This window comes from Niastella sp. sgz303648 (assembly GCF_059587045.1).
The window spans coordinates 807,400-865,070 of the sequence record NZ_JCAPSW010000001.1 but is presented as its reverse complement, the minus strand read 5'-3'; the positions used below and the strand labels follow the sequence as shown (position 1 = coordinate 865,070).

Below are 57,671 nucleotides of genomic sequence, written 5' to 3'. Positions count from 1 at the left end.
CCCTGCTCAATTACTGGGATACATTGCAGGTGCTTGTGAGTACCGATTGCGGTAATACTTATACAAGCCTGTATAAAAAATGGGGCAGTACATTGGTTACCCGTACTGTATTGACCACTACGTCATTTGTACCTGCGGCCGGTGAATGGCGAAAAGACTCTGTGAACCTTACACCTTATATCAACGCCGGTCCCGTGATGCTTGCTTTTGTTAACTCAACCGGCAATGAGAATAATGTATACATCGATGATATTAATCTGTATAAAAAACGCGGCAGTAACAATCTCGAAAAACAGGGTTGGCTTATAACGCCCAATCCCACAACCGGTCCGGTTTCCGTGCAGTTCTATACAGCACCTGCTAATCTTAAAGGCATAAGCCTGTTCAGCAGCACCGGCCAGAAGCTTGCTGAGAAACTGGTATCAGGCACAGCTTCAACTTCGTACCGTTTCGATATGAGTAAATATGCCAGCGGCGTATATATGGTGAGGATAGTATTTAGTGACCATACGGTTACAAGTAAAGTGATCAAAAGGCAGTAGGCAGTAGGCAATAGACAATAGGCAATAGGCGAGTAGGAAGTAGAATTAGAGTGTGTAATAATAGGGTTCCGTTGCCGATTGCCGTTTCACGATTCACGATTCACGAAAACAATGACAAACAAACCAACATACAAGAGCTGTTTCCGTCCACTGCATAAAGCAGCAGTGGTGGTTGCCTTGTTATTGTGTTTGTCTATACAGGCCGGCGCTCAGATGCCCGGTGGTGTTTCGGCCAATCTTACGTCGTGGTTCAAAGCCAATTCACAAACCGGCGGCAACATATTGCCTAACACCAATCACAATACCCCGGTAAATGAATGGAAAAGCGAACTGGGCAACCTCAGCGTTACCCAAATTACAGCCAGTCGTCAACCTTTGTTCCTTGCCGATTATACGGCTGCGGCTAATTTTAATTTTAACCCATCGCTGCAGTTTGCTTCTTCGCAGGGCAGGGGCCTGTTAAACAATGCTACTTCGGCACCCGATGTGCTCGGCAATAATGGTACTTATTTTCTGGTGATCAATACAAACCGCGAAACCGGTGTTACATCCAGTACCTGCTTTTCATATATATCAGCCAATACAGGGGCACGATATCAGGCAAAGGCCGATTTCAGAATTCAAACCGGTGTTACATCGGGTTTCGGATACATTGCAGATCTCGATCCGGCATCTACCAGTCTGAACCCTGCAGGCATACCGGCTATCAACTATCCAAGGGCATCTGGTATTATACTTACATCACGTTCTGCAGGCCCCACATTCAGGGCCCGTCGCAATGCCGATACAACGATATTGGGTTCGGGCAGTATTTATTATCCTGCCATTGGTACCGGTATGGGCGTTGGCTTTAATTCGCCCGGTGGTGGTGAAGCTACTTCTTCGGCCATTGCAGAGCTGATCACTTATGATACTTATTTGCCGGATGCCGATGTAAATAAAGTAGAGTCTTATCTGGCTGTAAAGTATGGTATCACGCTTGGTCAGGGTACCTCGTTTACATCACCAGCAGGACCTACAAATTATTCTTCTTCCAATGGAACGATAATATGGAATGCGGCTGCCAATACAGGTTATGGTAATTGCATTACCGGCATTGGCCGCGACGATAATTCGTCATTGCTGCAAAAACAGTCAAAATCAATTCACGATAGTTCGCTCGTATATCTGTTCAATGGAAATACAGCAGGCTTGTTTCCTGCCATGAACGTCAACAACCTTTCTGCGATTACTGCCACCAACTCATTTTTATTGTGCGGTGATAATGGCCTTAGTACTAGCTTAACGGCTTGTGTATTCAACAACAGGTTCAGCAGTATGAAACGGGTGTGGAAGGTGCAAAAAACCGGAAACATTGGTATTGTTACCGTTGCTGTTGATGCGGCCGGTGTAAATGCACAGGTGAAGAACCTGCTGGTATCGGCCAATCCGTTGTTTCCCGCAACAGGTACTGCCATTTATCCGTTAACTGCAGCCAATGGAAAATTGTATGCTGCAGTAAACTTAAACAGCAACGAATATTTCACGTTTGCCACCGATTCGTTAAAGGTGCAAATGACGGTTACACAGCAGCCCACCTGTACCGTTTCAAACGGCGGAGTAGTTGCAGCTACAGTAACCGGAGGCACTACGCCTTATGCCTATAGCTGGAATACCACACCGGTGCAAACCAATGCTACGGCTACCGGTTTAACAGGTGGCAGTTATGTGTTGACTGTTACCGCCGAATCAGGTTGCGCCGTTGGTTATCCGGTAACATTAGTAACGCCTCCGTTCCCGGTTATATCGGCAGCAACTTCTCAGGCGGTAACCTGCCAGGGCGATAGTGTTGTGCTGACTGCTTCGGTAGTTTCGGGTTCAATATCTAACTATACATGGATGCCGGGCGGTGGTACAGGTAATAGCATTAAAGTAGCGCCTGCAGATACTACCGATTACAGGGTAATAGGCATCGACGCCACTACAGGCTGTGCCGATACGGCCTGGGTAACCATATTTGCAAAGGAAATTCCTTCATCAATATTTACGGTAGCACCGGGTAATGTATGTCTCGGTACGCCGCAAACAATAACTTATACCGGCAATGCACCCAGCACCGCCACTTATAACTGGTTTGGTTTTGCCGGCGCCACAGTACAAAGCGGCAGCGATAAGGGGCCTTACAGCATTGTATTGAACAGTGCCGGTACCTATACCATTCAATTGCAGGTTGAAAATAACGGTTGCCTGTCAGCGATAACCACACAAAAAGATACGATCTCCTCACCGGTAACGGCTTCGTTTACGGTGAGCGATGCTGAGGTATGCGCCGGAACCATTATTACCACCACGTTTACGGGAAGTGGTGCCTCTACAGCAACGGCTACCTGGGGCTGGGGTGGAGGCGCTATTCAAAGCGGCAGTGGCTTTGGCCCTTATACAGTGAAATATAATAAAAGCGGCATCATCAGTCTTACGGTAAAAGACGGCGCCTGTGTAGCTGTTGCTGCCAGCAAAGTAATTAAAGTTATAGCTGTTCCTGTTGCGGCATTTTCGGCCGATGTAACAAAAGGCTGTCCGCCTTTTGCAGTAACATTCACCAATGAAAGTCAAAACAGCAGCGACTGGAAATGGCATTTTGGTAACGGCGATTCTTCTGCAGCTATAAATCCGGTATATACGTATAATGATGCAGGTGTGTATACCATAACGTTAATAGCCTCGTCGAAAAATAAATGTTTCGATACGCTGGTGCAAAAGGATTATATACAGGTAAAACCGATGCCTGCTGCGACTTTTACGGCTGTTCCGGTTGAAAATGTTGATGTTGAGCTGCACCTGGCTACTTTCTCATTCAGCAATGCATCGGAGGATGCTGATTCTTACAAATGGCATTTCGGGGATGGTGATTCTTCAACCTTTATCAATCCGCAGCATCGCTATCTGTTTCCGGGAAATTATACGGTTATACTGGAAGCGATCAATGATATAGGCTGTCGCGATACAGCCGTACGACAATTCTTTAAAGTTATACCCGACAAGGTGCTTGATATACCAAATGCGTTTAGTCCGAATGGGGATGGTGTGAACGATACCTGGGAAATAGCGGGCCTGCGCGGTGCAGCAGATTGCCGGGTTGAAATATATAACCGCTGGGGCGAACAGCTTTACAGCAGCCGGGGATATACCAATCCATGGGATGGTTCCTGGAAGGGCAAGCCGGTGCCGGTAGCTGCCTATTACTATGTGATAAAAACGGCAACGAGGAGTTATAACGGATGGGTGGCGGTGATCAGGTAGGCAATGGGCAATGGGCAATAGGCAGTAGGCAATGGGCAATAGGCAATAGGCGAGTAGTAAGTGGTAAGTAGGAAGTAAGAAGTATGAAGAAGTTGATAAGTTAACAGGTTAACAAGTTGACGGGTTAACAAAAAACTGAGCGAATTCACCATTGACCATTCACGATTCACGAATTCAAAACAACAGCATACAAAACCATAACAAATGGCAAGGCTCAACAAAATATTATCCTTTAAGTATAGTGCGGAAAAAGCAGTACGTACCGGTCTGCTGATTGGTTTGTCGGTTATTGCAACCGGCCTGCATGCGCAAACTGTTTATACGCCTGTTGCCGTAACGGGCTTTACCCAGGATGTAGTGGCCGATACAGGAAAAAGTGTAGTGTCAGTAACCTCAACCATGATCGATGGTAATAAGAATATTGCCAACCACGTGATATACTCCGAAAACTTCGCTTCGGTGAACGGTTTAACCGGCGGCATTTATAACTCAGGCACTATTGTAAATGGCGCCAGCACTTATCAGCTGGCATCTTATGCCGATAAAAATGCATTGTATCTTTCAAATAATATAAATATCGATAGTACGCTGCCTGCGGGTACATTAACGTTAACCACACCCGCTGTTTATTCGCGGTTGAGCCTGTTATTGTTCTCGACCGAAGGAAACAGCCAGATAAATGTAAACCTGAATTTTGCAGACGGCACCACCGAACGGGCAGTAACCAATGCCACTGTGTTTGACTGGTACAACAACTCCGGTGCTGTGTATGCGGGGTTTGGCCGTATCGACAGACCTTCAGGAACCATCGATGGTGTGGGACTCAACCCCCGGTTTTATAAGCAGGATATATTGGTGAGCTGCAATAGTCAGAATAAATTACTGCAATCGATAACCATTGCCGATACAAGTAGTTCCACTTTTGCGCGTGTGGTTGTTATGGCAGTGTCGGGTGCTGCCATGCAACCCTTTTTGGTTACACCTACAGTTTTACCGGCCCGCTGCGGAAGTTCCGATAACGGTGTAATTACGCTCAATGTTACAGGCGGGGTAAAACCTTTTTCATATGTGTGGAATACAACACCTGCGCAAACTACACCCACCGCTTCGGGCCTGAGCACAGGAACCTATACCTGTACCATAACCGATTCGAATAATTGTGTAAGAACATTTACCAATACGGTACCACTGGTAACACCGGCCCCGGTTGTTGCCAATGCCCTTAAAAATATTATCTGCTCCAATGAAACAACCACCTTGTTTGCCGATACTTCTGCAGGCGTACCCGGAACCTATACCTGGAATCCCGGTGGCTTCACCGGTTCTTCAGTAGTAGTGTCGCCCGGTATTACCACCACTTACACCGTGAATGCAGAAGATATATACGGATGTACTTCCGCCGCTACTGTTCTTGTAACGGTGAAGGCGGCGCCTGCTGCTGCATTTACAGTAGCGCCTGATGTTGTGTGTTTAGGTACATCGCAAACCGTATCGTATACCGGATATGCAGGCAGTACGGCCACCTATAACTGGAACAGTTTTGCCGGCGCCGATGTTCAGTACGGCAGTGGCCAGGGCCCTTATACTATTTTGTTTAAATCGGGCGGCACCTATACGCTGCAGTTACAGGTTACCGAAAACGGATGTGCCTCTGCGATCGCAAAGCAAACAGTAACGGTGAATGCACCGCTGGCTTCGCCTGTTGTGTCGGTTACGGCTGTTACCAGTAGCAGCATCACTTTTGGCTGGGAACCGGTACCTGGCGCCACCGGATACATTGTATCGGTGAATGGCGGGGTTTATATCACACCAACATCGGGCAGTTTGGGCATAACGCATCACATTGTAAACCTGCAGCCCGTGGAAAAAATTACCATCAGTGTAATAGCGCTGGGTGTTGAAAGCTGCATGAACAGTGTGGACGGCAAGGCTACCGGTACTACGCTGGCCGATGAAATATTCATCCCAAATTCATTTACACCAAACGGTGATGGAAAGAACGATCTGTTTAAAGCATACGGCAATATCATAGCTGGTATAAATATGAAAATATTCAACCAGTGGGGGCAGCTCATTTATGAAACCAGCGACGTGCAAAGCGGCTGGGATGGTAAGCACAAAGGAAAGCTGCAACCCATGGGTGTGTATGTATATGCAATCAGAATAAAACTGAACAACGGAACTGAAGTAACAAGAAAGGGAACGGTGAATTTGTTGCATTGATAATGGAAGTCAGAAGTCTGAAGTCGGAAGTCAGAAGAAGTTGACAGGTTAACAGGTTGACAAAGTTGAGAAGGTAAAAGGAGCGGAGTGCTTTGCCGTTTCCCGTTTGTTGGTTCACGTAAAAAACGAATGATGAAACAACGTATATATATCGGTTTTTTGCTTGGCTTGCTGGTTGCTGTAACCGGCAGCCAGGCACAAACCTATACGCCTGTTGCCGTAACCGGTTTCAATGCGGATGGAATTGCCGAGTCGGGCACAGATGCAACGCTGGTAACCAGTACGGCACTTGATTTAAGTAATAATATCATGTACAGCGCTGCTTTTGGCGCCGCCAATTCATTGCCGGCCGGTGTGGTGAACAGCGGTACTATTGTGAGTGGTACACGCACGTACCAGTTACAGCCTTATAACGCGAATAATGTAATGTACTTGTCGTTGGGCGGGGCGCAGGCGAATACCCTGGCAACGGGTACGTTCAATCTTACTACACCTGCCCGTTTTTCGAATATCAGTTTGTTGTTGTTTTCAACTGAAGGAAATAGTGATATTGATGTGATACTTAATTTTACAGATGGTACCGCATTGGGTGCCGGCAGCTATTCAATTCTGGACTGGTTTGGCGGAACGGGCGCTGTATATTCAGGTTATGGAAGAACAAAACGTTTAACAACGGGCTATGTTCGGGATGGTGACAATACCGGTAATCCCATGTTTTATGCGGTTGATATTGCTTTCAGTTGTGCCTACAAATTAAAGTTTCTGAAATCAATTACCATTACCCATCTCGGAGGTTCCACTACTGCTTCACGGGTTTGCGCACTGGGGCTTTCGGGAAGTGTATATACGCCGGTTACCACCAGTGCAATCATTACGGCTGCTTCGTGCGGCAATGCCAATGGCAGTATTGCGCTCACTGCTACAGGAGGTACAAGTCCACTGAGATATTCATGGAACACAACGCCGGTGCAAACAACTGCTACGGCTGCCAATCTTGCTCCGGGAACGTATACATGTACCATTACCGGGGCAGATAATTGTTCAACTACTTATACAGGCGTGGTTCCTGCAAATCCGGCCGCAGTGCTTTCTGCTTCGGCCAGTGCGCCATCCATTTGTGAGGGCGATGTTACGAATTTGTCGGTAACAGCAACCGGCGGTACGATTTCAAACGTTATATGGATGCCCGGTAATTTAAGCGGTGCGAATGTTTCCGTATCACCGGCTGCCACTACTACTTATACGGTTACTGTTAAAGATAACAACGGCTGTACGCTGAATGCCAGCGTGGCGGTTACGGTAAAACCGGTTCCCACTTCAATGTTTACGGTTTCTCCTTCCGGTGTATGTTTGGGTACTCCTCAAACAATAACCTACACCGGTAATGCGCCTAATACCGCTACATATAACTGGTTTGGCTTTGCAGGCGCTACGGTGCAAAGCGGCAGCGGTCAGGGCCCTTACAGTATCCAGTTTAGTAATGCCGGTAATTATATCCTGCAGCTGCAGGTCGAAAATAACGGGTGTACATCAACGATAACCACGCAAAAAGATACTGTTTCTGAACCGGTAACGGCTTCGTTTACGGTAAGTGATGATAATGTATGCGCCGGAACCGTCATCACCACAACATTTACCGGCAGTGCAGCGAATACAGCCACAGCTACCTGGGGCTGGGGTGGAGGCACTGTTCAAAGTGGCAGTGGGTTTGGTCCTTATACGGTGCAATTTAACAGAACCGGTATTATCAGTCTTACGGTGAAAAACGGCGTCTGTGTATCTGTGGCCAATAGCAAAGTAATTAATGTTATACCTGTTCCGGTTGCGGCCTTTACAGCTGATGCGGTAAAAGGATGTCCGCCCTTTGCGGTTACGTTCACCAATCAATCGCAAAGTTATAGAGACTGGAAGTGGAGTTTTGGTAACGGCGATTCATCTGTTGAGGTAAGTCCAACATATACTTATAATGATGTAGGCGTGTATACAGTAACGTTGATAGCCTCATCGCAGAATAAATGTTTCGACACCCTGGTTAAAACGGATTATATACAGGTAAAACCGATGCCGCAAGCGGCTTTTACGGCTACTCCGGTTGAGAATGTACCTGTTGAATTGCACCTGGCCACTTTTTCATTCACCAATTTGTCGGACTATGGGAATTCCTACAAATGGCATTTTGGTGATAGAGATTCATCAACATTTATCAATCCGCAGCATCGCTATCTGTATCCGGGCGATTATACGGTTATACTGGAAGCGATCAATGATATAGGCTGCCGCGATACAGCTATGAGGCAATTCTTTAAAGTAATTCCCGACAAGGTATTGGACATACCAAATGTGTTTAGTCCGAATGGCGATGGGGTGAACGATACCTGGGAAATAGCGGGTCTGCGTGGGGCAACAGATTGCCAGGTTGAAATATTTAACCGCTGGGGCGAGCAGCTCTACAACAGCAAGGGATATTACAACCCATGGGATGGCACCTGGAAGGGCAAACCGGTACCGGTGGCTACTTATTACTATGTGATCAAAACGGCTACGAAAAGTTATAACGGATGGGTAGCTGTGATAAGGTGAGTAGATATTAGGTAATCAGTGCCGTTAGGCACCAAATGTTGGTAGAAAAAAATGTTCCGGTTTATATCGTCCTGTAGGGACGAAACCTGAGCATGGCTTCGATGTTTCGTCCCTACGGGACGGCGTTCCTTGTTCGAATTATTTCTACCAGCATAATGTCCCTACGGGGACAATAAGATACATGCACCAGGCAATGATTGAAAAAATGACCCCTCAAACTTGTAAACAATATTAAAATGCGAAAAGTTGTGAATGGTAATCGAGTCGCGCACCGGAAGGTGATGGTGCTGTTGGCAGCGGGCCTTGCCGCTCATACAACCATACATGCACAAACGCCGGGCGGTGTGTCGGGTGGTTTAAGCAGTTGGTTCAAGGCCAACACATTGGTGGCCGCCAACATCGATACGCCGGGTTCAGCTTCCGTGGCTGCATGGAAGAGTGAGCTGGGTAATTACCAGGTTGGTCAAACAACTGTTTCGCGTCAGCCGGTACTGCAAGCCACTACCACCCAAACAGGTAATTTTAATTTCAATCCATTCTTACAATTTTCAAAAGCGAACAATACCGTATTATTCAATACAACCACAACGCCCGATCTGCTGGGCGCCAATGGTAGTGTATTCATGGTAGTTAATACTCTGAATTCAGTAACAGATGGCAATCCATCAGGACTTACTTATCAGGCAACGAATTTTGCTTTTCAGATTAAGCCGGGTTTCCGTGTGCAAACAGGTAACGGAACTGCAGGCGGTACCGGTGATTATTACAACTGGACCCCCTGGCCATCGGGCACACCCGGTTATGCTGCTGAATCAGGCGTTATATTAATGGGCAAGGGGGTTGACCAGGCATCGACCGACCACAATTTCAGCGCACGACGCAATGGCGATTCCATTGCCGTTACTCACCGGTACAACCTGCCCAACGATGGCTATAATTACACGCCGATAATACCTACCGGTTTATTTTTTGGCAGCGACGGAAGTGGAACCGGCGGACAAAATATGAGCTGCGGAATGGCTGAAGTAATTACGTATAACTCGTATTTATCAGAAGCCGATCAGAATAAAGTAGAAACCTATCTGGCTATTAAATACGGCATTACGCTCACACAGGGCATGTCGGTTAATAACCGCGATTATACGGCTGCGGATGGCACCGTTATATGGAATGCTGCTACTAATGCGGGTTATTCATTCAATGTAACAGGAATCGGACGCGATGATTCGTCGGCCTTGTATCAAAAACAATCGCGGTCTGTACACAACGGCTCAATGTTATACCTGTATAACGGATCGGTGCAGAGCGGGTTTCCCGTTTCGAACAAAGCCAATACTACATCTATTGCCGATAAATCTTTTTTGATATTCGGCGATAACGGACTGAGTAAACAACTGGCTACCTGCACCGATAAAAGAACGCGTATGGCAAGAATATGGAAGGTGCAAAAAACAGGTGCAGGTATTTCGCTGGTTACTCTGGCCATTGACCAGGATTCATTAATTGCCGGTGTAAAAGGGATCATTGTTTCGCCCGATCCTTCTTTTCCCGAGAGCAGTACTACATTTTATCCGCTTTCGCCCGCATCCGGTAAAATGGTTACTGAGTGTACGCTGGGCAACAACGTGTATTTTTCTTTCAGCACCGATACATTAAAAGCATCATTGAGTACCGTACTGCCCGATTGTTTGAATGCAACAGGCGGCAGCATTGCTACTACCATAAGCGGCGGCCTTACACCTTATGATTATACATGGTCGAATGGCGCAGCAACACAAGAGCTTACCAATATAGGGGCCGGTACGTATACTGTAACCATTGCCGACAGCTTATGTCAGTCGGTTAATGCGACAGTAACCTTATTACCACCAATGCCGCCGGCTGCACCGCTTGCTAACGGAATAGCAGTATGCCCCGGAGATGTGGCCACGTTAACAGTTCAAAATCCCAATACGGCGTATGCTTATAACTGGTATACTGCTGCAGCAGGCGGAACGGCACAGGGAACCGGCGCTTCGTATGCTGTAACTACTACTACTACTACGCTGCCTGCTACCTGGTATGTTGGTTTGCAATATGGCAGTTGTATCAGTACCCGTACGCCTGTTCAGCTAACGCAGGCAATACAGTTGCCACCGGCTGTTATTACGGCAACCAATATTACGCCCAACAGCATAACCTTTACCTGGCAACCGGTACCCAATGCCACCGGATACCTTGTTTCGATAAATGGCGGCACCTATATAGTGCCCACTTCGGGCAGTACCGGCACGGTGCATGTTGTTGTGGCACTTGAGCCTGTGCAAACAATTACTATCAGTGTTATAGCGCTGGGCGTTAATAGTTGCCAGAACAGCGAAGCCAAAAAAACGGCTACTACGCTGGTTGATGAAATATTTATACCCAACACATTTACGCCGAACGGCGATGGTAAAAATGATGAGTTTAAGGTGTACGGCAATGTGATTGATCGTATGACCATGAAGATATTCAATCAATGGGGCCAGCTGATATACGAAAGCAATGATTTGCTGGCCGGCTGGAATGGAAGGCATAATGGCAAATTGCAGCCTATAGGCGTTTACTTCTATGCTGTTCGGTTACAGTTGAAGGATGGGAGTGAAGTAACGAGAAAGGGTTCAGTTAATTTATTGCATTAAAACCAAAAACCTTAAAAAAATAAATCAAAATCACAATTATGAAACACATGTTATTGAAGAGTACTTCGGCTTTGTTCTTATCTCTTGCAATTTTAGTTTCGGCCTGTAAAAAAGGTGATGCGGGTCCGGCGGGTGAAACAGGTGCTACAGGAGCTACCGGCGCTACCGGTGCTACGGGTTCAACCGGTAAACCCGGAACAGCCAATGTTATTTATTCTGCATGGCTGGATGTGACTTATCAGTTGGCAAATGATAGTATGGCCGTAGGTGTTATCGATGCTCCAAAATTGGTAGACAGCATCATACAAAGGGGCGATGTAAAGGTTTACTGGAATTTGGGTTCTACCGGTACTCCAACAATAGTTTCCTTACCATTTCATGATGGAAAAGCTGTGTTTGGTTTAGCTGATCTTGATATTACTCCCCTTTATGAACCAGGGAGCATATTTCTGCAAACCACCGCAAAATATAATCTCAGCAGCCGTACCAACACTGCGGGCGATAAAGTATTCCAATACCGTTATATTCTTATTCCCGGTGGCGTAAGCGCCCGTTCTGCTATTAACTGGAACGACTATGCGTCGGTTAAGCAGTACCTGGGACTTAAAGACTAAAAAACATGTTACAAGTTACAGGTTACAGGGCACATGGAATATCACAGTCAATCGCTACCTGGAACCTGCAACCTGGAACCTGCAACTATAGGGCGAAACATCCGGGGATTCTATCTCCGGTTGTTTCATAAAATGTAAACCGGGTTGCCTCTTTTGGGGCGGCCCCTTTTTAAGAAAAGTTGATTAGTTGACAAGTTGATAAGTTAATAAGCTAATAAGTTGACAAGTTAACAGGGTTAAAAAGTTAATGGGGTATTGCTTGTAAACATGTAAACTTTTTAACTGGTTAACTCCAAATACAAATCTGCATTATGAGAAATCCTGATTCAATGATCCTGAAAGGTCATTCTGGTATAAAAAAACTTATTTATACGCATGTATTGAGGCCATTTGCCCTGATAGGGGCGATGCTGCTGTTGACGGCTACCGCTTTTTCGCAAACAGCCTCACCGGTTGCTGTTACAGGCTATACCGATGATGTAATAGCCAACGGCACCTCGCTTACGGGTTCTGTTACGAACGATGTGGATGGGGCCAAGTATTATTTCCTGAACCAAAGCTTTACCGCTTTTGGTACACCAACGTATTACCTGCCCAATTCGGGTATCATCAACAGCGTTGCAACAAGCGGCGTAACCTTTCAACTGGCGGATGCTTCATCCAATAACTCGCTTCGCCTTGCCATTCAGAATGCTTCGGGAACATTGACCTTTACAACGCCTCAAAGTGCAGCCGCTATTTACCTGCTGGCTACTTCGGGCTCAGGTGCGTCAACCATTACTTTGACCATTAATTTTACCGACGGTGGCTTCCAGAATGTGGCCGCTCAAACTTTGTCAGACTGGTACGACGGAGCAGGCTTCGCCATACAAGGCATAGGCCGCACCAGTACTACCGCCCTTGAGGGCAGCGCCACCAATCCGCGCCTGTATCAATTGACCATTCCTGTTAGCGCAATTAATTATACAAGACAGGTGGCCAACATCGTCATCACCAAAACAAGTACAGCCGGTGTTGCCAATATCATGGGCGTTAGCGTGGCTATTCCATGTGCTACTCCAACTGCTCAGCCAACCGCCCTGGTGATGAATGCAACTACCAGCACCATCAACGGCTCATTTACTGCTGCTGCTCCTGCGGCTGATGGTTACCTCGTTGTACGTTATCCGGCAGGCGCTACACCTGTGGCTCCGGTAAATGCAACAACATATACAGCCGGTAGTGCGCTCGGCACTGGTACCGTAGTGCAGGCATCAACAGCCACAACATTCAGCGTAACCGGCCTGGCACCCGCTACCGGATACGACTTCTATATATATTCCTATAATAATTTGTGCACAGGCGGGCCTTTGTATTATACTGCCTCACCTCTTTTTGGGTCAAAAATTACCAATGCCTGTGGTACGTTCAGCGGCACGTTTACCATCGGTGCATCGGGAACCTATCCCAGTATCACCAAAGCCATTGAAGCCTTGGGTAACGGTGTAAGCGGACCAGTGCTGTTTGAACTGCAAAGCGATTATACCAGCAAGGCAGAAACATTTCCAATCGTTTTCAATTACAGCGGATGTTTTTCACCGGCTAATACGCTTACTATTCGTCCGGCTGCAGGCGCCAACGGATTGAAGATCGTGGATTCGCTTACAGGACCAGTGTTTGATTTCAGAGGCGCCAGGTATGTTACTATCGACGGACGCCCCGGCGGTACAGGATCTTCAATTGCAGTAACACCTGCCGGCAGCCTCAATAGCATTAACCTCAACATTGTTAGCGCATATGCATCGGGCATGGCCATTCGGTTAGACAGCGGAGCTTCTAACAACACTATAAAATATTGCGACCTGCAGGGTCAAAATACGACTACAGCCGACAGACCGGGTATTACGGCCGGCGTGGTGTATTTTGGAAAGAACGGTGCAACCGGTAATGACAATAATATCATCGATCATTGTAATATTCACTCAACCGGCACCAGCACATCAAAACCAACTATTGGCATTTATTCGCTGGGCTACGACAACCAAAGCACCACAGCTGCTTATGTGCCGCAGTTCAACGACAACAATACGATTTCAAATTGTAATATTTACGATTACTATTCTTCCAGTAACTCAGTGGGTCTGGAAGTAAACTATGGTAACACCGGGTGGACGATATCAGGTAACAGCTTTTTTGAAACAGAGTCAATAACTGTTTCGGGTTATAACCGTGCTATATGGCTGTCGCCTTACCGCAGTACGTATGCCGGTGAAGTGGGTAATGGGTTTATCATCACCAATAACTATATAGGAGGTAAAGCGCCTGCAGCAGGCAGTGCTGCCTATACGCTGGCCACTGGGTCATCGGGCTATTTTGAAGGCATGCGGCTCGAACTGAAAGATGCCGCTACTGCACAGGCCGCTACATCAATTCAGGGTAATACAATTGCTAATATTTTTGTTACAACAAGTATTACTTCTGATGCCTTTCATGGAATGTATTTAACAGGCGGTAGTGGTAATATAAATGTTGGTACGGTTACGGGCAATACGATCGGAACGGCTTCCGGCACAGGAGGCGCCACTACAGGAGGTATCACCATTACGAATACCGGCGCAGGGTCAACTCATATGATCCTTGCAGATGCAGCCTATACCACCGGTATAAGGAATAATACCATCGGTAATATACTGCTTACCGAAGCAGGCAATTATTTCTCGGGCATATTTGTAGCGTCAACAGGTACATCTGTTATCAGTAACAACATAATCAATAATATCAATACCTCCAATGCAGGCACCACTTCAGGGAGGTACGTACATGGCATAAGAATACCGTCTGGTTCACCGGTGGTTACCATTACAGGCAATACCGTACAGGGAATAAACTGTAACTACGCAACCACGGGTACGGGTACTTCCCAGGTGGCCGGTATTCATATCGGTACTACCACCGCTAATATAAGCGGAGGTATAACAGGAAATATCATACGTAATCTGAGCAACGCTTCCCAAACTACCGCTTCGGCCAACAACAGCTCCATCATAGGTATTGGTACCGTAAGTACCAATGCTGCAGGAATTACTATTTCGGGCAATGTCATCGATTCGCTGGTGTTAACCGGTGCGTCGGTTTCAGCTGCTGTGAATGTTGTGGGGATATACATCAGCGCAACTACTTCTGTTGCCAATACCATATCAAAGAACTTCATTCATACATTTGATGCCTCGGCTGCCAATACAGGCGCCATCTTTACAGGTATACAGGCCGATGCCGGTACTTCAACTTTCTCAAACAACATGGTTCGCCTGGGTATTAAACCCGATGGCACACCGGTTACCACAGCATTAACCATTAATGGTATACTGATGGGTACTACTTCGGCCAATAATCTGTACCATAACAGTATTTACATTGGCGGCAGCGGGGCAGGTACCAACGCTTCCAATACCTATGCTTTCAGAAGAAGCGCCACATCAGGCACTTACGATATTCGTAATAATATTTTTGCCAATAACCGTTCCAATACAACTACGGGTGGTAAGCATTACAGCATTTTCTTTGCAAGTGCTGTTACAGGTGCTACTGCCAATTACAATGCTTACCTGTATGCCGGAAAAGGCGGTGTATTTGGTTTTAACGGAGTAGCCGATGTGGCTGTTTATAATAATAGTGGTACTGCTACGCCCAACTGGTTGGCAGCTGATGTAAACAGTATCAGCGGTAATCCTAATTTCATCAATCCCGATGGAACGGTAACAACAGTAAATCTGCATATCAATACTGCGGGTACTACAGTAGTGGAAGGCAAAGGAACAGCCATTACTGCTATTACTGATGATATTGACGGAGATGTGCGCAGTGGCCTTACACCGGTTGATATCGGTGCCGATGCAGGTAATTTTGTATTGCAGCCGGCATGTACAGCGCCTGATGCTCCCACTGCATTGGTATTGACCACCGTTTCTGCTACATCTATTTCTGGCAGCTTTACGGCTTCTGCAAGCAGTGCATCCGGCTATATTGTAGTTAGATATTTTACCGGTGCTACGCCTGTTGCACCCGTGAATGGTGTAGCGTATACATCCGGTGGTTCACTGGGAACAGGAACTATTGTATCGGTTGGTACGGCTACCAGCTTCACCGATACCGGTCTGCTTGCAAGCACCAGGTATAGCTATTATGTATATGCGTATAATACCGGTTGCCTCGATGCGCCGAAATACAGTGCGCCCCTGACCGGTTCTCAAACTACGGGCGGTTGCAGCGGACCATCCGGTTTAATTACCGTTGGGCCTACAGGAACTTATCCTACCCTTACGGTAGCGCTCCGCACATTATCGGGTGGTATCAGCGGCCCCGTAATTGTTGAGCTGCAAAACGATTACACACCGGCTTATATAACCGCAAATGAAACGTTCCCCATAAAGATCGGATCCAGCTCATGTTATAGCCCTACCAATAGGGTTGTTATTCGCCCGGCTGCCAATGCACCAGGCCTTATCATCAGCGGTACCAATGCAGGGCCTACGATCGATTTCAGCGGCGGCAATTATGTAACTATTGATGGCCGTCCTGGTGGAACCGGCAGTGCCATGACTGTAACAGCAGCAGGCAGCACCAATGCGGTTAACCTGAATATTATCAATATCAGCTCCGGTGGTGCAACCATCCGGTTCGACACTGCGGCTTCCGGCAATACGGTTAAATACTGCGATCTGCAGGGACAAAATACCCTTGGCGCCAATGTACCCACTACGCTGGCAGGGGTGGTTTACTTTGGCAATGCCGGAACCAATGGCAATGATAATAACCTGATCGATCATTGTAATATTCACTCAACCGGTACCATATCGCCTTCGATAGGTGTGTATGCACAAGGCGCCAACAATACTGGACTTAACAATAATTTTAACGATAACGATACCGTCTCAAATTGTAATATCTATGATTACTTCCTCCCCGGCGGTAACTCGGCTGGTGTTGAACTGAACAACGGTGTAAATGGCTGGGTAATCAGTGGCAACAGTTTCTTCCAGACTGCCACCCGTACCTATACTGCCGCAGGTTATAACCGGGCAATCTGGGCTATTCCAAACCGTAATACCGGCAGCGCAGGCAACGGATTTGTGATTACCAATAACTATATAGGCGGATCGGCGCCTTTGTGCGCAGGAACACCCTATACGCTCACTGCGCTGGCCAATACCTTTAGCGGCATCCGGCTCGAAGTGGCAGATGGATTTCCGGTGAATGCCAGCTCGGTGCAGGGGAACACCATAACCAATATTTCGATCACCAGTACATCAACCGCACAGGTATTTCATGGTATTGCAGTAACCGGTTCAAACGGAAATGTAAATATTGGAACAGTTACCGGCAATATTATCGGATCAGCTACCGGCAATGGCGCCATTACTATTGCAGGCGGCAGTGCTTCGGTTACCATGCCGGTGTATATTTCAAACACCGCCGGAACGAACGCTGTTATCAATGTGAAAAAGAATACGATTGGTGGTTTTACACTGGCGAATGCCGGGAATAATTTTTCGGGCATATTTGATGATCAGCTGGGTACGGTGACTATTGATGGCAACCTCATTGGAAGTTTAACAACAGCCAATAGCATTTATACATCCAATGCCGGCACCACTACGCAGTATATAAGGGCCATTAGCATTCCTTCTACTACGATAGCCGGTACCTTTACCATTACCAATAATACCATTGCCAACTTAACCAATAACACAACATCGGCCAATTCAGGCAGCCAAACTGCCGGTATCAATATCGGCACTGCTGCTATTGTTACCGCTGTAACAGGCAATACTATTCGTAATCTGTATTGCGCTACCCAGTCAACAGCAGGTAGTGGTACTGCAGCCCTGTTGGGAATTTGTATGGCTTCTACTTCAACGGCAGTTGCCGTTACTATTTCGGGTAATACCATTCACTCGTTAACATCTGGCGCTACTACGGCAGGTGTGTATATGGAAGGTATCTTTTTCTCAGGTTCTTCGAATGTGAATACGCTTTCGGGCAACTTTGTACATAGCTTCGATGTTACCAATACAGGCAATACAGCAGCCAATTTGCGCGGGGTTGAGTGTGCGCAGGGTAAGGCTAATATTTTTAACAATATGGTACGCCTGGGTATTAAACCCGACGGCACCGATTTAACCAATGCCGTACGCATAGATGGTATTATGAAAGGAAGTCCGCTGGATAATAACATCTACTATAACAGTGTGTATATCGGTGGAGGCAATGTGGGTACCAATACCAATATTTCTTCTGCATTCAGAAAAGAAACAGCCAGTGGTAGCGATGATGTGCGCAACAACATATTCATCAACAACCGTTCGAACAGCAGCACCGGCGCTACCCATTACGCCATTTGTGTAAATGCGGTTACCGGATTTACATTCGACCATAATATTTATGGCTATGGCGGAACAGGCGGTGCATTTGCTTCGGTGGCTGGTTTAACCAATACGCCCTCTGCTGCTGCCTATACCGGCGGATGGATCAATGGCGGCGACATGACCAGTCTGGTGGTTGATCCTAAATTTATCGATCCAACCGGACCTGCCTCTTCAGTTGACCTGCATATTACCACATCGGCATTTTCGCCGGCCAATGGAGTGGCCATTCCGGTAGCTCTTGTAAACAATGATATCGACGGCGAAGCAAGGGATGCATCAACACCCGATATTGGCGCCGATGAATTTACACAATCGAATGGCATCGATATGCAGGCGGTTTCGCTGGTGGCGCCTACATCGGCCAAAGGATGCTACGGTAAAGAAACCGTGGTTATTAAAGTAAGAAACAACAGTGCCGCCACCATCGACTTTGCACTTCACCCGGTAACCCTTTCGGTAAATGTAAGCGGTGCACTAACAGCTGCCATCGGCACTGTACTGAATACCGATACACTGGCTGCCGGCGCTACAAAGGATGTGGCATTATCGGCCGATGTTATTGATATGAGCGCCGGAGGCACTTATATATTTGATGCCAGAACAGCAGTAGCAGGCGATATTAAAATCAGTAACGATGCCATGCAAACCACCACACGCACCAAAGTGGCGCTGGTGGCCGGCAATATAAGTGCGTCTGGGATCAGCTACTGCTTTAGCGGAACGCCCACCTTTACTGCAACCAATCAAAACGGATATGGTACTATTCAATGGCAGCAAAGTGCCACACCGGGCACAGGCTATAGCAATATCAGCAATGCCATTTCATCTGTATTAAAAGATACTACACCACAAACAAGGTATTACCGGTTAATGGCCACCTGCGCAACCGATACGTTGTATACTGCCGAAATTGAAGTGACTGTACGGGCGCCGCATGTTACAGGTACTGTTCCTGCTTCGCGATGCGATAAAGGTAAAATGACCCTGCAGGCAACCGGTACTGCAGGCGCTACACTTACCTGGTATACCGATTCAACCGGTGGAACTGCGCTGGCAACCGGTACTTCATTCATTACTCCTTCATTAACGGCTACTACAACGTATTATGTATCGGCCTCTGAAGGTGGTTGCGAATCGGGCCGTACTGCTGTCGCTGCTACTATTAACAACAGCATTGCTATCAAAGCACAACCCATAGGTCAGATTGTTTGTCCGGGTACTACGGTTGCCTTTAAAGTATCTGCAACAGGAACTGCCCTTGGCTTCCAGTGGAGAAAGAATGGCGTTAATATAACCGGCGCTACCGACAGTGTGTATACGATAAATACAGCAGTACCAGCCGATGCAGGTTCGTATGATGTGGTAATAACCAATTCATGCGGAGCAGTTCTTTCATCGGTTGCTGCGTTAAATGTGGCCGGTACCAATACCTGGATCGGTGCAGTAAGTTCCGACTGGCATACCGCCGCCAACTGGTGCGGTGGCATACCGGGCCCCACAACAGATATTATCATCATTGCCGGCACGCCGTTTAGTCCGGTGGTGTCTGCCAATGCTGAAGTGCATACGCTTACCATTGCGCGAAACGCAACTGTTACAGTAAATGCAGGCGGTACGCTGAATATATACGGCAATTTTGTAAACAATGGAACGCTCAGCGCCACCTCGGGTACCATTGCATTCCGTGGTACGGCCAGTCAGTTGGTCGACGCCCTGTCGGCAGCCAATGTGATCATGAATGGGGCAGGGGTAGTGTTGCATGGAAATATGACAGTGACCAATGCGCTCACACTTACCAGTGGTAATATTAGTTTGGGTATATATAATTTATACCTGAGCAAATCAGCTACCGGTACTGCGGGCAGCCATATTATAACAGGCAGCACCGGCTCGGTGATCGTCAATAACGTAACTACAGCGGTTACTGTACCAGTGGGGGCAACAGCCGGTGGTTATAACCCGGTTACAATTGCCAACGGACAAAACCTTACCTATACGGTTCGCGTGGCTGAAGGATTGATCGCTTCCGTGGTTGATAACAACAAAGCCATCAACCGTACCTGGACGGTAACGACCACCACCATACCTGCATCGCCGGTAGAAGTTACCTTACAGTATGCCGATGTCGAAGCCAACGCAGGCTGTAATCCGGCTGCTGCTATGGATGCAGGCGCCTACAACGGTATAACCTATGCAGTGGTATCGCCTTCTGGTGGCATACTGCCAACAGGCTCCGCTGCAGTACGACTGGTTACGGTAACCACTACTCAATTGGGATCACTGATATTAGTGAACCAGGGAAGTGCGGTTAAGCCAACTGTCGACGCTTTCAGTGTTAAACTGATGCCTACGGTGGTTACCGGCAATTCGACCCTGTTACGGGTGAGCACGCCGCGAACTATGAACATCGAGTGGACCGTAATAGATATGACCGGCAAGCTGATCCTGAAATTCAACAGGAAATTAACGCCGGGAGTAAACGATATTAATATCTCCCTGCCCGGTGTTGCCAACGGCGTATACCACCTGCGTGGTGTAAGCGACGATGGTAAAACACCGGTGATAAGATTCCTGGTACAGCATTAATGCCACCAGGCAATGGGCAATAGGCCCAATAGCATAAGAGTAAAAAGGGTGGGTCATCTTCTTAAAGGTGGCCCGCCTTTTTTTATGAGGTAACCCCGGAAGTTCACCGATACACGGGTTGCCAGTACCCATAGTTGAGCCGTAGTTAACCCCTGTTTGCTTCATATTTAACCCATAGCTGCCCCATAGTGAACCCATATTATCAGTAAAAAATAAGTAAGGCAATAGTAAGAGAATAGTAAGGGAATAGTAAGAGAAGGATCAATCTTTTATGCCTGAAGAAGTGATAAAAACCGAAAGCATACCTGTATACTCACAAAAGCTATACCAATTAATGATAATCCTTTCGAAGTAAAAGATCGGAAAATCGTATAAAATCCTGGTAACAGGTGCTACATATATACAATATCCAAATGTTGCCGGGCTGTAGTTTTTATTGTTAAATTACACGTCAGCTAAGTTTCAGCACTATATGTTTGGATACTTTTGAATAAGTGACACTACATGACCCGGATGCCCTTTGAGTCAAATACTGCACAGGAGGATATGTCCCTGATTTTACAAATAAAATCAGGCGACTATGACGCTTTTACACTGTTATATAATAAATACATCCGCCAGCTAACCCAATACGGCCTCAAATTCATGCAAGACAAGCCGGCCATCGAAGATTGTTTGCACGACGTGTTTGTATGGATATGGACCAACCGCCATAGGTTATCTATTGATTACTCAGTTAAAAGTTATCTGTTTAAGGCGGTTCGTACATCTGTTCTTCATCTGATTGAAAAACAAAACAAACTGAGCGCCCTGCATCCCGAACAGGAGCATGAATACCATTTTGCATTGCAACTCACGCCTGAGGCCGTTGTATTACAAAATGAAAACAGGCGGCTGATCAGGCAACAGATCGAATCGGTACTTGAGAAGCTTACCGCCAAACAAAAAGAAGTTATTTACCTGCGTTATTACGAAGGGCTTCACTTTGATGATATCGCCCAAAACATGAACCTTTCTGTAAAAGCCTGCTACAAACTCATGGGCCGCGCCATAGCCACCCTGCGCGAAAATATTCCCGATACGCCGCTGGTGTTGCTGCTGCTGCTATTGGGGTGGTGAATAAGGTTCTCGCAAAGTCGCCAAGGCGCTAAGATGCTCCATTAACTCTTTAAATTCCGGTTAAAATAGTTATCGTCTTATCCGAAATAATTCAGGAAGGCGAAGAATTGGGTTTGCGCTTCAGCGCCTTTGCGCGAAAAATTTCTTCCTTCCCTCTAAAAAAAACCTTCAAACCGTGGGGTAATTTTCGTCATCTCCTCCTCTTAACATCAAATCCGCGCGGATTACGATTGCCTGCTGTTTGCAAAGCGAGGCCTCTGACGATGCCTGCTAATTATTGTAAAACTACAATCAAATCAGTCACATGAGAAAATTTCAATACGCCATCTCTTTGATGGTGCTGCTACTGCTTTGTAACTTATATGCCTCCGCGCAGGGCGTAATTAAAGGTGTAATTAAAAGCGAAAGCGGTGAGCCGCTGGCAAACGCTTCGGTTATTGTGGGTGGTAATAAAGGCGGTACTTCTACCGATACTACCGGCAAATACCGCCTTTCCCTGGCCCCCGGTACTTATAAACTGTTTATTACCAGTGTGGGCTTCAATCCATTTACGATCAACGTTAAAGTCGAAAACGCAGAAGTAACCAAAGACATTGTTCTTAAATATGCCGTGTCCGATCTGAGCGAAGTGGTGGTATCGGTAGGTAGCCGTGCTGCACAGCGTACCTTCACGACCACGCCATTGCCGGTTGATAATATCAACGCAGCGGAATTGCAGTCATCCGGACAGCTGTCATTCGACAAGGCATTGCAGTTAAGAGTGCCTTCTTTCAACTCCGTAAATACACCGGTGAACGACGCTACTTCTTTACTCGATCCCTACGAGATCAGGAATATGGGACCCAGCCGAACACTTATATTAATTAATGGCAAGCGAAAGAACCCCAGTTCACTGGTATATGTTCAAACCTCGCCCGGCCGTGGTGAAACAGGCGCCGATCTGTCGGCCATTCCAACCGAAGCCATTAAAAGGGTTGAAATATTGCGCGATGGCGCTTCGGCCCAATACGGTTCCGATGCCATTGCCGGTGTAATGAACATCATTCTGAAAGACAGGTTCGATTATACCAATTTTAAAATTGCCAGCGGTATTACCCATAAGGGCGATGGGTTTTCTTTATTAACCAGTTTAAACGGCGGCGCCAATTTCGGCAGTAAAGGATTTATTAATTATACCATTAATTTCCAGCGCGAAAATAAAACCAATCGCCCCGGAACGGTAGATGCCGAAGGCGATAACAATGACCTGAGCGATGGAACATCGGCAAGTCTTGCCAATGTAAAGGCCTTTCTGGCCCGTTTTCCTGATGCCAAAAATATCAATGGTACGCCTGCCAATACATCGGCTAAGTTCCTGATAAATACAGGTATTCCTATCAGTGAGAATACAACCTTTTATGCCAATGCGGCTTATGTATATAAAAAAGTGCAGAGCTATGCCAACTACCGCACACCATACTGGAAACAGGATTATGGCTTGTTGCATGCAGCGGGAACTGAATACCTCGGTTACGGACCTACTTTTGAAGGTGATCTGAACGACTACAATGCTACAGTAGGATTTAAAACCGAAAAGAACGGCTGGACACACGATCTTAGTTTTACCACCGGTGGCAACAAACAACTGTATACGGTTGAAAATACAGTAAACCATTCCCTGGCCGCAAAAAGCCCCATTTCTTTTAAACCCGGTGGTTATGCCTTTAGTCATGTGGTAGGAAATATTGATATCACCAAAGAGGTAAATGATAAATTGTCGGTAGGTTTTGGCAGCGAATTTCGCAGTGAAAATTTTCAGATCATTGCCGGTGATACGGCCTCATACTCAGGACAAGGCGCCAACTCATTCCCGGGCATCAGCTCGATCAATGCCATTAAAGCCAACCGGTTTAACTTCGGCGGATACTTTGATTTGAGTTATGATATCACCAAAGCGTTGCTGGTCAATGGTACCGTGCGCGAAGAATATTACAGCGATTTCGGAAGCGCTTTTGTGTGGAAGGTAAGCGGCCGCGCTAAAATGCCCGGTGACAAGATCACGCTTCGTTCGTCGATCTCAACCGGATTCAGAGCGCCCAGTTTGCACCAGATCAACCTGCAGATCGCTCAGCAAAGTTTTGTACCGGGACAGGGCATTCAAACAAAAGGTATTGTAAGTAACAAAAGCCCGCAGGCGCACTTACTCGGCGTACCGGCATTGAAGCCCGAGAAATCGATAAACTTTACAGCTGGTTTGGGTTTCAATCCAACCAGGAACTTTAGTATTACTGTTGACTATTACAAAATTGATATTAAAGACAGGGTTATTCTTAGTTCCGAAATCAGCAATACAGCTGCCGGCAATACTGCACTCGATGATGTGTTAAACAGCAATGGTATTGTGTCGGTTAGCTTCTTTACAAACGGTATCAAAACAACAACGCAAGGTATTGATGTAGTAGCCAGTTACAAAAATATACCGGTGGCATCTGCCGGCAAATTGGCCATTAACCTTGCAGGTAACTATACCATCGACAATAAACTGGATGGTAGTATAAACAATCCCAAACTGATCGCCGATGCAGGGCAAAGCACCTTTGACTTTACGCAGGAAGCATTATTGCTCAGCAGCCGTCCGAAATATAAAGCCATATTGGGAGGCGACTTATCGTTGAGCAAATGGAACTTCTCATTAAATAATACATTATTTGGACCTACCACATTCCGCAACGCTGGTTTAGATCAGAACCTGAAAGTGGTATTTAAAACAAAAGTGTTGACCGATATAAACATCGGATACCAGATCACCAGCCGGATAAGTGCATCAGTGGCAGTGAATAATATATTGAACATAACACCCGAATGGCAGTTGAAATCATTGAACAGTGCAGGGGATGCCGTGTTAAGTGATGCGGCACAGGTAAAAAAGAACGTAAATGCCATTACCTTTAACGGCCGTTACAGCATGGTAACGTACGACGGTTCGCATTTCAGCCAGATGGGAACAACTTTCCTTGCATCGCTGAATTTTAAATTTTAGTTTTTTGTTTATGGTTTGAGGTTTATGGTTTTTGGTTGCTGCGCAGGAATTGTACCAGTAGAATAAAGTCAAAAAGTAATCGGGAAATTTCAAATCGCGGGTTCAACTATAAACAAAAAACCTCAAACCATAAACTATGATAACATATACAACATCGAAAACCGACAACGACCTGAAGCAAATACTGGAGCTTCAGAAAAGAAACCTGGCGATGAACTTAACCCGGGAGCAGATTTCATCGCAGGGATTTGTGACCGTATCGCACAGCTTTACCGATCTGAAAAAAATGAACGATATCGAAGAGCATGTTATTGCCAAATACAACGACCGGGTGATCGCTTATTTACTGGCTATGACACTTTGCTCAAAATCAGATATTCCCGTGCTGGTGCCGATGTTCGATATGTTTGAACAGATTGAGTTCCGAAATAAAAAAATATCGTCCTACCGGTACATCGTGGTAGGCCAGGTTTGTGTGGCGGAAGATTATCGCGGAAAGGGCATTCTGGATGCCTGTTACGCAACGTATAGAGATTTTTTTGAAACCAAATACGACTTTGCCATAACAGAAATTGCCACCAGGAACCAGCGTTCGCTCAATGCACATAAAAGAATTGGTTTTGAAACCATTCACGAATACGAGGCCCCCGATGGAGAAATGTGGAGCATTGTACTGTGGAACTGGAGATAAGTAAGTAATAAGTATTAAGTTATAAGTAATACATGAAGGCTAATTGCCTACGTATAGTTTTACCAACTTAAAACTTATAACTTAGAACTTATGAGAACTTATAACTTAGAACATATAACTTATAACTTGAATGGATAAGTATGCGTTGTATCAAACCGAAGATTTTCTTCGGGATGAATCGTTCATTAATTGGGTATTGGACCCGGAAGGTAAAGGCGCCAGGGAATGGAATGAATGGATGAATGCAAATCCGGTGAAAAAAGAGGCGGCACAAAAGGCGATAGACATCATCCGCTCTTTTGATTTTAAAAAGGAACCGGTAGGGGAAAATTTTTATATCGATCTGAAGAAAAGGATCGATCAAACAATTGCTACACAACAACCTGCAAAATTAAAAGCAGCTACCGCATTCCCTGTTTGGTTAAAGGCAGCGGCTGTAATTGCCGGATTGTTGCTCGGGGCAATAGCCCTGTTTTATTATGTAAAGCCTTCATGGAATACTATTTCTACACCGTATGCAGCTATTAAAACAGTATGGTTGCCTGATAGTTCAGAAGTAGTACTGAATGCCAATTCAACCATCCGCTATCACGGAAACTGGAATGCGGGTGAGCGGGAAGTTTGGATAACAGGAGAGGCTTTTTTCAAAGTACGTCACATCGATAAAGCCGGCGAAGCGCAGCATTTTACAGTTCATGCAGGTGATGCAGCCATAGAAGTGTTGGGTACCGAGTTCAATGTAAAAAGCATCAACAATATCACCGGCGTAATGCTGCGTCAGGGAAAAGTAAGGTTCAGTGTTCCTGCCGGTCATGCACAAGCCATCATGCAGCCTAACGATTATTGCCTTTACAATGCAACACCGGGAAAAATAATTACCAGTGTTGCCGATCCGGTTTTATATACTTCCTGGATGGAACACCGGTACCGTTTCGAAAAAACACCGGCCCGCGAAGTATGTGAAACCCTGAAAGAATATTTCGGATACGATTTCATCATTCGTAAATCCGACCTGGCCGAACAACCCATTTCGGGAACGCTTGAATTACAAAACGAACAGGTAATGTTTAAAGTGTTGAGCGAATTGCTGAATGCATCGGTTACAAAAAATGGAAATAATGTTGTTATAGAATAGATACCATCCCGCCTTCGGCGGGTAAGGGTTGCCACAGATGAACACAGATGAAATGCAAGGTTTATTTTTTGAAGTGTTGGTTGTTCTTTTCAATTCTATATACTCAGGCATAAATGAATGACTGCTATTAGTTTTGAAGTGAGAACCGAAACTTATCTGTGTTAATCTGTGGCAAATTGTATTCATTCCGCCGAAGGCGGAATATTAAAGAATCCGGGCCAACAAGGAAACTGCTATGAGCTTATGAGTCAAAACCTGTCTCGTAAATGGTTTATTGTATTGATTGTGTTGGCGTGCACAGTGGCCACTGTGCATGGGCAAATTGTTGCGCCATCTGATAAAAAGAATAAAACCACCGAACAGGACAGCAGTCTTCCCTTAAGGGATGTATTGGTTTCGCTTGAAAAAAAATACCGGTTGAGCATCCTTTACCGCGAAAACCTGGTCGAAAATAAAATGGCGCCGCCCAAAACAGTTGAGGGTAATAATGCCGACACCGCTTTGCACGCCTTGTTAACGCCGCTGGGGCTCACCTTCAAAAAAGTATCTTCAACACAAATCGTCATATCCGAAGCAACAGGCATGCCGGTAGAACCTTCAGATAAAAAAACAACCGGCATAGTTAAAAAGCTGAACCTGTTAAAAGGAACGGTGCGCAATGAACGAAATGAACCGGTGCAGGGGGTATCGGTAATCATATTAGGCGTATTTAAAGGAACGGTTACAGATGCCGGCGGTAATTACCGGTTGCTTCTCGATGAAGGAACACATAAAATTTATTTCAGCAGCGTAGGATATAACAGTTATATTACCAGCATCAATATGCAGCATGCCGATGCCATAAAAGATGTAACGCTTAATAATGCGGTTACTGATTTAAGTGGGGTGGTGGTAGCAGTGGGCAGTCGCGCTTCACAACGAACCTTTACCACTACTTCTTTACCTGTTGATAATATAAACGGGGCCGACCTGCAATCAACCGGACAGTTATCATTCGATAAGGCGCTTCAGTTTCGGGCACCTTCTTTTAATACAGTGAATATGCCTGTGCATGATGCTACTTCATTATCTGATCCCTACGAGATCAGGAATTTGGGGCCGAGTCGCACACTTATTTTAATAAATGGTAAACGCAAGAACCCCGGTTCGCTGGTATATATACAAACCTCACCGGGGCGCGGCGAAACCGAAACCGATTTGAGCGCCATACCGATGGATGCCATTAAACGGGTAGAGATTCTGCGCGACGGCGCTTCGGCCCAATATGGTTCAGATGCTATTGCCGGTGTGATGAACATTATTCTGAAAGACCGTTTTGAATATACCGGTTTCAAGCTCAGCAGCGGTATTACGCATAAGGGCGATGGATTTTCGCTAAGCACCAGCATCAACAGCGGTGTTAATCTCGGTACCAAAGGATATGTGAACTATACGGTAAACTTTCAGAAAGAAAACAGGACCAATCGCCCCGGCAAAGTAGATGCAGAGCAGGATTTTATCGATCTGGGAGATGGCACAGCCGCCGGTATGGAAAAAGCAAAGGCGTTCCTGGCGCGTTTTCCCGATGCAAGGAATATAAATGGAACACCCGCCATTACGGCCGCGAAATTTCTGGTAAATGCAGGCATTCCGTTAAACGACAACAGCCTGTTTTATGCGAATGCAGCTTATGTGTACAAGAACATTCAAAGCTATGCCAATTTTAGAACGGCCTACTGGAAGCAGGACCCCTATAACCTGTTGCACGATACTACTTCGGAATACCTTGGATACGGCCCCACCTTCGCAGGCGACTTAAACGACTATAATGCCACGATTGGTTTTAAATATGAAAAGAACAACTGGAATACCGATGTAAGCGCTACCGCAGGAGGCAATCAGCAATTGTATTCGGTAGATAATACCTGGAACCCTTCGATGGGAGCGCAAAGTCCTACTGCTTTTCGGCCCGGTGGTTATGGGTTTCATCACCTCGTAGGCAATATCGATATCACGCATACCGTGAATGATAAGTTATCGGTTGGTTTTGGTACAGAATTTCGAAACGAAACATTTACCATTATAGCAGGCGACAGGGCTTCTTACACAGGGGATGGTCCTGTTTCTTTTTCAGGCATATCGCAGGCCAATGCCATGAAGGCCACTCGTTTTAATATCGGTGGTTACTTCGATGTAAGCTATGATGTTTCAAAATCAGTATTGCTCAATGCAACTGCGCGTCAGGAGTATTACAATGATTTCGGAAGCGCTTTTGTTTGGAAGGTGAGCGGAAGAAAAAAACTGGCGGCAGATAAAATTACCCTGCGTTCCTCTTTATCGACCGGATTTCGCGCACCGGGTTTGCACCAGGTAAATCTGCAGATATCACAGCAGATATTTACCCCCGGCATGGGCGTTCAAACCAAAGGCGTGGTAAATAACAAAAGCATTCAGGCGCAATTGTTAGGCGTACCTGCACTGAAGCCCGAACGCTCGCTGAACTTCACCGCCGGTTTTGGATGGCGACCATCTGCCGGCTTTAGTTTGACCCTCGATTATTACAATATCGATATCCGCAACCGAATTATTCTCAGCTCTAATATTGCACATACAGCCGACGGAAATACACAGTTAGATAATGTACTTAGCGCCAATGGGATCATTGGCGTTAGTTTTTTTACCAATGGCATCTGCACCAATACGCAGGGGCTCGATTTGGTTGCCACCTGGAAGAATATACCACTGGCGCCGGCCGGCCGCCTCACGGTGAATGTTGCCGGTAATTACACCATCGATAATAAATTGAAAGGCGTTGTAAGCAACCCTAAACTAATTGCCGATGCGGGGCAGGCTATATTTGATTATATGCAGGAAGCTTTGTTGCTTACCAGCCGGCCAAAGTACAAAGCGATTGCAGGGGCCGACCTGTTGCTGTACAAATGGAATGTGAGTGTGAACAATACCTTGTTTGGTCCGGCTACTTTTCGCAGCGAAGGACTCGATAAAAATATCAAACTGGTTTTTAATCCGAAGGTTGTTACCGATGTTAATTTGGGTTACCAGTTTACGCAATGGTTAACCACTTCAATAACCGTGAACAACCTGTTCAACATATTGCCGCAATATTCATTAAAAGCGCTGAACAGCGAAGGACAGGCCGTGTTAAATGACCCGGTTAATGTTAAAAGAAATATCAATGCGGTAACCTTCAACGGCCGTTACGGCATTGTTACCTACGACGGTTCGCACTTCAGCCAATTAGGCTCTACGTTTTTACTTACGTTTAGCTGTAAGTTGTAGCGGGTTCTCCCCTCAAAACCGGTTTTACCCCCTGATATCTGATGTTGATCGTATTTATTTTACTACCTGTTCGTTCCGCTTTTATTTTACTCCTGCAATATTATTTACCTAAACTTTATTAAAATGAAAACGAGAACTATTTTTTTATTTACCTTAATTGCGGGTGTTCTTTTGCAGGGATGCGTTTATTCTCTGCATCCTTTGTATTCGAAGGATGACCTTGTGTTTGATAAAAGGCTGCTCGGTTCCTGGGGGGAAAGTGGTAAAGACCCTATATGGAAAATAGAAAACCTGATGGAGCATGAGATGGCGCCTTATACGAACAAGGCCGAAAGAGCAGAAAAGGAAAATTTTAAGAAACAATTCATTAATAAAAACACCTACCTGCTCACTTATACCGAGAAAGGGGAGACCAGGCAATTTGAAGCCAATTTGACAAAACTGGGAGACGATTTGTTTTTAGATCTGTTTCCTGATGACATGCATGCAAAGAATAGTTTTTATGAAGATCATTTCGTGCCTGTTCACACCTATGCAAAGGTTAAGATATATGATAATAAATTCGAGTTGTATTTCTTTGACTCAGAATTCCTTTACAAAATAATGGACCAAAATAACATCAGGCTAAAACACGAATCCTTCGAATATTATAAAGTAATTACAGCCTCCACAGAAGAACTGCAGCAATTTGTTAAGAAATATGCCAACAAAAAAGAGCTATATGCTGATCCGGTGGTAATGATCAAAACCAAATAATGAATGGGAGCAATAAAAAAAATATCAGGTAATATTATTCAAAACAGGATGTTGCAACATATCCTGTTTTGGGCTGTGTCGTACTATTACCTCATTCATTCGTTTTCTATTACCAATAATATTGAGAAAATAGATTACATATATACGGCCGTATTTCATTTCACCATTATTTTGGGTGTGTATACCAATTTGTATTTTCTGATTCCGCGTTTTCTTGGCAAAAAAAGATACTGGCAGTACGCATTATTGTTTGCTGTATTGCTGGCTATAACCGCCCGGGTGAACATATTTATATTTAACTATGCCATTGATTATTTGCTTCCCGATTATTTTTTCGTAGCCAACTTTAGTTTTTGGCAACTGGTACAATTTGGATTTGTTTATTTGGGCTTAACGTCATTGTTGAAATTGTCAAAGGCATGGTTCAGGTTACAGGAGTCGAAAAATGCCATGATTCGCCTTGAGAAAGAAAAAGCCGCTACCGAATTGTTATTTCTGAAGTCACAGATCAATCCCCACTTTTTGTTCAACAGCCTTAATAATATCTATTCTCTAACGCTAAAACAGGATCCCCTCGCACCACAAACAATACTCAAACTGAGTGAAGTAATGCGTTATATGATTTATGAGTCGGCCGGAGACCTGGTGCTATTAAAAAAAGAAATAAACTATATCGATAATTATATAGATTTACAAAGGCTGCGCATACGGGATAAAGCTTCCATTGTTTATGAAGTATCGGGTAACATCAACGATCAGCAGGTGGCCCCGCTTATATTCATTGTTTTTATTGAAAACAGTTTTAAGCATGGGATAAAGGCCGGACTGCACGATGCCTGGGTAAATATAAAATTGCATGTAAATAATACCAGCCTGCATTTGTTTATCGAAAACAGCAAAGGGGTTGTGGATGATGTAGAAAAAGAAGGTGGTAATGGCCTGGGGCTGGAGAATGTGAAAAGAAGGCTTGATCTGCTGTATCCTGAAAAACATAAGTTAAAGATACAGGAGAATGAAAAGAAATATGTGGTTGAGCTGCAGTTAAACCTGTTGTGAATACAATTACAAATAAAACTTTCTGTCATGAAAATAAAATCTTTAATAGTAGACGATGAGCCGCTGTCGCAGGAGGTGATTGAAACCTATATAAAAGATTACCCCGTAATTGAGCTGGTAAAAAGTTGTAACAATGCCATTGAAGCGATGGAGGCTTTGAAGCAATATGATATTCAGTTACTGTTTCTCGATATTAATATGCCGGTGCTATCGGGCATCAAAATGGTAAAGTCCCTACCTTCGCCGCCTGCAATCATTTTTACAACCGCTTATCCCGAATATGCTATTGATGGATTTGATCTGGATGCCATTGATTATCTGGTAAAACCATTTTCCTTTGAGCGATTTGTGAAGGCCGTTAATAAGGTGCGTGATAAAATGGAAACGGCAACAGCTGCCGCAGCTGCCAAACAAACGCCTCAGCAAGACTTCATTGTTATCAGGGCCGATAAAAAATTATACAAGTTAAACTTTGATGACATCAGTTATTTTAATTCAACCGGCGATTATGTTAAGGTGTTTAGCAAACAGGGCAAAGTGATCATTACCAATGAAACACTCAGGAATATAGAAGCCGGATTACCACCCCATCTTTTTATAAGAGTTCATAAATCATTTATCGTATCAGTTAAATCAATTCGCTATATCGAAGGCAACCAGGTAATGGTTGATGCCACCACTATCCCCATAGGGTTGACATATAAAGAAGAATTGATCAATAAATTTAATTCGCCCTTATAAGCTGCCAACGGCCTGTTCCATGCTGTTGGTCGGTTTGGGGTTAGCAGCATACTTGTTTTCCGGCATAGGCAGGAGGCGTATAATGGTTCTACGAATGTAGGAAAGAATTAGAAATAAGAAATAAAGAATGAGAAATGAAAAAGTTGTATTCACTTTGTTATTTCTGATTTTTCATTTAACATTTTTCATTTCTTAAAAGGTTACATTTATGAAGAATTTGTATTTACTTTTTTATTTCTGATTTTTAATTCAACATTTTTCATTTACATGAATGCAGAACAGGAACGTTTACAATATCCGGAATGGAAAAGATGGGGCTCCTATGTGAGTGACCGGCAATGGGGCACGGTACGCGAAGATTACAGCGCTAATGGCGATGCCTGGAATTATACCACCCACGATATGGCGCGCAGCAAAGCCTGGCGCTGGGGCGAAGAAGGGATTGCCGGTATCAGCGATGATAAACAACAGCTGTGCTTTGCGCTGGCTTTGTGGAATAAACGCGATGCCTGTGTAAAAGAGCGTTTCTTTGGCCTCAACAATCAGCAGGGCAACCATGGCGAAGATGTGAAGGAGTTGTATTATTATCTCGATGCAACGCCTACCCATTCGTATATGAAAATGCTGTACAAATACCCGCAGCAGGAATTTCCGTACGAATGGCTGATACAGGAAAATGCCCGCCGTAACAAACAGCAGCCTGAGTTTGAACTGATAGATACCGGCATTTTCAACGACGATAAATATTTTGATGTTTTTGTTGAATACGCAAAGGCCACGCCCGATGATGTTCTTATAAAAATTACCATTCATAACCGCGCAAATGAAGATGCCAGTTTGCATGTGCTGCCCACCGTATGGTTTCGAAATACCTGGAGCTGGGGCCGCCACGATTACAAACCCATCTTAAATAAGCTGGCAGATGATACCATCGGTATCACGTATGATAAGATGGCTGTAACCCATTTGTACTTTGAAGGAGAGGGTAATATGCTGTTTTGCGACAACGAAACCAATACCCGCCGGTTATTCAATTTCGATAACAACCAGCCTTACCCAAAAGACGGCATCGTTGATCATATCATTCATGGAAAAAAATCGGTTAATCCCGATATGAAGGGCACCAAAGCGGCCGTCAATTACCTCATTGATATTCCGGCTGGTGGTTCGCATACCATCCGTATGCGGTTATGTGATAAAAAAACAGGCAATGCGTTCGATGATTTTGATGCCATGTTTGCGCAACGGATCACTGAGGCCGATGTATTTTATGAAGATTTGCAACAGGTGATCAGCGATGAAGATGAAAAACGTATTCACCGCCAGGCCATATCGGGCATGTTGTGGAATAAACAATTCTATTCGTATAAAGTACAACAATGGCTCGATGGCGATCCTGCCATGCCGCCGCCACCCGATCAACGGCTAAAAGGCCGTAATGCCGACTGGAAACAACTGAACAATGAACACATAATTTCAGTGCCCGATAAATGGGAGTTTCCCTGGTATGCTGCCTGGGACCTCGGCTTTCATTGTGTTACCATCGGCATGGTAGATCCTGACTTTGCCAAACAGCAACTGCTACTATTAACCGAAGAATGGTATATGCATCCATCGGGTATGTTGCCGGCCTATGAGTGGTCGCTGGGTGATGCCAATCCTCCCATACATGCCGGTGCGGTGTTCAGAATATTCAGGCTCGATGCCAAAGTAAAGGGCGTAAAGGATTATGCGTTCCTTGAATCGTTGTTTCATAAGCTGCTCATCAATTTTACCTGGTGGGTGAACCGAAAAGACGAAGAAGGCAATAATATTTTCGAAGGTGGCTTTCTGGGGTTGGATAATATCGGTGTATTTGACCGCAGCGCGCCGCTGCCGCAGGGTGTAGTGGCCGAGCAGGCCGATGCCACCAGCTGGATGGCGATGTATGCGTTGAACATGCTGCACATTTCGTTGGAGCTGGCAACTTACAATAAGGCCTATACGGGAATGGCCATCAAGTTTTTTGAACACTTTTTGTATATAGCCGGCGCCATGGCCAGTATGGGTAAAAATAATACCGGCTTATGGGATGAGGAAGATGAGTTCTTTTACGACCAGATAAAAGTGAATGAAAACAAGATCGTGAAGCTGAAGGTAAAAAGTATGGTAGGACTGATACCGTTGTTTGCAGTAGAAGTTATCACCAGGGAAACACTCGATAACAATCCTGTTTTTGCCGAGCGTATGAGTTGGTTCCTTCGCCACCGGCCCGACCTGGCCATGCTCGTATCGCGCTGGTATGAAGAAGGAACAGGTGATACGCACCTGCTCGGCTTGCTGGGCGGCCATCGCATGAAGCGGCTGTTAGGCCATATGCTCGACGAAACTGAGTTTTTAAGTGATTATGGCATCCGGTCGTTATCAAAACGATATGAGAAGCAACCTTATACCGTTCATACAAACGGCACCACCTGGTCGGTGCCTTATGTGCCCGGCGACAGTGATAGTGGTATGTACGGCGGCAACAGCAACTGGCGTGGTCCTGTGTGGATGCCTATGAACTTCTTATTAATAGAAAGTCTGCGCAAATATCATTTTTATTACAGCGACGATTTTAAAGTAGAATATCCTACTGCTTCAGGTCATTACCTCACGCTCAGGCAGATTGGCAACGAAATTGCCTGCCGGTTGCTGCGCATCTTTAAAAGAGACGAACAGGGTAAACGGGCCGTATTTGGTGATAATGATAAACTACAACACGATCCTCATTTCAAAGATTACATATTGTTTCATGAATATTTTCATGGCGACAACGGCAAAGGTCTCGGCGCTTCGCACCAGACCGGCTGGACGGGGCTGATCGCTAATTTAATTATTATGAAGAATAGCGAGTAGGTATAATAATGTCTCGCAAAGGCGCCAAGGCGCAAAAATGATCGCTTCGCGATCTTTAAGAACGCTAAGAAAAGGCTTTGCGCCTTAGCGCCTTTGCGAGAAACATCGTCTATTGGCCCTGAGCGAAGCGAAGGGTTGCCTATTGCTTATTGAGCGGCCCATCACTCACCTTAATCCCGTTGCGCCACACGGCGCTGATGGTTCTTGTATTTAGAATATTGTCGGCCGGGTTTTTATCGAGCACAATAAAATCGGCTTTCTTTTCCGGTTCAAGGGTGCCGGTTTCACCGCTTATGCGCAAAAGTTTTGCTCCGTTTTGGGTGGCTATGGTGATGGCTTCAAGCGGCGTGAGCCCTGCTTTTACAAGCAATTCCATTTCCATATGTTCCGAAAAGCCCTGCACGCGAACAGGATTGGCGCCCGAATCGGTGCCCAGCGCAATCAATATACCTGCTTTATATAATTTATACAGGTTGGTTAAAGCGGTTTGCAAAGCAACCGCTTCCTGCCGGGCTACCGGGTTTTTGCTCAGTTTTTCTTTATAAGCCGGATTGGTGATCATATTCAATACACCCGGTTCCAGAGCAGCCTGAAAAAACGGATCGTTTATCCATGGCGCATCCTGCTGGTAAATGAAGGCAAATTCATCGAGCGAAAGCGTAGGAATATAAACGATGCGCTTTTTTTTGATAGTGGCTATCAGTGCATCATCCAGCATCGAGTCGCGGATGCTGTGCGCGAAAATATCAACCCCGGCGTTTACCAGCTTACGGGCATCGGCAATGTGATAAACATGCGATGCCACGCGAATACCCTGTTTATGCGCTTCACTGATAATGGCCGTGTATACTTCTTCTTTCATCGTGGGAAACTGCCCCCAGAAATCATCTACCCACATTTTGATAACGTCTGGTTTCATAGGTGCCAGCTCACGAACAAAATTCACTGCTTCTTCGGCTGTTTCAGGACGATATATCTTTGGCATGCCCGGCGGCAATCCGTTTTTCACACCAAACCCATAAAGGGCCGAATACATGGTAGCGCCGGGTATCAGCCCCTGGCGCGACGAATCACGCAGCTCAATGCCGATGGGTTGTTCAGTGCCCATTGATAAAATGGCTGCCACACCGTATTGCTCATAACGTAGCAACTGGTTCCGTACATTGGCTGCTGTATAATTGGCTGGCGATGAAATTGTGTCTTTCAGATTGCCCAGATGTCCGTGGGTATTGATGATGGTGGGCATGATGTATTTACCCGTCATGTCGATCCGGATCGCATCGGCGGCCTTGTAATTGTTGAGCTGGTAACCAATATAAGTGATTTTATCACCTGTAATCACCACATATTGATTGGCCTTTACCGGATGCCCGGTGCCATCAATAACGTTTACATGTTGCAGAATGGTCATTTGTGATACACCGCTTTGCGCGGCGAAGGCAAACAGCGAAAAAAAGAAAAAATATTTCATGGATGGTTTTTAATACCTTAAAGATAGGATACCATTTAGTAAATAGGCGGAAAGCTTAAATTTGCAACGCACGTATCAAAAACCATCCTGCGCCTGATCCTTCGAATGAATGTTGTTTCGGCTTAGCCGGAACCTGCTACTGATTAATTTTTTTTGTAAACCGAACTGCTGTATTGTCATGGATATAGAGTTGTGCCGGCGGATTGCAGACGGTGATGAAGCAGCATTTGCCAGCCTCTTCAACCGGTATTATCCGCTACTGCGCCCTTTTATTTATAAGCTCACCCGTTCTGCAGACAAAACTGAAGAGATGCTGCAGGAAACCTTCATGCGCATATGGCTCAGCAGGGACCAGCTTCCCGGAATAAGTAATGTGCATGGCTGGATATTCACCATCGCCTCGCGCCAGTGCCTGCAGGCAATCAGAAAAGACCTGAACGATCGCAGAAGAATAGCCGGGCTGCAACAACATGAAGCGGCACAGGTGGGCCATACTCCTCTCGATAGTACGCAACTGGCCGAAATGACCCGGCTGGTGGCCCAGGCAATCAGCAATATGCCGCCACAGCGACAGCGAATTTACCGTATGAGCCGCGAGCAGGGGTTAAAACCGGCGCAGATTGCCGACGAACTTTCGTTATCGGTGGCTACGGTAAAAAATGTACTGGTTACCGCATTGAAGGAAATACGCAGCCACCTCGCTGCTTCGGGCCATGTAATTAGCCTGCTATACCTCCTTTTACTGTTTTTTTGACATTTTTTAATATTTCAATAGTACGTTCTTCCCGCAGCTGCATCTATAGCCATGGGGAGCTGGTAAAAACACTTACATGCAAACAGAATCCATTAAATATTTAATTGAACAATATATAAAAGGTGAGCTTACATCGGCCCAGCAGGATCAGCTGTTGCAGCTTACCGGTGCACGGCACGAAAATGAATTAACGGAAGTGCTTACCGCCATGCTCGAAGCCGAATCGGCCCATGCAGTACCCGTTGACGCCGACAAATTGCGCACCTCCCTGCAGCAGGTGGTGGCGGTTGATAAAATAGCTCCGGTGGTTTCGCATCGGTTACATGGACCCATTTACCGTCGCCTGGCCTGGATAGCGGCAGCGGTATTTTTAACAGTTGCAGGATGCGTGGCTTTTTATCTGATCAGTAAAAATGATAAGAATACAAAAACAGTAACATCCGTACCCTATAAAAACGATGTGCAGCCGGGTGGTAACAAAGCCATTCTTACACTGGCCGGCGGACAGCAGATCGTACTCGACAGTGCCGCAAATGGCATGCTGGTGAATGAGGGCAGTGTCAGGATTTTGCAGGAGCAGGGGAGTGTGAGGTATGAACGTGATCAGAAGTCTGAAGTCGGAAGTAAGAGGTCAGAAGATATTGCTTATAATGTTTTATCAACTCCCAAAGGCGGGCAGTACAAACTAACGCTTCCTGATGGAAGTAAAGTGTGGTTAAATGCGGCTTCTTCTATTCGTTACCCAACTGCATTTACTGGTAATGAAAGAAAGGTTGAGATAACAGGCGAAGCTTATTTTGAAGTGAATAAGGTGTTTGATGAGAGAGGGCATAAAAAAACTTTTGTTGTTGACATCTCCTCACCCACCGGGGGAGGCCGTCGGGGCTCCGTTGAAGTATTAGGCACTCATTTTAATATCAACTCATACGATGATGAAAAAGCTATAAAAACAACCCTACTAGAAGGAAAGGTGAAAGTGATGAATAGTCAATCGTCAATGGGCAATGAGCAATCGGTAATATTAAAACCAGGTCAGCAGGTTGCCATCTCCCCCTCCACCGGAGGGGGCCGGGGGGAGGCCCCTATCGAAGTAAAAGATGTAGATACAGACGAAACAGTAGCGTGGACGAATGGTATGTTTATATTCCGCGATCAGGATATACAAACGATCATGCGCCAGGTCAGCCGCTGGTACGATGTGCAGATCAACTATGAAAAAAGTATGGTGAATGAAAAGTTCAACGCCACCATTCCCCGCAGTGTGCCGGTATCGAAAGTATTGCACCTGCTTGAATTGACCGAGCAGGTACATTTCAAAATAGAAGGTAAAAAGATTATTGTATTGCCATGAAACTATGAAGAATCAAGGCACAAGGTACAAGGCACAAGAACCAGCAAACAGGAAACGAAGTACAAGTTATAGGGACCTTGTAAATCACAGGAAGAAAAACTTAGTAATGAAAAACCGAATCTGAAGCCTTGTGCCTTGTACCCTGGAACTTGTGCCTTAATTCCTGTGCCTTGAATTAAAAAGCCAGAGATGGTGCGAACATCCCTGGCTTTGTTCCGGTGTTATCCGGAACCGTTTGAGTTTTTAATAATAAATAGTCAGCGACGACTACCATTTTCCCGATTGTGATCGGGAATGGTTATCTATTCACCCAAACTAACCAAAAGTATGCAAAAAACTGCTTTCACCCGCTGTACCTTCAGCGAAGGCGGGTTTGTTCGCCGGAACGTTGAATCAGACGGCGGACTGCTTTTCAACCGTTCGGCCTGTGTGAGGCAACGGTTCATGACCAGAACAATTTTTACGATGCGGTTGATTGGTACATCAGTAAGTCAATCTCATCGGCAAACGGGGAAAAAAATATTGCGCGTGATGAAACTGATGATGATATTCTTAACCATTGGCTGTTTACAGCTAAGTGCCCGGGGGCTTTCGCAAAGCATAACCCTGCGGGTAAAAAATGCGCCACTGGTGCAGATATTCAAAGCCATTGAAAAACAAACCGGCTTTGTTTTCATTTACGGAAAATCAATGCTCGATAAAACCAGTCCCGTTGATCTGCAGGTCAGCAACGCTCCACTCGCCGATGTGCTGGCTATGTGCTTTCGCAACCAGGCAATCACCTTTACCATTGAAGACAATAAGTACATTATTATAAAACCAAAGCCTTCGCCGCAGGTGCCTGTGATCAGTCGTGCGGCTATTGAAAACCGGCAGGGAACGCCTGTAAAGGGCGGTGTTTTTGATGAAGATGGAAGTCCGCTGGCCGGCGCCACGGTTATCAATAAAAATACCAGAGAAAGAACGGTAACCAATAACAAAGGTATTTTCTCATTGCCAATATCGGCAGGCGACGTATTGGTGGTTAGTTATGTAGGATACGAATCAAAGGAGCTGAACATAACACCCGATATTATTATCAGATACACAAATGACGCGCAGGGTTCATCAGCCGCTGTAAACATAATGTTGAATCGCAGCAAATCACAGCTCGATGAACTGGTTGTGATCGCTTACGGAACCACTACACTCAGAAAAAGCACCGGTTCGGTGAGTTCTATTACAGGCGAAGAAATACAAAAACAACCGGTGGCCAATCCGCTGGCTGCGCTTCCGGGGCGTATAGCCGGCGCCGTAGTTACCCAAAATAATGGTTTGCCCGGTAGTGGGGTTCAGGTGCAGATCAGGGGGCAGGGATCATTGGGGCAGGGAACCATTCCGTTATATATCATCGACGGTGTTCCGTTTACCAATTTTAACGGAGCGCAGCCACCTTCGGATAATATCAATGCATACGGCATATCCGGTGCCAGCGGCGGTATTAGTCCGTTTAGTATGATCAATCCGGCCGATATTGAACGCATCGATATCTTAAAAGATGCCGATGCTACATCCATTTATGGTTCGCGTGCCGCCAACGGCGTGGTGCTTATTACTACCAAAAAAGGTAAGGTTGGCAAAACCGAAGTACAGGCCGGTGTTTATCAGGGTATCGGCAAAGTACAACGCTTTATGCCCATGCTGAACCTGCAGCAATATCTTGCCATGCGCAAAGAAGCTTTTGCCAATAGTGGCGTTGCGCCCGATGCATCCAATGCACCCGATCTGAAAGTATGGGACACCACCAAAAGCACCGACTGGCAAAAATTATTAATGGGGGGTACCGCTCATACTACCGATGCACAGGTTACCGTATCGGGTGGGGCAGGGCAAACCCGCTTTTTATTCAATACAGGATATCATCGCGAAAGCACCGTTTTTCCGGGCGATAATGACGATAAAAGATTGTCGGCCCGCCTGAATGCCGATCACACTTCTTTCAATGGCAAATTTAATATCAGTGTAACGGCTGCTTATTCAAACGATAAATCGAACCTTATTACTACCGATCTGGCAGGCCTGTATAATCTGCCACCTAATTTACCAATATATAATCCGGATGGTACTTTATACTGGCACACGTCCTTTACCAATCCCATGGCATATTTGCTTAAAACCTATAAAAGCACCGGCAATAACCTCATAGGCGATCTGTCGCTTCGTTACACCATATTGCCAAACCTGAATTTGAAAGCCACGGTGGGATATACCAAAACCGACCTTGATCAGAAAACGGCGAATCCGTCATCATCACAATATCCAGGGCGAAGCAGCAGCGCCAGCTTTTCGGATAATAAAGCCAGCAATTATATTATTGAACCAACTATCGATTACACGATAAAGTTAGGACAAGGTAGGCTGATGGCCCTTGCAGGCGCCAGCTGGCAGCACAATACTTCAGAAAACTATTATATAAATGCCAGCAATTATTCGAACGAGGCCTTGCTGGGCACATTGATAGGCGCCGGCAATTACCAGATAGCCTATAACAACATTGTTGAGTACAAGTATGTGGCAGCCTTTGGCCGTTTGAATTATAACTGGAAGGGTAAATACATTCTCAATGCGAATTTCAGAAGGGATGGCTCTTCACGGTTCGGGCCGGGTAACCGCTTTGGTAATTTTGGTTCGGCCGGTGCAGCATGGGTTTTTACCGAAGAGCCGTTTGTCAGGAACAATCTTTCTTTTCTGAGCTTCGGAAAGCTGAGGGCAAGTGTAGGTGCTACCGGCAATGACCAGATACCTAACTATCTGCAGCTGGGGTTGTACAATGCTTCAACACCCATGCTTTCGCAGGCTACGTTGAATCCGCAGCTTGTTATAAAAAATACCAATATAAAATGGGAAACAAATACCAAATACGAAACAGGGCTCGATGTGGGCTTAATGCGCGACAGAATATTGTTTACCGCCAATTATTATTACAGCAGATCGGGTAACCAGATCGTTTATGTGGCCGTACCATCCCAGGCAGGCGTAAGCAGTAAGTATGATAATGTGCCGGCCACTATTGTAAATAAAGGAGTGGAGCTGGAATTAAAATCGACCAATATTAAAACAAAGCTCATTGAATGGAGCACATCTTTTAATATAACTTTTTATACCAATAAGGTTGCTAAATACCCCGGGTTGGAAAACTCATTTTATTCCAGCTCGTATGTGATCGGTTACCCGGCGAATGTAACGCAGCTGTATCATTATCTGGGGGTCGATCCTTCAACCGGTGCAGCGAAATATGAAGATAAAAGCGGCGACGGCTCTATTACATATACGGGTGACCGGTATGCTATGTACACCGGCAATCCCTATTACGGCGGTCTGGTAAATACCGTTACGATCGGCAATTTTCAGCTCGATGCAGCGCTGCAGTTTCATCATCGCAGGGGAAAAACCGATCTGTTCCCATCTACCAATCCTGTGGGTAATATGATCAATCAAACTACGGCCGTTTTGAATCACTGGCAAAAATCAGGCGACAACGCCCTGTTCCCTGCCTATAAAATAAATGGCCAGGATTATAATTTTACCAGCTCCGATGTAGTGTGGGGCAATACGTCGTTTGTGAAACTACGTTCGGCCGGCCTGTCGTATGTTTTGCCGCAAAGCATTCTTAAACGCATTAAAATGACCAGTTGTGTGCTGTCGTTCAGGGGGCAGAATTTATACACGTTTACCAAACCCAAATACCTGTACGATACAGAAACAAGCGTATCGGGCGGACCCGGTGGGCCTGGTACCGGCACCATTGCTCCTGCAATGCCGCCTTTACGGACACTTACATTAGGTATTAATTGTTCATTTTAAGAATTGAAAGTATGCGTAACCATAAATTTTTACAACCGTTTTTGAGCTCAATTTTTTTACCGGCTGTACTACTTTTGTCGTCGTGTAAAAAGTTTGTTGAATTGGGGGCGCCGCCCACCCAGGTAGAAGATGTGAAGGTGTTTAACAATGATATAACCGCAACCAGCGCGGTACTGGGTTTGTACAGCGGCAGCGCTATGTCGAACCTGTTGGTGCCCTATACTATGTTTCCGGGTATGTCGGCCGATGATATTCAGTACAATACCTCCGTGGCTGATTTTGACGGGTTTGAATCCAATACGGTTTCAATAAGCAATAACCTCAATCAAAATTATTTGTGGTATTACAGTTATCAATACCTGCGCAACATAAATTTTGCTATTGCAGGCATATACGCCTCCGAAACTCTTAGTCCGGCGGTTAAAAGCCAGTTGTTGGGCGAAGCAAAATTTTTGCGGGCATTTACCTTTTTTGAGCTGGTGAACTTTTATGGCGCTGTGCCTATGCCGTTAACTAATAATGATCTTGAAAATGCTTACCTATCGCGCACATCTGCACAGCAGGTATGGGCGCAGATCGTTACTGACCTGAAAGATGCGCAGTCGTTGTTGCCCGAAGCATATGCCGGCACCTTCCGCGCACGCATCAATAAATGGGCGGCTACCGCTTTACTGGCCAGGGTATATTTGTATAATAAGGATAATGCGAATGCCGAAGCCGAAGCTACCAAAGTGATTGGTTCCGGCGTATATGGTTTGGTGACCGATTTGAACGGCGTATTTGTAAATACCAGCAATGAAATCATCTGGCAAATACCCAATACTACCGGCGTAACCTCATACGGAACAGCTTATCTGGCGGTAAGCGGAGTTATACCTTCGTATTCGATGTATGATACTTTATACAAATCATTCGAAACCGGCGATCTTCGTAAAACCAACTGGACGGGCGTAACAACCATAAGCTCGGTTAATTATTACTTTGTAAATAAGTACAAGGTACGAACCGGCACCGGCAACGAATACAGTGTAGCTTTGCGTTTTGCCGAATTGTACCTTGTAAGGGCTGAAGCACGGGCGCTTCAGGATAAATTAACCGAAGCAAAAGCCGATATTGATGTAATAAGAACAAGGGCAGGCTTAACCGCTTTATCTTCTTCATTAACCAAAGACCAGCTGTTGCTGGCCATTGAGCAGGAAAGAAAAATAGAGTTGTTTGGCGAATGGGGCCATCGCTGGCTCGATTTAAAAAGAACCGGAAGGGCCGCTGCCGTTATCGGCGGACAAAAACCCGGTACCTGGAAAAATACGGCCGTATTATATCCGATACCCGATGCACAACGATTACTGAATACCAATTTGTCTCAAAACGACGGCTATTGAGTTCGTTGAGCATTATTTTGTTTCGCGCAAAGTCGCAAAGCCGCAAAGTGCGGTTACAAGTTACAGGCTACAAGGTTCAGGGTAATCAACACATTAAGGCTCTGTAACATGAAACCTGTAACTTGTAACAATTCTTTACCATAACCCATTTCAATCATATCAAATGAATTATCGATTAATTGCTGTTCTGGCAACAACCTTATTCAATACAGCAATCAACGCGCAATCGGCCAAAGACACCACCGATCAATACTATTACCGGTTAGCTACTTCAGGAAAGGCGGCCGACAAAGAGTTGGTCACAGGCAAATTATATGACCTGTTAAAAAGTCCCCGCGAAAAAGACTGGATGCTGGTGCAGAACCTTTTCGCTGTATTAAAAAAGAAAGCTGCCAGCGATTCGGTAGTAGCTGCCAGCAAACAACGTTTCCCCGGCGGCATGACCTTGCGTCTCGAAGATGTGCAAACCGTATACAACGCAGCCACTGCTGCTGAAAAAGAAGCTGCGTATAAAATATGGTTGAAGAAATATCCGGTTAAAAAATTTGAAGACAGTAAAATACTGTACGACTATGCCGCCCATTCAGTAGCCAAAGCCTTTGCCGAAGAAAAAAATGTGAAGAAGGCATTGTTGTATGCCAACAAAGGGTTAACGCCCGCCTGGAACGGTGAAGCCTGGGCCGGTGTTGGCATGGCACTTGAAAAGAACGGATATGTAAAAGAGGCAACCGGGTTGTATAAAAAAGCCATGGAAAATTCCTATGCTTTTAAAACCACACGTGCCAAAGAAGAAGGGGCCCAGTTTGCGGCTATAGGATACCGAACCTACTGTAATTTGTACGCATCGGGTTTGTTTAAACAAAAGCAATACGACAGCGCCCTCGTGTATGTGCAAAAAGCTTTCAACGATCGTAGCGACCGTGTTCCGTTTATCAGTCAAACTTATGCTGAAATTTTGGTGGCATTGGGCCGCGATAAAGAAGCCTTTGAAAAAGCCGATGAAATAGTAAGAACAGGCTATGCCGAAAAAAGACTGAAGGAAATACATAAATCGCTTTACGAAAAACTGAACCCCGGCGCCAAACCATATGAAGCCTTTATGAAAGACGTGGAAGATGATGTTACGCAAAAAGTAATAGCCAATTTAAAGAGCACGATGATCAGCAAGCCTTGTCCGGTGTTTGTGTTGAAAGATGTGGATGGCAATACCGTGAGTATGGAAAGCCTGAAAGGAAAAGTAGTAGTGCTTGATTTCTGGGCTACCTGGTGCGGACCCTGTAAAAAATCTTTTCCGGCCATGCAAATGGCGGTGAATAAGTACAAAGACAATCCCAATGTAAAATTCCTGTTCATTCATACCTGGGAAAGAGGGGAGGGCGATGCTACCACAGCCGCCAAAAAATATATTGCTGATAACGGCTATACGTTTCAGGTATTAATGGATCTGAAAGATGCCCAAACTGGCAATAACAATGTGGTGGAAAGTTTTGGCATAACCGGAATCCCCACTAAATTCATTGTAGATAAGAACGGCAATATCCGCTTTCGTGTTACCGGTTTCTCCGGCTCCGACGAATCTGCCGTAAAGGAGCTGAGTGCCATGATTGAGCTGGTGATGTAGGGGTGTGGTATGAAAACAAAATCATATGTATAACGACAAAGGGCAACGTTTTTTGGTATCGGCGGATAAATTGAAATATATTTTCTATATTGATGCGGTCAGGAAATTTACAAGGGTAAAGCAACTGATACATACAAGGTGCGTATTGTATCAATAAACCAACTAAACATGCATCCTAATGAAAGAATCTGGTATTTAGACTGGCTACGTGTTTCGGCTTTTGGCGTATTAATATTGTTTCATTCATGGCAACCCTTTACTAATTTTCATTGGCTTTTAAACAGTGATAACAAAACAATAGTAGCCGATATATTTACTGTTTTCTTTCATACCTGGCGATTGCATTTGATTTTTTTCGTTTCCGGAGTTGGCACCTGGCTCGCATTAAGATCAAGAGGTAAGCATTTTTTCTATGACCGCTTCCTGAGGCTGATTGTTCCTTTTGTATTTGGAGCAATTGTAATTGTGCCTTGTCAATACTACTACCAAACGCTTCAGTCAGGAACAAACATTTCGTTTGTTGATTTCATGATCAACTATCCAAAATCTATAATAGACAAGGATTTAAAATTCGACCTCTTTTTATGGATCATTGAAATTGGTATTCACCTTTGGTATTTGCCCTACTTATTTATTATGACCTTAATAATGTTTCCATTATTAAAACGTATTAATACCAAAGGGCTTTCAGAAGCATTTATACAAAAACTCACTAAACGGCCGAAATTGATTTTGCTTTTTGCCTTACCCATCATCATTACATTAATTCTGCTAAAACCCATTTTCCCGGAGTATACGAGTGTTGCAGATTTTTTCACGTATGCATTCTTTTTCGTGTATGGATTTATTTTGGTTAAAGAACATGCGCGACTACTTCCTGTAGTAAAGAAGAATAATAACATACTATTGATATTAGGGATTTTAAGTTCCCTGCTGCTAATTGGCTGCCTGTTGGTTACACCGCTTAGAAAAGCTGCCTTTGATCCAAAATACAATTGGTATCATATCATGGTATCTGTTCCTATTGGTTTGTCTGCTTTCAGCTGGACGCTTTATTTCGTGTCTCTTTTTTCACGTAAATTAAATTTTGGTAACAAAGTATTACCTGAATTGAACAGAAGCGTATTGCCGGTGTATATTATTCACCAAAGTATTATAGTGGTTGCCGGTTTTTATATAATAAAATATGTTGATAATGGCTTCTTTGAATTTATATTGATTGTTCTAACGACTATAATAGGTTCAGGGCTGGCGTACTATTTCATTAAAAAGTTCAAAGCAACCCGGTTCTTATTTGGGTTGAGGAATTAAATAGTTGCCCAAACTGCCGTAACTTTGGGGTCAGAAAAGATTGACCCATAAATACAGATGCTGATGTGGCGCAAAATATTGAATATTATCAAAAAGATTTTCCTGCCAAAAAAGAGTTGTTGCAAGTGACGGCAATGGTACTTTAATCAATATAAAGCATTCCAATATCATTGTAGCGGTTGCCTGTTTTTGTACCCAGCGGAATAATGTTTTCGAGTTGGTTCAAATCATCCTGAGACAATTCCACTTCTGTTGCGGCAATATTTTCTTCCAAATATTTTATTCTTTTGGTTCCGGGAATCGGTACCGCTCCTTTTGCAATAGTCCAGGCCAGTGCCAGCTGCGTACCTGTAATGCCTTTTTTGGATGCCATATTTTCAATATGCTGTAAAAGCTCAATATTTTTATAAAACTGTTCTCCCTGATATTTGGGCAAAGTACGTCTGAAATCATCTTTTGGAAAGTCATCAGGCGATTTAAACCGACCTGATAAAAATCCCCGGCCCAATGGCGAATAAGCAACTAATCCAATACCTGATTCAAGCAAAGTTTTGTTAATGCCCGCTTCTTCCAGACTTCTTTCAAATAATGAGAACTCGGTTTGCACTGCTGTAATGGGGTGCACTGCGTGCGCTTTCCGGATAGTTTCAGACGACACTTCCGATAAGCCAATGTACCTTACCTTTCCTTCTTTTACGAGCTCTGCCATTGCAGCAACCGTTTCCTCAATAGGAGTATTTGTGCCTGAAAATCAACGCATTACTATTAAAGCATGTCTTTTTCAATTAAACGGAAAGTCAATTTCGTTTAGCGCAAACGACTTTGCGTTAAACGAAAAGTCAAATCCGTTTAACGCAAACGACTTTGCGTTAAATGAAAAGTCAAATCCGTTTAACGCAAACGACTTTGCATTAAACGAAAAGTCAACTTTTGATGTATACCGTGAAGGAATTTTCCAGGGATTAGGAGTGGGTATGTAAAACTTCAGGAATTTCATTATAGCAAAGTTGAATGCGAAAATATCAATTACCGTGTTATTTTTATGCTCCAACGCATTACTATTGCAACGGGTTAATGAACTGGGTAACCTACGAAGAGCTGCAACTGTTGTGGCTGGATAAAAATAACCTGCTGGTACCTGACGGATCGGATGAACAATACCTTGCTGAATTTTTGCAGTTTGTTGAACTGGCATTGCAACATGACTCAGGACTGCTTTCGGTAACCAACGTAAACAGGCAGGTGTTTAATATGATCCCTGAGCCAGCCCTTCAAATTAATATTGACCCTAAGACAAAGGGATGGGAAAGCATTATAAGATATGAGTAGTTTTGATGTGCTATGGGCTGGATCCCCTGTATCAAAATTTCCGTTAAACAAGACAAGATTGTTATCATGTAGCCGGTGCGCCCGGCGAAAAAGGTGTCATCCGGAAAATAAAGATTTGCCCCGGATTCGTACAATAAACTGTTCGCTTCCGTACACTTTTAAGAAACGGATGTTTCTAAAACCCTTTCCCATAGCGGCTTTTAGTAATTGGCACAACCGTTGAGCTTACATTTGCCTGAGAAATAAGTGTGCCCCGTCTGGCCTAAATCAACATCATTTAATCATAAAAATTCCGGTTCTAAAATGATTAAAAATTATCTCAAGACCGCATGGCGTAATCTTAGTAAAAACAGAATGCATTCGCTCATCAATATTGCGGGCCTCTCTGTTGGTATGTCGGTTGCTTTGCTGATTGGCTTATGGATATGGGATGAACTTTCGTTCGATAAATATCATCAGAACTACGATCGCATTGCACAGGTAATGGAAAATGATGTGCATAATAATACAATACATACCGGCGCCGCTATCCCATTACCGCTTGATGCAGCATTACGAAAAAATTATGGAGAGCATTTTAAGCATATCGTAATGGCATCATGGACAGAGTCGCATGTGCTGAGTGCGGGAGATAAAAATATTTTATACACCGGAAATTTTATGGGTGATGAAGCTCCCGAAATGTTTACGCTCAACATGCGTAGCGGAACACGTAAAGGATTGGAAAATGCTTCTTCCATGATGATCTCTGCATCGGTTGCAAAAGCATTGTTTGGTGATGCCGATCCTATGAATAAGCTAATAAAGCTGGATAATAAGGCAATATTTAATGTATCAGGGGTATATGAAGATCTTCCTGCGAATACAACATTGCATGATGTTGCCTTTATTGCATCATGGAATTTTTTTGTAAATGCCAAAGACTGGATAGGAAGAGACCCGAGTGACTGGAATGATAATTCACTCTTCATGTATGTTCAGATATCAGATAATGCTAATATGGCGAGGGTTTCAGAAAGGATAAAAAATATAAAACGGGATAACTACCCTGCATCGTCAAAACTAAAACCTGAAATGTTTTTACAGCCCATGAGCCAATGGCATTTATATGCAGCATTTAAGAATGGTATTAATAACGGAGGTGCCATTGAATATGTGTGGCTGCTCGGAATTATTGGAATATTTGTGCTGCTGCTTGCATGCATCAATTTTATGAACCTGAGTACAGCACGTAGCGAAAAAAGAGCGAAAGAAGTAGGGATACGCAAGTCGATTGGTTCACGACGTTTACAATTGATAAGCCAGTTTTTTTGCGAGTCAATATTAATGGCGATAGGTGCTTTTGTACTTTCTCTTTTTATGGTGAGGCTTGCACTTCCATTCTTTAACAATCTTGCCGATAAAGATGTCATCATGCCGTGGAGCAATCCACTCTTCTGGGTGTTAAGTGTTGGTTTTACATTGCTTACAGGATTCATTGCCGGCAGTTATCCGGCACTATATTTATCGTCTTTTAAACCTGTAAAAGTTTTGAAGGGAACTTTCAAAGCGGGCAGGCTGGCAACAATTCCACGCAAGTCATTGGTGGTAGTACAATTTACCGTGTCGGTTGTCCTGATCATTTGTACTGTTGTTGTTTTTAAACAAATTCAATTTGCAAAAGATCGTCCTGTTGGTTACAGCCGTGATGGCCTGATTGATATAACAGTAACAACGAGTGATCTGCCGGATCATTTTGAAACATTAAAAACAGATCTTCTCCAAAGCGGTGCCGTCACTGCAATAGCAGGAGCATCAAGTCCAACTTACGACATCAATAACAATCGCAACGATCTTGAATGGAAAGAAAAAGATCCCTCTCAAAATTATGATTTTGGCAGCATAAGGGTTACGTCTGAATATGGTAAAACAATAGGATGGCAGTTTAAAGCAGGAAGAGATTTTGATGCCCGGTTATTTACAGATTCTTCAGCAGTAATTCTGAATGAAGCTGCTGTAAAATATATGGGCCTTAAAGAACCCCTTGGCGAAATAATACAATTCAGGCGCAAAGAAAACATCGTGATAGGAGTGGTGAAAGATATGGTGATGGGCTCGCCATACAAGGCCGTTAAGCCAACGGTCTTTTTTATTGGTCGCAAAGGTTTTGATGATTTAATTATCAGAACAAATCCGCAGATGAGCACACATGATGCGCTTAAAAAAATTGAAAAGATTTGTAAAGTATATTCACCGGCTGTTCCCTTTTCTTACAAATTTGTTGATGAAGCCTATGCGAAAAAATTCAGCAATGAAGAACGCATTGGCAACCTTGCTACTGTGTTTGCAGTGCTTGCCATTTTTATTTCATGTCTTGGACTGTTTGGCATGGCGTCTTTTGTGGCAGAGCAAAGGGTAAAAGAAATTGGTGTGCGAAAAGTGTTAGGTGCTACCGTTTTCAATTTATGGCAATTGTTATCCAAAGATTTTGTAATGCTCGTTTTTATTGCGTTTATAATTGCAACACCTGTCGCTTATTATGCTATGGATAATTGGTTGCGGAATTATAGTTATCATACAGGGTTATCATGGTGGATTTTTGCAACTACAGGCATCGGCGCCTTACTTATTACTTTAATTACGGTGAGTTTTCAGGCTATAAAAGCAGCGTTGGCCAACCCGGTAAGGAGTTTGAGAACGGATTAGGCTGGGCAAAATCCGGGTGCAGTCCGTTCCGAATAGGTAATATATTCGCCAACACTCCGGTGCTACAGTGAGTATACTGTAGGTCTATCGCACGCACTCCTGTCGAACTACCATCGCACTCCTGTTGGACTTTTCCCTTATTCCTGGCCTTCCGGCCGGCCAGTGAGCCCGCATGATCCCAATTCGTTTACGGCGTAATACTTATCCTGTTGAGTTGAGTAAAGTTATATTCATCTTCGTTCGCTTTCTCTGCTGCCGGCGAAGAAATTCCGCATGTGCCAATTCGAAAAACTAAATAAATTAATGATTATCAAATTTATATATCGTCTGTTATATAATTTTTCAGGCTGATTACCGGGTTAAACCTGAATTCTTCCATTGCGCGTAACTGTTAAAAAAGAAGTAAATGCCTTTTGTTATTCATCAAATTTTAGTAATCTCGGTGTCAGGAGGTGGTTATGGATTGGTTACCATCCACTACGCTTATCATATTCCAAAGGCTTTGATTAGTTGCGATGCTGTGACTGATGTGGCGAAGCCATACACTGAAAACGTAAGGGGAGGGCAAAAAAAACGGATTTTATTAGAGACTTATTGAAAATAATTAGCCCGTTGGATGATTTAAAACTGACCTGAGTTGTATTTGCGCTACCCGGTGACAACCGTGCTTTGTTCCCCGCTAAAAGTAGCGTGTGATAGCGGAAATATAATGTTGTGTGCAATTATATAATCACTAATGTATATTAATAGTAACCTTGCTGACACACCTTAATTGTCCATATCATGATATTGCCAAAAGCGAGGCTTGACAATATTTATTGAGCACACGGAAGTAATTGAACATTTGTAATTCTATTAAGCAATAGTGCTGAAATTCCCGCCTTCAGCAACTGCACAAGCCTTGAACGTTGTACGCCATAATATCATGATGCAAAACCTGTTTGACTTCGCAATGCCAACAACATTAATGAACATCCGAACTACATGGGTGATTTTTTTATTGACACTACTTGTTGGTATAAGTTGTGATATCCCTCATTTATCAAATCCGAAAGAGACTCAACTAAAAGACACAACAATGACATTTAAAGCATCACTGGATAAATTAAAGCAGGCTGGATTTTCCATAAACCCGCAAATTCAGGAAGACGACATTTTCAATCGCTGGAAAGACGTGCTGGCATATCATTCCAGGCCAATTGACGCATTATATATCTCTTTAGGAGACCAAACATCTGACAAGCCTTATCTAAACTTTTCAAACAATTGTTGGCATTTCGACCTGGAAGCAATCGAAGGAGAAGGGTCATATGTTAGAATTCTGGAAAATCTGAAACGCATTTCAAATGGCGACTTGAACTTTCAAAATATCAAAGACTATTGTAATGACAATGAGGACGGCATAGCATGGGTTGCCTTTGAATTTGAAGGCGACAAATACAAATGGGATTTGAAGGTTGACGATGATTGGGCAGACGGGTACTTATTTGACAAAATTCAAGACTTATGTAGAAAATATAATAAGAAAGGCAGACTAACTTTTTTCCCGGAAGGACAGGCTTTTGTAATAAGCTACCTGACAGACAGTGAATTCAATAAAATAAAACAGGAGACAGGATTAAAATTAGAATGGCTGAAAGTAGGCAATGGACAGATTTATTAAACACAACTATGTCGGGGACAGTTCTTTTTAAAATAGAAATTTGAAATAATGTTAAATCACTTATTGTATGAATTGTAAAATGAAAATTGTACTGACTCTTATTGTTTTTTTTGTTTCCCTTTCGCACACGTTTGCTCAAAAGCCTAACTATACGGGCACCTGGGTACTTAATTTAGAGAAAAGCAAATTGGAATCCCGACCAAAAGGTTTCACGGGCAGTGTATTTATAATAAAGCAGGAGGGAGATAAATTAAAGCTTACCAGATATCACATTTTTGGAGAAAAGAAAAAGAAAATAAGTTTTAAGATGACAGCAGATGGTAAAACAAGAAGAGTTAAATTGTTATTTAAGGGAAAGTTAGAATGGAAGGAAAATAACCTGCTGGCAACACTATGGAGAAAGAATTTCTTAAACATTGTTAACTACAAATTTGGAAATAACCAAAATGAATTTATTGCAGACGAAGTATTTACCGGCAACCCAAAGAATCATCATAATATTTGGGTGTTTGATAGAGACAATTCGAAGTAAAAAAATTTAAACGACAGACATCCATGTTCGGACTATTTAAAAAGGCAAGTTGGAAAATAGAGAGAAAGGCACTTGACTTTTTCGGACAAGTCTTTGCGCAGTAATATGCTGCCATCGCAAATACCGATTCGTTGGCTGCCATAATAAAAGTCCCTAAATGCTGAAAATTATTTTAACAATTTTGACCTCTTTGATTCTTGTTTCTTGTAAGGACAAAACCCAAAAGGTTCCAGCACTTATAACTACCTTGACTCCGATTAATAAAACCACAGACACAACCTTTGACGCCAATAAAGTAAAGGCTACCGACTATGTTTTTTTTAGCGACTCTGTTCTGCACGGACACCGAGCTGTACTCAAATATTATTTCAATAAGTATGGTTCAGACGCTACTTGTGGCTCGTATTGGCGCTTTTATGACAAGAAAGAAATAAAAGAAGGATTTGAAGGCTTGCATTATATCGGCAACGTTAAAAACAATCTGACAAAGGATTCCGTTTTTGTATTAGAGCCATTAAATTATTGTAAACAAGATGGAGAAATGGCTTTTGATGGGCAAGCATATTATTTTACTGACACAACGCTGCCACGTCTTCAGACGGATTCTTATTGTTGCCATCCTTCAAATATTTTTTTAGTTGGCGACATAGATGAAGACGGAGTTTCAGAAATTGGACAATACTATTCAAGTTGTGCAAGCCATTATAAATCTTTGTACGTTTATTCCTTGAAAAATAAAGCATGGCAAGAGATTGGATATTGTGTTTACGACTTGCACTATATGGACATAGGAAAGCCATATAGCTATTTCGTTAAAAAAGTAAGTAAAAATAAATTTGAAATGCTTGAGATAACTGATTTGACCGATGACAAAACAAAAATCGGTAAACGAAATTGGAAACAGTTTTCAATGTGACAAAGAACGCATACCCACAATGACGACAGACACATTTAAAATAATAATACACATGGTTTCAAGTCTTGACGGCATTATTGCCAAAATAGACAATAGCGTTTCCTGGTTTGAAACTTCTGACAACTACGAAAAAGGAGTTACTGAACAAGATGGGGAGGAATTTCTTAAAACAATAGACTGCTATGTAATGGGTTCACGAACGTATGAACACGCCCTGGAACTTTCAAAATCTTATGGGTGGGCTTACGGTGATGTGCCGACTATTGTATTAACTCACAGAAACCTGCCGGTTGATAGACAGAATATTGAAACTTATTCGGGCGACCTGAACAAACTTGTGAACGAACGACTAAAACCAAAATATAAGAATGTTTGGGTTGTAGGCGGAGCAATGCTTGCCAAAGACTTCATACGTTTAAATTTGGCGGACGAAATAAGACAGTCAATTATACCGATTATTTTGGGTGAAGGGACACCCCTCTTTGACAAAATAGGGCAAGAGCATGCATTGCACCTGAAAGATGTGACAGCCTACAAAAACGGAATAGTGGAACTTTGTTACGAAATAAAAAAATAATAGAACGATCTGCCTGACAGAGAAAACCACAGCCTGTAACAAAGGTCGTGGCAATTACAAATGAACACCCCCAAAACATTTAGAGTAGGTATTCGGAGAAAAGTTCCTTACCTGACAAACTTGTTCCTGCTTATAGCAGGACTTTGTTTCTTAGTAATCATTGTTTTTGATTTTTTATTTTCCCCTTTTAAAAGTGCAGGAGCAGAAATGCAGGCTACTGTTTTCTGTTGGCTGGTTCCCGAATTTTGGAAAAAAGTTTTAATTTTTTCTGTATTTGGTTTTTGCATGACAGCAGTTATTTATGGACTATTAAGGTATTATAAAGCCGCAATCTTAATGTTTTGTGACGATGAAATTATTATTAGAGGTAGAGCAATTAAATTGACAATTCCTGTCAGGACCATTTGCAAAATCTACTGCAATGATGCAAGAAAAATGAATGGAGATGTTAAAGAGAAGTTGAGCATAACAATTGAACAAAAAAGAAAACGTAAAGCCACTGCAATCAGACTTAAGGACTATAGCCAGGCTGATGAATTTATGGAACAACTAATTAAGTATGAAAACATAGATATAAAATTCTATGATTTCTCTTACAATCCTACGCACATGAAGGAGGAGTAACAATCGCTTGTCTATCCCACCAAAACAATTTACACTCTATTCGCCAAAGTCATTACATCCTGCAAGCTTTGAAAACCCTACTACTCATATCCTCCATTTTTATTTGGACAAGTTCTTTTGGGCAACTTAACAAGTTTAAAGGCATTTGGATTACACCTGCCCAGGAACTTATGCAGGTTGAGGACACAGGAGACTTGAAAAATAATAACTACCTCTCAAACTATAAGCTCAATGATGAGAATTTTGAATTATATATATATGGAGACACATTGAGTTTTCAGAAAAGATATTATTCATCGGCAACTAACTATAAAAAACTCTATATCGATAGGTATGACTTAAAAGTTATTAAGTCAAACGATACATCACTTGTAGTTAAGCCGGTATCGCCCTTTTCAAGAAAGTTCTTTCAGGAAAAAACGAAGCTAATATTTATCAGGCAAGCCTTTGCCATTGACTCTAAAATTAAATTCGAAAAAATTATATTTCATACAACTGAATGCTTTGGAAGATGTAATGTTTATCACCTGGAGGTGAAGAATTCAAGGTCATTCAGGCTACATCGGCAAATTGTATATAGCCAGATTATTGGCGCCCCGATTGACACGACCATAGAAGGATATTTTGAAGGACAACTTAGTGATACGCTTTACGACAAAATGGTAATAGCGCTTCTTACTTCTAATTTGCAAACACTCAGAATGAGAAACGATTTGTGCTGTGACGGGTCAATTAGTACAATTATCGTTTATTTTAATGGACAAAGAAGATACTTCAAAACAATGTTCCCACCATCAATAGTCAATAATCTAATTTCAACCCTTTATGACATTTGCGAACTCAGCAAAGGGACAAAGTCAAAAGAAAAATTTAAACTCGAGGAATAAGCCAGACATTTGCCTCATGAAGCCTGGCATGTAATTCATTATATGCAGGGAAGAGCAAAATCTATACAAATAAAAGGAAGAGTGAATGTGAATGATGATGTCGGATTGGAGAAAGAGTATGACCCGAAACCGTGGCATGCAATTAAAAATAACGGCCGCAAATGATAGACAAAATAAAAATCCTTGACACGCAAATCCTTTCTGACAATTGGTATGTGTTACGAAAGATAACTTACGAATATTTTAAGAAAGACGGAACAAAACAAGTTCAAAGCCGTGAAGTATACGACAGAGGTAACGGAGCCACAATTTTGTTGTACAACAAAGCACAAAAAACAGTCATCCTTACAAGACAATTTAGACTTCCCTCTTTTGTAAACGGGAATAAAAATGGAATGTTGATTGAAGCCTGTGCCGGTTTGTTAGACAAAGACAATGCGGAGGATTGTATAAGACGGGAAACAGAAGAGGAAACAGGGTATAAAATCACTGCTGTAAAGAAGATATTTGAAGCCTATATGTCGCCGGGTTCTGTAACTGAAATTTTATACTTTTTTATAGCAGAGTATTCCAGAGAAATGAAAGTTACAGATGGCGGTGGTGTTGAACACGAAGAAGAGAATATCGAAGTATTGGAGATCAATATTGAATCAGCAATGAAAATGATTGACAACGGAGAAATTAAAGATGGGAAAACAATAATGTTACTTCAATACATAAAACTTAACAACATACTTTAAAACAAATAGCCAAACCTCCTTATCGGCGATATTTGCTTAGCAGAATATGTTGACAATTTTCACAAATCAAAACAAAACTAATCTGCTGACATAGGACAGCAGGCAACAGGGGTTTTGTGTTATGGAGGGCTAACGAATAAACGCTTATCTGACACATCCGTGCCTCTGGCAAAATCAAAATGAGATACTATTTAACATCTTTCTTATTACTGATTACTTTTGGGGCGAACTCCCAGACACAGCATGTAACTAATTTGCCAGGCGACACAGCTTCGATAAATATCACGACCAAATTAGGCATCCCATTTGGAACAATCACTAAATTAGAAGTTCAGGTTTATGACGGCGACAGTTTACAAATGAAATCATATCAGGGAACCTATCTCTTAAAAATAAATTCAGTAAATGACAAAAAAATAAACGA

At 43.9% G+C, this 57,671-nt stretch carries 35 protein-coding genes (2 of these 35 only partly in view); 32 read left to right on the top strand and 3 right to left on the bottom strand.

Annotated elements, in window-relative coordinates; genetic code table 11:
* The 16 genes from AC59IL_RS03030 to AC59IL_RS02955 form a co-directional block, all read left to right on the top strand.
* A protein-coding gene (locus tag AC59IL_RS03030; protein WP_496550598.1) for a M43 family zinc metalloprotease crosses the window boundary here: on the top strand, window positions 1–542 show its end. It extends 1,603 nt beyond the left edge of the window; only the last 542 of its 2,145 coding nucleotides appear in the window; the start codon falls outside the window, past its left edge; its stop codon occupies window positions 540–542.
* A 111-nt stretch (window positions 543–653) separates the two neighbouring features.
* Window positions 654–3,821 carry a DUF8202 domain-containing protein gene (locus AC59IL_RS03025; RefSeq protein ID WP_496550597.1) on the top strand — a complete coding sequence of 1,056 codons (3,168 nt, stop codon included), beginning with the start codon at window positions 654–656 and terminating at the stop codon, window positions 3,819–3,821.
* A 204-nt stretch (window positions 3,822–4,025) separates the two neighbouring features.
* Window positions 4,026–6,044 (top strand): T9SS type B sorting domain-containing protein, encoded by a 2,019-nt coding sequence (locus AC59IL_RS03020; protein ID WP_496550596.1) that lies wholly within the window; start codon window positions 4,026–4,028, stop codon window positions 6,042–6,044.
* Window positions 6,045–6,176: 132 nt separating this feature from the next.
* Window positions 6,177–8,624 carry a T9SS type B sorting domain-containing protein gene (locus tag AC59IL_RS03015; RefSeq protein ID WP_496550595.1) on the top strand — a complete coding sequence of 816 codons (2,448 nt, stop codon included), beginning with the start codon at window positions 6,177–6,179 and terminating at the stop codon, window positions 8,622–8,624.
* 236 nt (window positions 8,625–8,860) lie between these two features.
* Entirely contained in the window at window positions 8,861–11,284 is a 2,424-nt protein-coding gene (locus AC59IL_RS03010) for a DUF8202 domain-containing protein (protein WP_496550594.1), read from the top strand.
* 38 nt (window positions 11,285–11,322) lie between these two features.
* On the top strand, window positions 11,323–11,898 hold the full coding sequence (locus AC59IL_RS03005; RefSeq protein WP_496550593.1) for a hypothetical protein: 576 nt from the start codon (window positions 11,323–11,325) through the stop codon (window positions 11,896–11,898).
* A 311-nt stretch (window positions 11,899–12,209) separates the two neighbouring features.
* Window positions 12,210–20,888, top strand: a complete 8,679-nt coding sequence (locus AC59IL_RS03000) for an Ig-like domain-containing protein (RefSeq protein ID WP_496550592.1) — start codon at window positions 12,210–12,212, stop codon at window positions 20,886–20,888.
* 546 nt (window positions 20,889–21,434) lie between these two features.
* Window positions 21,435–22,007 (top strand): RNA polymerase sigma factor, encoded by a 573-nt coding sequence (locus tag AC59IL_RS02995; RefSeq protein ID WP_496550591.1) that lies wholly within the window; start codon window positions 21,435–21,437, stop codon window positions 22,005–22,007.
* 304 nt (window positions 22,008–22,311) lie between these two features.
* A complete protein-coding gene (locus tag AC59IL_RS02990; RefSeq protein ID WP_496550590.1) occupies window positions 22,312–25,026 on the top strand; it encodes a TonB-dependent receptor in 2,715 nt (904 codons plus the stop codon).
* A gap of 136 nt (window positions 25,027–25,162) precedes the next feature.
* The gene (locus AC59IL_RS02985) at window positions 25,163–25,717 is read left to right on the top strand and encodes a GNAT family N-acetyltransferase (RefSeq protein WP_496550589.1); all 555 of its coding nucleotides are present in this window, start codon (window positions 25,163–25,165) and stop codon (window positions 25,715–25,717) included.
* A 130-nt stretch (window positions 25,718–25,847) separates the two neighbouring features.
* The gene (locus tag AC59IL_RS02980) at window positions 25,848–26,852 is read left to right on the top strand and encodes a FecR family protein (protein WP_496550588.1); all 1,005 of its coding nucleotides are present in this window, start codon (window positions 25,848–25,850) and stop codon (window positions 26,850–26,852) included.
* 243 nt (window positions 26,853–27,095) lie between these two features.
* The gene (locus AC59IL_RS02975; protein WP_496550587.1) at window positions 27,096–30,131 is read left to right on the top strand and encodes a TonB-dependent receptor; all 3,036 of its coding nucleotides are present in this window, start codon (window positions 27,096–27,098) and stop codon (window positions 30,129–30,131) included.
* A 123-nt stretch (window positions 30,132–30,254) separates the two neighbouring features.
* Window positions 30,255–30,887 carry a hypothetical protein gene (locus AC59IL_RS02970; protein ID WP_496550586.1) on the top strand — a complete coding sequence of 211 codons (633 nt, stop codon included), beginning with the start codon at window positions 30,255–30,257 and terminating at the stop codon, window positions 30,885–30,887.
* A gap of 3 nt (window positions 30,888–30,890) precedes the next feature.
* Complete coding sequence (locus AC59IL_RS02965; protein WP_496550585.1) at window positions 30,891–31,943, top strand: sensor histidine kinase; 1,053 nt, start codon at window positions 30,891–30,893, stop codon at window positions 31,941–31,943.
* Window positions 31,944–31,970: 27 nt separating this feature from the next.
* Window positions 31,971–32,684, top strand: a complete 714-nt coding sequence (locus tag AC59IL_RS02960; RefSeq protein ID WP_496550584.1) for a LytR/AlgR family response regulator transcription factor — start codon at window positions 31,971–31,973, stop codon at window positions 32,682–32,684.
* Window positions 32,685–32,951: 267 nt separating this feature from the next.
* On the top strand, window positions 32,952–35,561 hold the full coding sequence (locus tag AC59IL_RS02955; RefSeq protein ID WP_496550583.1) for an MGH1-like glycoside hydrolase domain-containing protein: 2,610 nt from the start codon (window positions 32,952–32,954) through the stop codon (window positions 35,559–35,561).
* A 139-nt stretch (window positions 35,562–35,700) separates the two neighbouring features.
* Here the strand turns inward: AC59IL_RS02955 and AC59IL_RS02950 are convergent, their stop codons facing one another.
* Window positions 35,701–37,032 carry an amidohydrolase family protein gene (locus tag AC59IL_RS02950; RefSeq protein WP_496550582.1) on the bottom strand — a complete coding sequence of 444 codons (1,332 nt, stop codon included), beginning with the start codon at window positions 37,030–37,032 and terminating at the stop codon, window positions 35,701–35,703.
* 178 nt (window positions 37,033–37,210) lie between these two features.
* Here AC59IL_RS02950 and AC59IL_RS02945 point away from each other — a divergent pair, with 178 nt between their 5' ends.
* The 6 genes from AC59IL_RS02945 (at window position 37,211) to AC59IL_RS02920 (ending at window position 47,294) form a co-directional block, all read left to right on the top strand.
* Window positions 37,211–37,786 carry an RNA polymerase sigma factor gene (locus tag AC59IL_RS02945; protein ID WP_496550581.1) on the top strand — a complete coding sequence of 192 codons (576 nt, stop codon included), beginning with the start codon at window positions 37,211–37,213 and terminating at the stop codon, window positions 37,784–37,786.
* 76 nt (window positions 37,787–37,862) lie between these two features.
* On the top strand, window positions 37,863–39,137 hold the full coding sequence (locus AC59IL_RS02940) for a FecR family protein (protein WP_496550580.1): 1,275 nt from the start codon (window positions 37,863–37,865) through the stop codon (window positions 39,135–39,137).
* A gap of 327 nt (window positions 39,138–39,464) precedes the next feature.
* A complete protein-coding gene (locus AC59IL_RS02935) occupies window positions 39,465–42,980 on the top strand; it encodes a SusC/RagA family TonB-linked outer membrane protein (protein WP_496550579.1) in 3,516 nt (1,171 codons plus the stop codon).
* A gap of 11 nt (window positions 42,981–42,991) precedes the next feature.
* Window positions 42,992–44,362, top strand: a complete 1,371-nt coding sequence (locus AC59IL_RS02930; RefSeq protein WP_496550578.1) for a RagB/SusD family nutrient uptake outer membrane protein — start codon at window positions 42,992–42,994, stop codon at window positions 44,360–44,362.
* Between the two features lie 163 nt (window positions 44,363–44,525).
* Complete coding sequence (locus tag AC59IL_RS02925; protein WP_496550577.1) at window positions 44,526–45,983, top strand: redoxin domain-containing protein; 1,458 nt, start codon at window positions 44,526–44,528, stop codon at window positions 45,981–45,983.
* 168 nt (window positions 45,984–46,151) lie between these two features.
* A complete protein-coding gene (locus AC59IL_RS02920; protein ID WP_496550576.1) occupies window positions 46,152–47,294 on the top strand; it encodes an acyltransferase family protein in 1,143 nt (380 codons plus the stop codon).
* A gap of 142 nt (window positions 47,295–47,436) precedes the next feature.
* On the opposite strand, the gene AC59IL_RS02915 is transcribed toward AC59IL_RS02920, so the two are convergent.
* Window positions 47,437–48,024 carry an aldo/keto reductase gene (locus AC59IL_RS02915; RefSeq protein WP_496550928.1) on the bottom strand — a complete coding sequence of 196 codons (588 nt, stop codon included), beginning with the start codon at window positions 48,022–48,024 and terminating at the stop codon, window positions 47,437–47,439.
* A gap of 51 nt (window positions 48,025–48,075) precedes the next feature.
* Window positions 48,076–48,291 (bottom strand): hypothetical protein, encoded by a 216-nt coding sequence (locus AC59IL_RS02910; RefSeq protein ID WP_496550575.1) that lies wholly within the window; start codon window positions 48,289–48,291, stop codon window positions 48,076–48,078.
* A gap of 14 nt (window positions 48,292–48,305) precedes the next feature.
* Between AC59IL_RS02910 and AC59IL_RS02905 the strand changes: the two genes are divergently transcribed.
* The 10 genes from AC59IL_RS02905 to AC59IL_RS02860 all read left to right on the top strand — a co-directional run.
* Window positions 48,306–48,623 (top strand): hypothetical protein, encoded by a 318-nt coding sequence (locus AC59IL_RS02905; protein ID WP_496550574.1) that lies wholly within the window; start codon window positions 48,306–48,308, stop codon window positions 48,621–48,623.
* A 303-nt stretch (window positions 48,624–48,926) separates the two neighbouring features.
* On the top strand, window positions 48,927–51,308 hold the full coding sequence (locus tag AC59IL_RS02900) for an ABC transporter permease (protein WP_496550573.1): 2,382 nt from the start codon (window positions 48,927–48,929) through the stop codon (window positions 51,306–51,308).
* A 952-nt stretch (window positions 51,309–52,260) separates the two neighbouring features.
* Entirely contained in the window at window positions 52,261–52,971 is a 711-nt protein-coding gene (locus tag AC59IL_RS02895; protein ID WP_496550572.1) for a hypothetical protein, read from the top strand.
* A gap of 67 nt (window positions 52,972–53,038) precedes the next feature.
* A complete protein-coding gene (locus AC59IL_RS02890; RefSeq protein ID WP_496550571.1) occupies window positions 53,039–53,503 on the top strand; it encodes a hypothetical protein in 465 nt (154 codons plus the stop codon).
* Window positions 53,504–53,660: 157 nt separating this feature from the next.
* Window positions 53,661–54,419: a hypothetical protein gene (locus AC59IL_RS02885; protein WP_496550570.1), complete on the top strand. Its 759-nt coding sequence runs from the start codon at window positions 53,661–53,663 to the stop codon at window positions 54,417–54,419.
* Window positions 54,370–54,996, top strand: coding sequence for a dihydrofolate reductase family protein (locus AC59IL_RS02880; protein WP_496550569.1), 627 nt, complete (start codon window positions 54,370–54,372; stop codon window positions 54,994–54,996). Before AC59IL_RS02885 ends, AC59IL_RS02880 begins: the two co-directional genes overlap by 50 nt.
* Window positions 54,997–55,056: 60 nt before the next feature.
* Window positions 55,057–55,620 carry a hypothetical protein gene (locus tag AC59IL_RS02875; RefSeq protein WP_496550568.1) on the top strand — a complete coding sequence of 188 codons (564 nt, stop codon included), beginning with the start codon at window positions 55,057–55,059 and terminating at the stop codon, window positions 55,618–55,620.
* 68 nt (window positions 55,621–55,688) lie between these two features.
* On the top strand, window positions 55,689–56,507 hold the full coding sequence (locus AC59IL_RS02870) for a hypothetical protein (protein ID WP_496550567.1): 819 nt from the start codon (window positions 55,689–55,691) through the stop codon (window positions 56,505–56,507).
* A 161-nt stretch (window positions 56,508–56,668) separates the two neighbouring features.
* Complete coding sequence (gene nudK / locus AC59IL_RS02865) at window positions 56,669–57,247, top strand: GDP-mannose pyrophosphatase NudK (RefSeq protein ID WP_496550566.1); 579 nt, start codon at window positions 56,669–56,671, stop codon at window positions 57,245–57,247.
* Window positions 57,248–57,426: 179 nt separating this feature from the next.
* A protein-coding gene (locus AC59IL_RS02860; RefSeq protein WP_496550565.1) for a hypothetical protein crosses the window boundary here: on the top strand, window positions 57,427–57,671 show its beginning. It continues 280 nt past the right edge of the window; only the first 245 of its 525 coding nucleotides appear in the window; its start codon is at window positions 57,427–57,429; its stop codon lies beyond the right edge, outside the window.

Excerpts from the sequence above, each read along its gene's own strand:
- AC59IL_RS02995 (WP_496550591.1), top strand. The coding sequence starts at position 21,435 with ATGTCCCTGATTTTACAAATAAAATCAGGCGACTATGACGCTTTTACA.
- AC59IL_RS02910 (WP_496550575.1), bottom strand. The coding sequence starts at position 48,291 with ATGAAATTCCTGAAGTTTTACATACCCACTCCTAATCCCTGGAAAATT.
- AC59IL_RS02880 (WP_496550569.1), top strand. The coding sequence starts at position 54,370 with ATGACAAAACAAAAATCGGTAAACGAAATTGGAAACAGTTTTCAATGT.
- AC59IL_RS02940 (WP_496550580.1), top strand. The coding sequence starts at position 37,863 with ATGCAAACAGAATCCATTAAATATTTAATTGAACAATATATAAAAGGT.
- AC59IL_RS02960 (WP_496550584.1), top strand. The coding sequence starts at position 31,971 with ATGAAAATAAAATCTTTAATAGTAGACGATGAGCCGCTGTCGCAGGAG.
- AC59IL_RS02985 (WP_496550589.1), top strand. The coding sequence starts at position 25,163 with ATGATAACATATACAACATCGAAAACCGACAACGACCTGAAGCAAATA.
- AC59IL_RS02935 (WP_496550579.1), top strand. The coding sequence starts at position 39,465 with ATGCAAAAAACTGCTTTCACCCGCTGTACCTTCAGCGAAGGCGGGTTT.
- AC59IL_RS02920 (WP_496550576.1), top strand. The coding sequence starts at position 46,152 with ATGCATCCTAATGAAAGAATCTGGTATTTAGACTGGCTACGTGTTTCG.
- AC59IL_RS02975 (WP_496550587.1), top strand. The coding sequence starts at position 27,096 with ATGAGTCAAAACCTGTCTCGTAAATGGTTTATTGTATTGATTGTGTTG.
- AC59IL_RS02945 (WP_496550581.1), top strand. The coding sequence starts at position 37,211 with ATGGATATAGAGTTGTGCCGGCGGATTGCAGACGGTGATGAAGCAGCA.
- AC59IL_RS02965 (WP_496550585.1), top strand. The coding sequence starts at position 30,891 with ATGGGAGCAATAAAAAAAATATCAGGTAATATTATTCAAAACAGGATG.
- nudK (WP_496550566.1), top strand. The coding sequence starts at position 56,669 with ATGATAGACAAAATAAAAATCCTTGACACGCAAATCCTTTCTGACAAT.
- AC59IL_RS03010 (WP_496550594.1), top strand. The coding sequence starts at position 8,861 with ATGCGAAAAGTTGTGAATGGTAATCGAGTCGCGCACCGGAAGGTGATG.
- AC59IL_RS02930 (WP_496550578.1), top strand. The coding sequence starts at position 42,992 with ATGCGTAACCATAAATTTTTACAACCGTTTTTGAGCTCAATTTTTTTA.
- AC59IL_RS02905 (WP_496550574.1), top strand. The coding sequence starts at position 48,306 with ATGCGAAAATATCAATTACCGTGTTATTTTTATGCTCCAACGCATTAC.
- AC59IL_RS02875 (WP_496550568.1), top strand. The coding sequence starts at position 55,057 with ATGAACACCCCCAAAACATTTAGAGTAGGTATTCGGAGAAAAGTTCCT.
- AC59IL_RS02990 (WP_496550590.1), top strand. The coding sequence starts at position 22,312 with ATGAGAAAATTTCAATACGCCATCTCTTTGATGGTGCTGCTACTGCTT.
- AC59IL_RS02895 (WP_496550572.1), top strand. The coding sequence starts at position 52,261 with ATGCCAACAACATTAATGAACATCCGAACTACATGGGTGATTTTTTTA.
- AC59IL_RS03000 (WP_496550592.1), top strand. The coding sequence starts at position 12,210 with ATGAGAAATCCTGATTCAATGATCCTGAAAGGTCATTCTGGTATAAAA.
- AC59IL_RS02900 (WP_496550573.1), top strand. The coding sequence starts at position 48,927 with ATGATTAAAAATTATCTCAAGACCGCATGGCGTAATCTTAGTAAAAAC.
- AC59IL_RS02950 (WP_496550582.1), bottom strand. The coding sequence starts at position 37,032 with ATGAAATATTTTTTCTTTTTTTCGCTGTTTGCCTTCGCCGCGCAAAGC.
- AC59IL_RS02955 (WP_496550583.1), top strand. The coding sequence starts at position 32,952 with ATGAATGCAGAACAGGAACGTTTACAATATCCGGAATGGAAAAGATGG.
- AC59IL_RS02885 (WP_496550570.1), top strand. The coding sequence starts at position 53,661 with ATGCTGAAAATTATTTTAACAATTTTGACCTCTTTGATTCTTGTTTCT.
- AC59IL_RS03020 (WP_496550596.1), top strand. The coding sequence starts at position 4,026 with ATGGCAAGGCTCAACAAAATATTATCCTTTAAGTATAGTGCGGAAAAA.
- AC59IL_RS03015 (WP_496550595.1), top strand. The coding sequence starts at position 6,177 with ATGAAACAACGTATATATATCGGTTTTTTGCTTGGCTTGCTGGTTGCT.
- AC59IL_RS02980 (WP_496550588.1), top strand. The coding sequence starts at position 25,848 with ATGGATAAGTATGCGTTGTATCAAACCGAAGATTTTCTTCGGGATGAA.
- AC59IL_RS02890 (WP_496550571.1), top strand. The coding sequence starts at position 53,039 with ATGAATTGTAAAATGAAAATTGTACTGACTCTTATTGTTTTTTTTGTT.
- AC59IL_RS02970 (WP_496550586.1), top strand. The coding sequence starts at position 30,255 with ATGAAAACGAGAACTATTTTTTTATTTACCTTAATTGCGGGTGTTCTT.
- AC59IL_RS02925 (WP_496550577.1), top strand. The coding sequence starts at position 44,526 with ATGAATTATCGATTAATTGCTGTTCTGGCAACAACCTTATTCAATACA.
- AC59IL_RS03025 (WP_496550597.1), top strand. The coding sequence starts at position 654 with ATGACAAACAAACCAACATACAAGAGCTGTTTCCGTCCACTGCATAAA.
- AC59IL_RS03005 (WP_496550593.1), top strand. The coding sequence starts at position 11,323 with ATGAAACACATGTTATTGAAGAGTACTTCGGCTTTGTTCTTATCTCTT.